General features: G+C 64.6%; 46 protein-coding genes and 1 pseudogene. 20 read left to right on the top strand and 27 right to left on the bottom strand.

Translation table 11 applies throughout. The annotated features are described in order from the left end of the window. Positions 1-191: 191 nt before the first annotated feature. The 5 genes from fahA to IVA98_RS02650 form a co-directional block, all read right to left on the bottom strand. On the bottom strand, positions 192-1,466 hold the full coding sequence (gene fahA / locus IVA98_RS02670; protein WP_247304045.1) for a fumarylacetoacetase: 1,275 nt from the start codon (positions 1,464-1,466) through the stop codon (positions 192-194). Between the two features lie 179 nt (positions 1,467-1,645). After that, entirely contained in the window at positions 1,646-2,992 is a 1,347-nt protein-coding gene (hmgA, locus tag IVA98_RS02665) for a homogentisate 1,2-dioxygenase (RefSeq protein WP_247304044.1), read from the bottom strand. A 2-nt stretch (positions 2,993-2,994) separates the two neighbouring features. Continuing rightward, positions 2,995-3,951 (bottom strand): MBL fold metallo-hydrolase, encoded by a 957-nt coding sequence (locus tag IVA98_RS02660; RefSeq protein ID WP_247304042.1) that lies wholly within the window; start codon positions 3,949-3,951, stop codon positions 2,995-2,997. 24 nt (positions 3,952-3,975) lie between these two features. Continuing rightward, positions 3,976-4,209 (bottom strand): DUF2783 domain-containing protein, encoded by a 234-nt coding sequence (locus IVA98_RS02655; RefSeq protein ID WP_247304040.1) that lies wholly within the window; start codon positions 4,207-4,209, stop codon positions 3,976-3,978. 7 nt (positions 4,210-4,216) lie between these two features. Continuing rightward, entirely contained in the window at positions 4,217-5,830 is a 1,614-nt protein-coding gene (locus tag IVA98_RS02650; RefSeq protein ID WP_247304038.1) for an FAD-dependent oxidoreductase, read from the bottom strand. 109 nt (positions 5,831-5,939) lie between these two features. Between IVA98_RS02650 and IVA98_RS02645 the strand changes: the two genes are divergently transcribed. Continuing rightward, positions 5,940-6,482, top strand: a complete 543-nt coding sequence (locus IVA98_RS02645) for a MarR family winged helix-turn-helix transcriptional regulator (RefSeq protein ID WP_247304036.1) — start codon at positions 5,940-5,942, stop codon at positions 6,480-6,482. A gap of 58 nt (positions 6,483-6,540) precedes the next feature. Here IVA98_RS02645 and IVA98_RS02640 read toward each other — a convergent pair whose 3' ends face one another. Then, positions 6,541-7,347, bottom strand: coding sequence for an N-acyl homoserine lactonase family protein (locus IVA98_RS02640; protein ID WP_247304033.1), 807 nt, complete (start codon positions 7,345-7,347; stop codon positions 6,541-6,543). Positions 7,348-7,721: 374 nt separating this feature from the next. Here IVA98_RS02640 and IVA98_RS02635 point away from each other — a divergent pair, with 374 nt between their 5' ends. The 4 genes from IVA98_RS02635 to IVA98_RS02620 all read left to right on the top strand — a co-directional run bounded on the left by IVA98_RS02635 (position 7,722) and on the right by IVA98_RS02620 (position 14,307). After that, positions 7,722-9,245: a caspase family protein gene (locus tag IVA98_RS02635; RefSeq protein ID WP_247333600.1), complete on the top strand. Its 1,524-nt coding sequence runs from the start codon at positions 7,722-7,724 to the stop codon at positions 9,243-9,245. A 144-nt stretch (positions 9,246-9,389) separates the two neighbouring features. Beyond that, positions 9,390-10,061: an OmpA family protein gene (locus IVA98_RS02630; RefSeq protein ID WP_247304029.1), complete on the top strand. Its 672-nt coding sequence runs from the start codon at positions 9,390-9,392 to the stop codon at positions 10,059-10,061. Positions 10,062-10,219: 158 nt separating this feature from the next. Continuing rightward, positions 10,220-11,149 carry an RND family efflux transporter gene (locus tag IVA98_RS02625; protein ID WP_247304027.1) on the top strand — a complete coding sequence of 310 codons (930 nt, stop codon included), beginning with the start codon at positions 10,220-10,222 and terminating at the stop codon, positions 11,147-11,149. Continuing rightward, positions 11,149-14,307 (top strand): efflux RND transporter permease subunit, encoded by a 3,159-nt coding sequence (locus tag IVA98_RS02620; RefSeq protein WP_247304025.1) that lies wholly within the window; start codon positions 11,149-11,151, stop codon positions 14,305-14,307. Before IVA98_RS02625 ends, IVA98_RS02620 begins: the two co-directional genes overlap by 1 nt. 28 nt (positions 14,308-14,335) lie before the next feature. Here IVA98_RS02620 and IVA98_RS02615 read toward each other — a convergent pair whose 3' ends face one another. Continuing rightward, positions 14,336-15,010 carry a Crp/Fnr family transcriptional regulator gene (locus IVA98_RS02615; RefSeq protein WP_247278655.1) on the bottom strand — a complete coding sequence of 225 codons (675 nt, stop codon included), beginning with the start codon at positions 15,008-15,010 and terminating at the stop codon, positions 14,336-14,338. Between the two features lie 233 nt (positions 15,011-15,243). Between IVA98_RS02615 and IVA98_RS02610 the strand changes: the two genes are divergently transcribed. Beyond that, complete coding sequence (locus tag IVA98_RS02610; protein ID WP_247304022.1) at positions 15,244-17,292, top strand: AsmA family protein; 2,049 nt, start codon at positions 15,244-15,246, stop codon at positions 17,290-17,292. Between the two features lie 173 nt (positions 17,293-17,465). Then, complete coding sequence (locus IVA98_RS02605; RefSeq protein ID WP_247304020.1) at positions 17,466-19,913, top strand: adenylate/guanylate cyclase domain-containing protein; 2,448 nt, start codon at positions 17,466-17,468, stop codon at positions 19,911-19,913. Positions 19,914-20,393: 480 nt separating this feature from the next. Here the strand turns inward: IVA98_RS02605 and IVA98_RS02600 are convergent, their stop codons facing one another. The 4 genes from IVA98_RS02600 to IVA98_RS02585 all read right to left on the bottom strand — a co-directional run bounded on the left by IVA98_RS02600 (position 20,394) and on the right by IVA98_RS02585 (position 24,007). Further along, entirely contained in the window at positions 20,394-20,798 is a 405-nt protein-coding gene (locus IVA98_RS02600) for a PIN domain-containing protein (RefSeq protein WP_247333599.1), read from the bottom strand. After that, the gene (locus tag IVA98_RS02595; RefSeq protein WP_247304016.1) at positions 20,795-21,025 is read right to left on the bottom strand and encodes an AbrB/MazE/SpoVT family DNA-binding domain-containing protein; all 231 of its coding nucleotides are present in this window, start codon (positions 21,023-21,025) and stop codon (positions 20,795-20,797) included. Before IVA98_RS02595 ends, IVA98_RS02600 begins: the two co-directional genes overlap by 4 nt. Positions 21,026-21,278: 253 nt before the next feature. Further along, the gene (locus IVA98_RS02590; protein ID WP_247333598.1) at positions 21,279-22,505 is read right to left on the bottom strand and encodes a Spy/CpxP family protein refolding chaperone; all 1,227 of its coding nucleotides are present in this window, start codon (positions 22,503-22,505) and stop codon (positions 21,279-21,281) included. Between the two features lie 476 nt (positions 22,506-22,981). Beyond that, a complete protein-coding gene (locus IVA98_RS02585; RefSeq protein WP_247304012.1) occupies positions 22,982-24,007 on the bottom strand; it encodes a LysM peptidoglycan-binding domain-containing protein in 1,026 nt (341 codons plus the stop codon). Positions 24,008-24,232: 225 nt separating this feature from the next. Between IVA98_RS02585 and IVA98_RS02580 the strand changes: the two genes are divergently transcribed. Beyond that, positions 24,233-26,896, top strand: coding sequence for a bifunctional diguanylate cyclase/phosphodiesterase (locus IVA98_RS02580; protein ID WP_247304010.1), 2,664 nt, complete (start codon positions 24,233-24,235; stop codon positions 26,894-26,896). Between the two features lie 270 nt (positions 26,897-27,166). Here IVA98_RS02580 and IVA98_RS36880 read toward each other — a convergent pair whose 3' ends face one another. Further along, positions 27,167-27,289 (bottom strand): hypothetical protein, encoded by a 123-nt coding sequence (locus IVA98_RS36880; RefSeq protein ID WP_256466467.1) that lies wholly within the window; start codon positions 27,287-27,289, stop codon positions 27,167-27,169. Positions 27,290-27,375: 86 nt separating this feature from the next. Further along, positions 27,376-27,552: a hypothetical protein gene (locus IVA98_RS02575; protein WP_247304008.1), complete on the bottom strand. Its 177-nt coding sequence runs from the start codon at positions 27,550-27,552 to the stop codon at positions 27,376-27,378. A gap of 122 nt (positions 27,553-27,674) precedes the next feature. Here IVA98_RS02575 and IVA98_RS02570 point away from each other — a divergent pair, with 122 nt between their 5' ends. The 3 genes from IVA98_RS02570 to IVA98_RS02560 all read left to right on the top strand — a co-directional run bounded on the left by IVA98_RS02570 (position 27,675) and on the right by IVA98_RS02560 (position 30,150). Continuing rightward, the gene (locus IVA98_RS02570; RefSeq protein WP_247304006.1) at positions 27,675-27,812 is read left to right on the top strand and encodes a hypothetical protein; all 138 of its coding nucleotides are present in this window, start codon (positions 27,675-27,677) and stop codon (positions 27,810-27,812) included. A 125-nt stretch (positions 27,813-27,937) separates the two neighbouring features. Next, positions 27,938-29,062 (top strand): lactonase family protein, encoded by a 1,125-nt coding sequence (locus IVA98_RS02565; protein ID WP_247304003.1) that lies wholly within the window; start codon positions 27,938-27,940, stop codon positions 29,060-29,062. 194 nt (positions 29,063-29,256) lie between these two features. Then, positions 29,257-30,150, top strand: coding sequence for an efflux RND transporter periplasmic adaptor subunit (locus IVA98_RS02560; RefSeq protein ID WP_247304001.1), 894 nt, complete (start codon positions 29,257-29,259; stop codon positions 30,148-30,150). A 17-nt stretch (positions 30,151-30,167) separates the two neighbouring features. On the opposite strand, the gene IVA98_RS02555 is transcribed toward IVA98_RS02560, so the two are convergent. After that, the gene (locus IVA98_RS02555; RefSeq protein ID WP_247303998.1) at positions 30,168-31,019 is read right to left on the bottom strand and encodes a caspase family protein; all 852 of its coding nucleotides are present in this window, start codon (positions 31,017-31,019) and stop codon (positions 30,168-30,170) included. Positions 31,020-31,438: 419 nt separating this feature from the next. Between IVA98_RS02555 and IVA98_RS02550 the strand changes: the two genes are divergently transcribed. The 3 genes from IVA98_RS02550 to IVA98_RS02540 all read left to right on the top strand — a co-directional run bounded on the left by IVA98_RS02550 (position 31,439) and on the right by IVA98_RS02540 (position 35,349). Beyond that, complete coding sequence (locus IVA98_RS02550) at positions 31,439-33,169, top strand: hypothetical protein (RefSeq protein ID WP_247303997.1); 1,731 nt, start codon at positions 31,439-31,441, stop codon at positions 33,167-33,169. 160 nt (positions 33,170-33,329) lie between these two features. Next, positions 33,330-34,055 carry a thermonuclease family protein gene (locus IVA98_RS02545; RefSeq protein WP_247303995.1) on the top strand — a complete coding sequence of 242 codons (726 nt, stop codon included), beginning with the start codon at positions 33,330-33,332 and terminating at the stop codon, positions 34,053-34,055. Between the two features lie 106 nt (positions 34,056-34,161). Continuing rightward, positions 34,162-35,349: a pyridoxal-phosphate-dependent aminotransferase family protein gene (locus IVA98_RS02540; protein WP_247303993.1), complete on the top strand. Its 1,188-nt coding sequence runs from the start codon at positions 34,162-34,164 to the stop codon at positions 35,347-35,349. 50 nt (positions 35,350-35,399) lie between these two features. Here IVA98_RS02540 and IVA98_RS02535 read toward each other — a convergent pair. Both IVA98_RS02535 and IVA98_RS37455 read right to left on the bottom strand, forming a co-directional pair. Next, positions 35,400-36,507 (bottom strand): annotated as a pseudogene (locus IVA98_RS02535) (hypothetical protein). Further along, positions 36,507-37,259, bottom strand: a complete 753-nt coding sequence (locus IVA98_RS37455; RefSeq protein WP_524536343.1) for an MBOAT family O-acyltransferase — start codon at positions 37,257-37,259, stop codon at positions 36,507-36,509. The pseudogene IVA98_RS02535 and the gene IVA98_RS37455 overlap by 1 nt, the downstream one beginning before the upstream one ends. Positions 37,260-37,386: 127 nt before the next feature. On the opposite strand from IVA98_RS37455, the gene IVA98_RS37450 reads away from it, so the two are divergent. Then, on the top strand, positions 37,387-38,148 hold the full coding sequence (locus IVA98_RS37450) for a hypothetical protein (protein WP_247354258.1): 762 nt from the start codon (positions 37,387-37,389) through the stop codon (positions 38,146-38,148). 62 nt (positions 38,149-38,210) lie between these two features. After that, the gene (locus IVA98_RS02520) at positions 38,211-40,310 is read left to right on the top strand and encodes a S9 family peptidase (RefSeq protein WP_247303986.1); all 2,100 of its coding nucleotides are present in this window, start codon (positions 38,211-38,213) and stop codon (positions 40,308-40,310) included. A 253-nt stretch (positions 40,311-40,563) separates the two neighbouring features. On the opposite strand, the gene IVA98_RS02515 is transcribed toward IVA98_RS02520, so the two are convergent. The 5 genes from IVA98_RS02515 to IVA98_RS02495 form a co-directional block, all read right to left on the bottom strand. Beyond that, positions 40,564-41,283: a ribonuclease activity regulator RraA gene (locus IVA98_RS02515; RefSeq protein ID WP_247303984.1), complete on the bottom strand. Its 720-nt coding sequence runs from the start codon at positions 41,281-41,283 to the stop codon at positions 40,564-40,566. Positions 41,284-41,383: 100 nt separating this feature from the next. After that, positions 41,384-43,126 (bottom strand): L-arabinonate dehydratase, encoded by a 1,743-nt coding sequence (gene araD / locus IVA98_RS02510; RefSeq protein WP_247303982.1) that lies wholly within the window; start codon positions 43,124-43,126, stop codon positions 41,384-41,386. Then, entirely contained in the window at positions 43,123-43,986 is an 864-nt protein-coding gene (locus IVA98_RS02505) for an ABC transporter permease (protein ID WP_247354257.1), read from the bottom strand. The genes araD and IVA98_RS02505 overlap by 4 nt, the downstream gene beginning before the upstream one ends. 11 nt (positions 43,987-43,997) lie before the next feature. Then, positions 43,998-44,759, bottom strand: a complete 762-nt coding sequence (locus IVA98_RS02500) for an ABC transporter ATP-binding protein (protein WP_247303978.1) — start codon at positions 44,757-44,759, stop codon at positions 43,998-44,000. Continuing rightward, positions 44,759-45,778 carry an ABC transporter substrate-binding protein gene (locus IVA98_RS02495; RefSeq protein ID WP_247354256.1) on the bottom strand — a complete coding sequence of 340 codons (1,020 nt, stop codon included), beginning with the start codon at positions 45,776-45,778 and terminating at the stop codon, positions 44,759-44,761. Before IVA98_RS02495 ends, IVA98_RS02500 begins: the two co-directional genes overlap by 1 nt. Before the next feature lie 100 nt (positions 45,779-45,878). Between IVA98_RS02495 and IVA98_RS02490 the strand changes: the two genes are divergently transcribed. From IVA98_RS02490 to IVA98_RS02480, 3 genes are all read left to right on the top strand, one after another. Then, positions 45,879-46,595 carry a GntR family transcriptional regulator gene (locus tag IVA98_RS02490; RefSeq protein WP_247303974.1) on the top strand — a complete coding sequence of 239 codons (717 nt, stop codon included), beginning with the start codon at positions 45,879-45,881 and terminating at the stop codon, positions 46,593-46,595. Positions 46,596-46,782: 187 nt separating this feature from the next. Continuing rightward, a complete protein-coding gene (locus IVA98_RS02485) occupies positions 46,783-47,211 on the top strand; it encodes a response regulator (protein WP_247303972.1) in 429 nt (142 codons plus the stop codon). Beyond that, a complete protein-coding gene (locus IVA98_RS02480) occupies positions 47,189-50,785 on the top strand; it encodes a PAS domain S-box protein (protein ID WP_247303969.1) in 3,597 nt (1,198 codons plus the stop codon). The genes IVA98_RS02485 and IVA98_RS02480 overlap by 23 nt, the downstream gene beginning before the upstream one ends. 142 nt (positions 50,786-50,927) lie before the next feature. Here the strand turns inward: IVA98_RS02480 and IVA98_RS02475 are convergent, their stop codons facing one another. Continuing rightward, positions 50,928-51,563, bottom strand: a complete 636-nt coding sequence (locus IVA98_RS02475) for a response regulator transcription factor (RefSeq protein ID WP_091897867.1) — start codon at positions 51,561-51,563, stop codon at positions 50,928-50,930. 149 nt (positions 51,564-51,712) lie between these two features. Between IVA98_RS02475 and IVA98_RS02470 the strand changes: the two genes are divergently transcribed. Continuing rightward, positions 51,713-52,000 (top strand): hypothetical protein, encoded by a 288-nt coding sequence (locus IVA98_RS02470; protein ID WP_247303967.1) that lies wholly within the window; start codon positions 51,713-51,715, stop codon positions 51,998-52,000. 179 nt (positions 52,001-52,179) lie between these two features. Here the strand turns inward: IVA98_RS02470 and IVA98_RS02465 are convergent, their stop codons facing one another. The 5 genes from IVA98_RS02465 to IVA98_RS02445 form a co-directional block, all read right to left on the bottom strand. After that, positions 52,180-52,683: a response regulator gene (locus IVA98_RS02465; protein ID WP_247279754.1), complete on the bottom strand. Its 504-nt coding sequence runs from the start codon at positions 52,681-52,683 to the stop codon at positions 52,180-52,182. Positions 52,684-52,823: 140 nt separating this feature from the next. Beyond that, the gene (locus IVA98_RS02460; RefSeq protein ID WP_011083221.1) at positions 52,824-53,141 is read right to left on the bottom strand and encodes a hypothetical protein; all 318 of its coding nucleotides are present in this window, start codon (positions 53,139-53,141) and stop codon (positions 52,824-52,826) included. Positions 53,142-53,143: 2 nt separating this feature from the next. Further along, entirely contained in the window at positions 53,144-54,022 is an 879-nt protein-coding gene (locus IVA98_RS02455; protein ID WP_247303965.1) for a CheR family methyltransferase, read from the bottom strand. Positions 54,023-54,083: 61 nt separating this feature from the next. Further along, complete coding sequence (locus IVA98_RS02450; protein ID WP_027577509.1) at positions 54,084-54,470, bottom strand: response regulator; 387 nt, start codon at positions 54,468-54,470, stop codon at positions 54,084-54,086. A gap of 32 nt (positions 54,471-54,502) precedes the next feature. Then, positions 54,503-54,715: chemotaxis protein CheW (locus IVA98_RS02445; protein WP_247303962.1), on the bottom strand; the 213-nt coding region annotated here is incomplete at its 5' end.

The following is a 54,715-nucleotide window of genomic DNA, read 5'->3' as shown; positions in this document are numbered from 1 at the left end:
ACGGCGACCCAGCTCGGGCGGCCACCCGGGCTGGGCCATTCCTCACGGAACGGCTCAACATAACCGATCAGGCTAATACAAGGGTGGGCAAAGCGAAGCATGCCCACCATCGCCACGATAATTGCAGAAGAATGGTGGGCACGGCGCTGACGCGCCTTTGCCCACCCTAGGAAGTCTGAATGTGCGGCACCCTATTCCGCCGCCAGAATCGTCCCCTCCACTTCGCCAAACCCCACGCGATAACCGTTGCCCTGGCACCAGCCGCGCATCACGAGGGAATCGCCGTCCTCCAGGAAGGAGCGTTTGGCGCCGCCGGGCAACTCCACGGGCTCGGTGCCGTTCCAGCTGATTTCCAAGAGGCTGCCGCGCTGGTTCTTCTCCGGGCCGGAGATGGTGCCGCTCCCAAGGAGATCGCCGACGTTCATGGCGCAACCGCTGGAGGCGTGGTGCATGAGCTGCTGCACCGACGACCAGTACATGTACTTGAAATTGGTGCGGCTGATGCTGGCGGGGGCGTTGGCACCGGCGGTCCGCAAGGACACGTCGAGCGCGATGTCGTAGTTCTGCGGCTTGCTCTGCTTGAGATAATCGAGCGGCGCCGGCTCCTGCTCCGGCCCCTTCAGACGGAACGGCTCCAGCGCTTCGCGCGTCACGACCCATGGGCTGATCGAGGTTGCGAATGCTTTTGCCAGGAACGGGCCAAGCGGCACATATTCCCATTGCTGGATATCGCGCGCGCTCCAGTCGTTGAGCAGCACGAACCCGAAGATCATCTCCTCGGCCTGGCTCTCGGTGAGCATGCCGCCCATCGGCGACGGCTGGCCAACGACGACGCCCATCTCCAGCTCGAAGTCGAGCCGCTTGCACGGCGCGAAGCTCGGCAAGTCCACATTCGGCGGCTTCAGCTGCCCGCGCGGTCGCTTCACTTTCGTCCCTGACACTACGACGGTCGAGGCTCGGCCATTATAAGCGATCGGCATATGCAGCCAGTTCGGCTGGAGCGCATTGTCCTTGCCACGGAACATCACGCCGACATTGGTGGCGTGCTCCTTGGAGGAATAAAAGTCGGTGTAGCCGGAGACGGTGAAGGGCAGATGCAGTTTTGCATCGCGCATCGGCACGAGCGCCTGCTTGCGCAACTCCTCGTTGTCGCACAGCTCCGGATGATCGTGGCGCAGGAGCTCACTGATCCGCGCCCGCGTTGTCGTCCAGACCTTCGGCCCCAGCGCCATGAACGGATTGAGCGAGGCGCCGGAGAATATACCGAGCGGCCCGACGTCGAGCCGGGAATCCTGCTCGAGCTTCCAGAGATCGAGCACATAATTGCCGATAGCGACGCCAACCCGCGGCGTCGGATTGGCCACGGTCGAGAACACGCCATAGGGCAGGTTCTGGATCGGGAAGTCCGAGGCGGGATCGACCTCGATGAAGGAGCGGAGGCTGGGATCGTTGGGGTGGGTTGTCACTTTTGGCTCGGTTCCTTTCTTCCTTCTCCCCTTGTGGGAGAAGGTGGCGCGAAGCGCCGGATGAGGGGGTTCTATCCACGCGTCCAAGTGAGAGAGGCTCTCTTGCGGAGATAACCCCTCACCCGTCTCGCGGCTGCGCCGCGAGCGACCCTCTCCCACAAGGGGAGAGGGGAAGAAAGCTACGGCTTGCTTGGATCGAAGCGTTTCTCCAGCCCCTTCCAGCAATCTGCATAGTCGTCTTGCAGCGTCGGCGAGGTCGCGGCATGTGCGGTGACGCGCTGCGGGTAGCGGGTTTCGAACATGAAGGCCATGGTGCCGGTCAGCTTCACCGGCTTCAATTCCCCGTTGCTGGCATGCTCGAAGGCGTCGCGGTCCGGGCCGTGCGGCAGCATGCAATTGTGCAGGCTGATGCCGCCGGGGACGAAGCCTTGCGGCTTGGCATCGTAGACGCCGTAGATCAGCCCCATGAACTCGCTCATGATGTTCATGTGATACCAGGGCGGGCGGAAGGTGTTTTCCGCGACCATCCAGCGCTCGGGAAAAATCACGAAGTCGATGTTCGCAGTGCCTGCCGTTTCCGACGGCGAGGTCAGCACGGTGAATATCGAGGGATCCGGATGGTCGAAGGCGATCGCGCCGACGGGCGAGAAGGTACGCAGATCGTATTTGTAGGGCGCGTAATTGCCGTGCCAGGCCACAACGTCGATCGGCGAATGGGCGAGCTGCGTCTTAAACAGCGAGCCGCCCCATTTCACGAAGAGCTCGGTCGGCGTGTCCTTGTCCTCGTAGTTTGCGACCGGCGTGAGGAAGTCGCGCGCATTGGCGAGGCAGTTGGCGCCGATCGGGCCGCGCTCCGGCAGCGTGAAAGCGCCGCCATAGTTCTCGCAGAGATAGCCGCGCGCCGGACCGTTCGGGATCTCCACGCGGAACTTGACGCCGCGCGGGATCACCACGATCTCGCCGGGCTCGGCATCGATGCGGCCAAACTCGGTGACGATAAGCAGATTGCCCTGCTGAAGTACGAACATCAGCTCGCCGTCGGCATCGTAGAAGTGCTGGTCCACCATCGACTTGGTGATGAGGTAGACATGCGCCGCCATGCCGGCCTGCGTGTTGACGTCGCCGGCGGTCGTCATGGTCTGCACGCCCTGCAGGAAGGTCATCTCCTCCTGCGGAATCGGCGCTGGATCCCAGCGCAGCTGCGCGATCGGCAGATCGTATTCATGGCACGGCGCCGAGCGCCACAGCCCTACATCGATCTTCTCGAAGCGACCGGAATGCTTCACCGACGGACGAATGCGATAAAGCCAGGAGCGCTCATTGCTGCCGCGGGGCGCCGTGAAGGGCGAGCCCGAGAGCTGCTCGGCGTAGAGCCCGTAGGCGCAGCGCTGCGGCGAATTACGCCCAATCGGCAGCGCGCCCGGCAGCGCCTCGGTCTCAAAGCTGTTGCCGAAGCCGGACATGTAACCCGGCGTCACCTGCGCGGAACTGCGGATGATCTGATCGGGCGAGGTGTTGATGTTCATGACTATCCTCCTCCTTGCAACGCTGCCCACATTTCCTGGTCGCGCTTGTCGGTCCAGATCACAGGATCGTCGATTCCCGACGCTTCGTCATAGGCGCGCGACACGTTGAACGGCAGGCAGTGCTCGTAGATGGCGAAGCTCGAAAATTTCGGATCCATCACCTCGCGCGTCGCCGCCATCGTCTCCTTCAGGGTGCGCCCTTTGGCGACGGAGATTTCCGCGGCCCCATAAAGCGTTGTGACGAAATCACGCGTCATTGCGATGGACTCGCGCACGGTGGCTGTGCCCTTCAGGGCATCACCGCGGCCCGGCGCGATCGCCTTGGGATTGAAGTTGCGGATCTCGTTCAGCGTCAGCGGCCATTCGCGCAAATGCGCATCGCCGCAATAGCAGGCCGAGTGATATTCGATGAGATCGCCGGAGAACATCACCTCTGCGTCCGGCACCCAGGCGACGATGTCGCCGGAGGTGTGGCCGGCACCTAACTGCATCAGGCGCACCTCGCGTTTGCCGAGATAGATCGACATCTCGCCCTCGAACGTCAGGGTCGGCCAGGTCAGGCCTGGAATGCTCTGCGCATCCTGGAACAGGCGCGGGAAGCGGCCGTATTCGGAATCCCAATCCTGCTTGCCGCGCTCTTCGATCAGCCGATAGGTCTCCTGCGAGGCGACGATGCCTTGCGCCTTGTAGGCGGAGGCGCCAAGCACGCGCACCGCGTGATAGTGCGACAGCACGACATATTTGATCGGCTTGTCGGTCACGGTGCGCACGCGCTCGATCACCTTGTTCGCCATTGCGGGCGTCGCCTGCGCATCGAACACGAGACAGCCGTCGTCGCCGACGATGATTGCGGTGTTGGGATCGCCCTCGGCGGTGAACGCGTAGAGATCGGTACCGATCTCCGAGAAGGTGATCTTCTTCTCGGAGAGATCGCCGGTGGATGCGAAGTTCTTCGCCATCAATTCGTCCTTCAGGTCACTGGGTTATTGTTGTTGCTGTTGTTGCTGTTGTTGCTGCTGGCCGTCGATCATGCGGCGCTTTGCAAGTCCGATCGCCTCCCGCAGCACGTCGATGTCGCCGATATGGTTGGCGAGGATCAGCACCAGCGCCGCGTCGAAATCGGCGCTCTGCTCGTCGGTGAGCCCGCGATGGGCCTCGACGATGGCGCGAAAGGCATCGTCGGGGCGCGCGAAGTTGGAACTGGTGGAGAGCGGCATCAGAACCTCAATACAAGCCTTCGGCCCGCGCCAGCGCTGCCGCGATCGTCGCACGCGTCGGGCGGCGGAAGCGCGCCGCGACGTAACCGTCGGGCCTCAGCAGATAGGCGGCGCCCGGCTCGGCGCCGTAGCGTTTCGCGACCAGGCCCGAGGGATCGGCAAGTCCGCCCTCATCTCCAATGCGGATGCCTTTGATGCCATCGGGCACGTCGGTCGGCGCGCCATTGCTGAACGACAGCAAGGTGAAGTCCGTTCCACCCTTGCGGAAGGCATCCGTCAGATAGATCTGCTCGCCGGTCCGCGTTGCGACGGGCGCGTCGAGCATGGAACAGCCGGGCGACGGTCCGCCGTGCCACGTATCCGCATCGAGCGAGGACAGCGGCGAGTCGTAGCTGCACGGCACCGAGAGCCGGCCGCCATTGACCATGCGCTTGCCGAACTCGGTCTCCTTGGCGAGCGACAGCACCGCCTTGCGCAGCCGCGCTTCCTGGTGCGAGTTCGGCGCCATGAAATCGGTCGAGCGGGTGGATTCGCGGATGTTCTCGTCAGCCGCCATGCTGCGCTCGGCATGATAGCTCTCGAGCAGGCTCGCGGGCGAAGTCCCCCGCAGCACACGGTCGAGCTTCCAGGAGAGATTTTCGGCATCCTCGAGTCCCGAGTTCGCACCGCGTGCGCCGAAGGGCGAGACCTGGTGAGCGGAATCGCCGGCAAAAATTACGCGGCCGTGGATGAAGCGGTCCATCCGCCGGCATTGAAATTTGTACAGCGAGATCCACTCGAACTCGAACTTGTCGTGCCCGAGCATGCGCGCGATGCGCGGCCGCACGTTTTCCGGCTTCTTCTCGACGACAGGATCGGCGTCGCGATTGAGTTGGAGATCGATGCGCCAGACATCATCAGGCTGCCGGTGCAAGAGCGCCGAACGTCCGGCATGGAACGGCGGATCGAACCAGAACCAGCGTTCAGTCGGGAATTCCGCGGTCATCTTGACGTCGGCGATCAGGAACTGATCCTCGAACACCTGTCCCGCGAACTCGGCGCCGACCATCTGTCGCAGCGAGGATCGCGCGCCGTCGCAGGCGACGACATATTGCGCGTGCAGCCGATAGGCGCCCTCGGGCGTCTCGATCGTCAGCGCGACGGCATCGTTGCGCTGCTCCAGCGCCGTCACCTTGTTGCGCCACCGCAGGTCGATCGCAGGCAGATCCTGGATGCGATCAACCAGAAAGGCCTCGGCGTAATATTGCTGAAGGTTGATGAAGGCCGGCCGCTTGTGACCGTCCTCGGGCAGCAGGTTGAACTGATAGAGCTGCGACTCGCCGTGGAAGATCCGGCCGACGCTCCAGACCACGCCCTTCTCGACCATGCGGTCGCCGACGCCGAGCCGGTCCCAATATTCCAGCGAACGCTTGGAGAAGCAGATCGCGCGCGAGCCTTCGCCGATACGGTCTGCATCATCAAGAAGAACGACGCGCTGGCCGCGCTGGGCAAGGTCAATCGCCAGCGACAGCCCGACCGGACCCGCACCGACGACCACGAGCGGATGCGCGGCCGGGTCCTGGCCCGAACGATCCTGATCGGGGTGGCGTTGGTAGCCGAACTGGGATTTGGCCTGCGCCATGCACTAACCTCGGCTCTGGTCAGGAGAGGACTGATCTGCTAGATAGTCTCACGTGCAACTATTTTGGACCGGAGCCGGCCGGCCGTCAACTGAATTCGGAGCGCTCTGCTTGGCAAGGACATCCAGTGACATCGCGCTGAGGACACGCGAAGCCGAAGAGGCTTCATCGCGGCCAAAGCCTCGACTCGATCTGTTTAAGTTCGTGCCGTTCCGCCTCAACCGGCTCGCGGCGGAGGTGAGTTCCGCGCTCGCGGTGGAATATCAGGAACGGCATGGCCTCGATATTCCGGCGTGGCGCGTGATCGCCACGCTCGGCTTCCGCAACGACGCCTGTAGCGCGCAATTCATCTCGCAATGCACCCGCACGCACAAATCGACCATCAGCCGTGCGGTGACGGCGCTGCTGCAGCAGGGGCTGATCGAGCGGGTCGAGAACGAAGCCGATCGCCGCGAATTTCGCCTGCAACTGACGAAAAAGGGCCGCGCGCTCTATGAGGAGTTGTTCCCGCAATTGCTGCGACGGGAAGACGAGATCCTCGCCTGCCTCTCCGCGCAGGAGCGCAAGCAGCTCTCGGCTTTGCTCGGCAAGATCGAAGAGAGCCTCGACCTGATCCAGACCAGCGAAGAGGCGGACGCCAAGCAGGCGTATTAGGCGATACTGTCATTCCGGGGCGCTGCGACAGCGGCGAACCCGGAATGACGCTACCGCGTCACTTCGCAAACGATCGCGTCGGCGGCAGGTGCAGCGCCCAGGCATCGATCCTGTCGCTGGCGCGCGGATAGATCTCCGTCACGATCGGATCATGACCGGGAATGAATCGATCAGGGTGACCGGCGAGGCGCTCGATCGTCTCCCAGCCTTGCGCCATGTCGCCGACATTGTAGACGATCGGGAATGGGCTCTTGCGCTGAAGATTGGCGTAGTAATGCGCGGCATCGGACGCCAGCACCACCGGTCCGCGCGCGGTCTCGACCCTGACGACCTGCAAGCCGTCGGAATGGCCGCCGACCCGATGCACGGTCACGCCGGGCGCGACCTCGCCGTCGCCCGAATAAAACGTAACTCGCTCGCCATAGACATGGCGCACCATCTGCGTGACGTGCTCGACCGAGAACGGATGGCGCAAGAGGCCATTGCACATGCAGCGGCCGGTCGCGTAAGCCATCTCGCGCTCCTGGAGATGGAAGCGCGCATGCGGGAAGCGATCGAGATTGCCGGCATGGTCGTAATGCAGATGCGTCACGATGACATCGCGAATCGCGGCCGCGGCGACACCAAAGCGCTCCAGCGCGTCAACAGGATTGAGCGTCAGCTTGCGTGCCCGGGCGCTCGCCTCCTCGGCGTTGAAGCCGGTATCGACCAGGATGTCGCGACCGCTGCCGCGGATCAGCCAGACGAAGTAATCGAGGTCCTGTGCCGCGCTGTCATGCGGGTCGGGCACGAGGAAGTTCATGTGAGGAGTGCGCGGCGACATCGTCGCATAGCGCAGTGCGTAGATCTCGTGGACGTTTCCCATGCCTGTGCTCTTTGTTTTTTTCTGAGTGGACCTGCGGGACGAGCCGGCGCACCAAGCCATTGTCCGCAGCAAAGGTCAAACACCTGGGGTTGCAACGGCCGCAGTCCTGCAATGTGAGAGCAATCACATTTTCGTCGCCCTGGCTGTCCTAACATCCCGCAGACAGGATCGCGCCAGATGCATCGAGCACAACCATGACAGCCCCCTTTATTCCACTCGCAGCGTGCCCATGCCTTGCGGTCGATCGTCGCGATAAAGCCGAATGTCCAAGCGGTTGACGCCCCCCGTCCCCGGTTTGATAATGCCTAGAGCGTAAGTTAAGGTCGCCGCGGCGCAAGCTGGAACGGCGCCTTTTTGGCTGGACCGCGCTGATTATGAAAAATCGCTTCCTTTTTCTGCTGCCCCTGCTCATCTCGCTTATCCCGACTGCTCCGACGCTTGCGGCTGGCGACCGCTTTGCGCTGGTGATCGGCAACGCCAAATATCCGGATGCGGATGCCCCGTTGAAGGAACCGATCAATGATGCGCGCGACGTCGCCGACGAGCTCAAGCGCGACGGCTTTTCCGTCGAGATCGGCGAGAACCTGACCGGCGACGGCATGCGCCGCGCCTTCGACAAGCTCTACGGCAAGATCAAGCCGGGTTCGGTGGCGCTGGTGTTCTTCAGCGGGTTCGGCATCCAGTCCGCGCGTCAGAGCTACTTGCTGCCGGTCGATGCGCAGATCTGGACCGAATCCGACGTGCGCCGCGACGGTTTCAGCCTGGAGAGCGTGCTTGGCGAGCTCAACACCCGCGGTGCCGGCGTCAAGATCGCGCTGATCGATGCCTCCAGGCGCAACCCGTTCGAGCGCCGGTTCCGCAGCTTCTCGGCCGGCCTGACCCCGGTCATCGCGCCGAATGGCACCCTGGTGATGTATTCGGCGGCGCTGGCCTCGGTGGTCTCGGATGCCGGCGGCGAGCACAGCCTGTTCGTCCAGGAGCTGCTGAAGGAAATTCGCGTTCCCGACCTGATGGCCGAGGAGACGCTGAACCGCACCAAGATGGGCGTTACCCGCGCCTCGCGCGGCGAGCAGGTACCATGGATATCCTCTTCATTGGCTGAAGATTTCTCGTTCATTCCGGGGGCCGGCGGATCGCGGCCGTCGACGACGCCACCACCGGCGCCGCCGGCCGTGGTCGCCAACAACCCGCCGCCGGCACCACCCGGGCCGCCGACACCGCCTCCGCCGACGAAGCCGGCCGACACGGTTGCGTCGCCGGCGCCACCCCCTCCTCCTGCACCGGCACCCTCGCCGAAGCCGCAGGTCGAGGCCGCCCTGCCGCCACCGCCGCCGCCCGCGAAGCCGGCTGATCCCGCTCCCGCGCCGAACGCGGACGGCGGGCCGAGCCCCGCCGTCCTGGCTGACGACCCCACGATCAAGAGCCTCACAGCCAAGATTGCCACCAATCCGGACGACGTGAACGCGCTGTACCGGCGCGGCCAGGTCTATGCCAGCAAGGGCGCCTACAACCTCGCCATCAAGGATTTCGACGATACGCTCCGCATCAACGCGAAGGACGTCGAGGCGCTGAACAACCGCTGCTGGACCCGCACCGTGGTCGGCGACCTTCAGGGCGCACTCAAGGATTGCAACGAGGCGCTGCGGCTGCGGCCGAACTTCGTCGATGCGTTGGACAGCCGCGGGCTCGTCAACCTGAAATCGGGAGCGGTCAAGAACGCCATCGCCGATTTCGACGCGGCCCTGAAGATCAATCCCCGCCTGACCTCCTCGCTCTACGGACGCGGGCTTGCCAAGCAGCGCAACGGCTCCGCCCAGGAAGGTGCGCTCGACATCGCCAATGCCAAGGCGATGGATCCGAACATCGTTCAGGAATTCGCAAGTTACGGAGTGCGTTGATATTTTTTTGAGTTGAGGGAAGACACGCCTCGAACCTTGAACAGCCCAAGAAAGACTAATGGGCGGATGCCGCAAGGGGGCTTTCCCGAGGGCTTATTGCAGGAATTTGGAAACGCGCGAGCTGGCTGCGCAGGAGGGACTGCTATGAGATTGGCTGCAAAGGGACTTACCGCGATCCTGTCGATCATCACCATCGGCGCCGCTCTGTCGCTGCCGGCTCCGCCCGCCGTCGCGGGCGACGAAAGCAACAGCAAGAACGTCACCGAGGACGAGATCGTCCGCGCGCTCGCGCCGCCGGCAAAGAAGCCTTTGACGCGCGGCCTCTCGATCGCTCCGCAGGCCGATCCCGCGCCGAACGCGGCGGAGACCAAGCTGATCCAGTCCATGCGTGGCCGCTCGACGCGCTCGCTGTCGTCGAGCGAGCGCGAGGAAATCGCCTCGGTCGCCAAGGACAAGCCGAACATCGATCTCGAGATCACGTTCGACTACAACTCCGCCAATATCAGTGCCAAGTCGATGCCGTCCGTGCAGGCGCTCGGCCGGGCGCTGACCAGCCCCGACCTCAAGGGCTCGACCTTCGTGGTCGCCGGGCACACCGATGCCGCAGGCGGCGAAGCCTACAACCAGGACCTGTCGGAACGCCGCGCCGATTCGATCAAGCGCTACCTCGTCGACAAGTACGGCATCTCCGCGACCGACCTCGTCACAGTCGGCTACGGGAAGAGCAAGCTGAAGGATCCGAGCCAGCCGATGGCGGAGGTCAACCGCCGCGTGCAGGTCGTCAACATGGAAAACAAGACCACCGCATCCAAGTAAGCACGACGCAATCCTTTGCAGTGATAAGTCGTGATGTGGTGTAACGTCTCGCTTCCAGAGCGCGTCCCGCAGCCCTGCGGGACGCCGCTTCATTTCAGGGAAACGCTCTCGATAGGCCTCGTACGGACGGCCGTGAGCCAGGCCAGGATGATCCGGCGATGAACCTTTCCGAATATCTCAAGCCGGCGGGAACGGTGGTGTTCGTCGTGGCGCTCGGCCTCGGCTATTATCTGTTTGAGCATCGGCATCGCCCTGAGGCAAAGGAAACGCCGGGCGAGGCGCTCGTCATCGTGACGAAATCGACCAATGCCTGCTTCTCCGACCTCGTGCGGGTGACCGGCTTCTTCGTGCCGCGCCGCGAGGCCGTGGTCGTGGCCGACCAGGAAGGCTCGCGGGTTACGGACCTCTTCGTCACCGAAGGCACTGTTGTCACCGACAATCAGGAACTGGCGCGCCTGACCGCGCCGCCGCAGATGCCGGGCCAACCGCAGCGGCCCGGCCCGCAAGGCCCGATCTCGCTGAAGGCGCCTGCGCCGGGCCTCATCACCGAGGTCCGCACCATCGTCGGCGCGCCGGCCTCGCCGCAGGCCGGCCCGATGTTCCGCATCGCCGTCAACAGCGAAATCGAGCTCGACGCCCAGGTCCCGGCGGTTCACATGCCCAAGCTCAGCTCCGGTGCGACCGTGCGCATCAGCCGCGACGACGCGCCCGATCTGATCGGCCGGGTCCGGCTGGTTGCGCCCGAAATCGACCGCGCGACCCAGCTCGGGCGCGTGCGCATCAGCGTCACTAACAATCCCTCGCTGAAGGTCGGCGTATTCGCCCGCGCCTCGATCGATGCCAAGCGAAGCTGCGGCGTCTCGATCCCCAAGACCGCGATCGACCATCTCACCGTGCAAGTCGTCAAGGGCAACATTGTCGAGACGCGAAAGGTGCGGGTCGGACTGTCGTCCGACAGCGCGACGGAAATCCTGGAAGGGCTCGAGGTCGGCGAAATCGTCGTCGCCGACGCCGGCTCTTCGCTCCATGACGGCGACCAGATCAAAACCATGTTCGCCGATGAACTCGATCGCACGCGGGTACGCTGATGGCTCTCAATATCTCGGCATGGTCGATCCGCAATCCGTTGCCGTCGGTCGTCTTCTCGATCATCCTCCTGATCCTCGGCTGGACCTCCTTCACCAAACTTGCGGTGACGCGGCTGCCGTCGGCCGACATTCCCGTGATCTCGGTCGCGGTATCGCAATTCGGCGCTGCGCCGGCCGAGCTGGAATCCCAGGTCACCAAGACGGTTGAAGACGCCGTCTCCGGCGTCGAGGGCGTGCGGCACATCACCTCCTCGATCACCGACGGCCTGTCGGTCACCACGATCCAGTTCGCGCTGGAGACCAACACGGACCGCGCGCTCAACGACGTCAAAGACGCGGTGACGCGTGTGCGCTCCAACCTGCCGCAGAACGTCACTGAGCCGCTGATCCAGCGCGTCGACGTCATCGGCCTGCCGATCGTCACCTATGCCGCGATCTCGCCCGGCAAGACGCCCGAGCAGCTCTCCTATTTCGTCGACGACGTGGTCAAGCGCGCGCTGCAGGGTGTGCGCGGCGTCGCCCAGGTCGAGCGCATCGGCGGCGTCGAGCGCGAGATCCTGGTTTCGCTCGACCCCGATCGATTGCAGGCGATGGGCCTGACCGCGGTCAATGTCAGCCAGAGCCTGCGCGGCACCAATGTCGACGTCGCCGGCGGCCGCGCCGAGATCGGCAAGAACGACCAGGCCATCCGCACGCTCGCCGGCGCCAAGACGCTGGGCGATCTTGCCGGCACAATGATCCCGCTGTTCGGCGGCGGCGAGGTCCGGCTCGACGATCTTGGCACCGTCACCGACACCATTGCCGACCGTCGCACCTTCGCCCGCTTCAACGGCGAGCCGGTGGTCGCGCTCGGCATCAAGCGCTCAAAGGGCGCCAGCGATGTGAAGGTAGCCGAGGCCGTGCAAAAGCGCATCGACGCGCTGAAGGCCTCCTATCCCGACGTCGATCTGAAGCTGATCGACACTTCGGTCGAATATACCAAGGGCAATTACCACGCGGCGATCTCGACCCTGTTCGAAGGCGCCATCCTCGCCGTTGTCATTGTGCTCCTGTTCCTGCGCGACCTGCGCGCGACCATCATCGCCGCGATTTCGCTGCCGTTGTCGATCTTCCCGGCGTTCTGGGCGATGGACCTGCTCGGCTTCTCGCTGAACCTCGTCAGCTTTCTCGCCATCACGCTGTCGACGGGTATTCTGGTCGACGACGCCATCGTCGAGATCGAGAATATCGTCCGGCACATGAACATGGGCAAGTCGCCCTACCGTGCCGCGCTCGAGGCCGCCGACGAGATCGGCCTCGCGGTGATCGCGATCTCGCTGACCATCATCGCGATCTTCGCACCCGCGAGCTTCATGTCGGGCATCGCGGGACAGTTCTTCAAGCAGTTCGGCATCACCGTTTCGGTGCAAGTATTCTTCTCGCTGCTGGCGGCCCGCTTCGTCACCCCGGTGCTAGCCGCCTACTTTCTCAAGCACCACACGCATGTGGAGCCGCCGCCCGGCCGCATCTTGCGGTCCTATCATGGGATCGTGGCCTGGTCGGTGAAGCACTATTTTATCACGGTGCTGATCGGGCTCGGCGTCTTCGCCGCCTCGATCTGGAGCATCACGCTGCTGCCGCAGGGCTTTCTGCCGGCGCAGGACAGCGCCCGCTCGCTGCTTGCCCTCGAGCTGCCGCCTGGCACTCAGCTCGCCTACACCGAAAAGGTCACCGAGGACATCGTCGCGCGGCTGCGCAAGCGGCCCGAGGTGAAGAGCATCTTCGTCGACGGTGGGCGCGTCCCGCCGGGGACTCAGGAAGTCCGGCGCGCCGCCCTGATCATCAACTACACGCCCAAGGACAGCCGCGACATTACCCAGCGCGAGCTCGAGTTCTCGATCAGCCAGGAGCTGGAGAACGTTCCCGACATCCGCTTCTGGTTCCTGGACGAGAACGGCCTGCGCGCGATCTCGCTGGTGGTGACCGGTGTCGATCCCAACATCGTCAACAACGTCGCGAGCGAGCTTGCGACGCAGATGAAGCGCATTCCTACCATCGCCAACGTGATCTCGGAGACCTCGCTGGAGCGACCCGAGCTGCGCATCGAGCCGCGCGCCGATCTCGCCGCGCGGCTCGGCGTCTCGACCGAAAGCCTGTCGCAGACCATCCGCGTCGCCACCATCGGCGACGTCGGGCCTGCACTCGCCAAGTTCGACGTCGGCGATCGCCTGGTGCCGATCCGTGTGCAGCTCGAAGACGCCGCGCGCGGCAATCTGAAGACGCTCGAGCAGCTCCGTGTCCCGCTCGGGGAGCACGGCGAGAAGGGCGGCGTGCCGCTCTCGGTCATCGCCGACGTCAAGCTCGACCAGGGCCCCACCAGCATCAATCGCTACGACCGCGAGCGGCAGGCGACCGTTGCGGCCGACCTTGTCGGCTCCGCCGCGCTCGGCGATGCCACCAAGAAGATCTACGACCTGCCGGTGATGAAGAGTCTGCCGAAAGGCGTGAAAGTCTCACCCTCCGGCGACGCCGAGAGCCTGAACGAGCTGTCCGACGGTTTTGCGACCGCGATCACGGCCGGCCTGATGATGGTCTACGCCGTGCTGGTGCTGCTGTTCGGCACTTTCCTCCAGCCGATCACCATCCTGTTCTCGCTGCCGCTCTCGATCGGCGGCGCGATCGCCGCCTTGCTCGTCACCGGCAAGCAGCTCACCACGCCGGTGTGGATCGGCATCCTGATGCTGATGGGTATCGTCACCAAGAACGCGATCATGCTGGTGGAGTTCGCCATCGAAGCCATTCGCGCCGGCAAGCCGCGCGAGGAGGCCATGATCGACGCCGGCATGAAGCGCGCCCGCCCCATCGTGATGACCACGATCGCGATGGCCGCGGGCATGATGCCGAGCGCGCTCGCGGTCGGTGCCGGCGGCGAGTTCCGCTCACCGATGGCGCTCGCGGTGATCGGCGGCCTGATCTTCTCGACCATCCTGTCGCTGGTGTTCGTGCCTGCGATGTTCATGGTGATGGACGATTTCGGCGCCCTGATCTGGCGCTTCGCCAAGCGGTTGATCGTGCACAGCGAGGACGCGGTGGTCGCCGGTCATCACGGAGCAGCGCCGGCGGAAGCGGCGGAAACCGCGCCAGCGCCGAAGAACCTCGCGCGCCCAGCGGCGGAGTAGCTGTCGGGACAAGGCGCGCTCGTAAGTTCTACTCGTTCCGTGCGATCGCGGTCAGCTTCGTCATGTTCCTCAGCAATATCCGGCCGCGCTGGAGATCGAGGATTGCCTCCTTGCGCCAGGCCTGAAGCTGGCGGTTGACACTTTCACGGGCGGCGCCGACGAAGACGCCGAGCTGCTCCTGCGAGATGTGCACCTCCGAGCCGAAATCGGCGGCGAGCGCGCAGAGCCGCCGCGCCAGCCGGACCGGCAGCGGTTGCAGCATGGATTCCTCCATGCGCTCGCTCTGCCAGCGGATGCGCTGGCAGAGCAGCGCGATGATCTTGATCGCGACCTTCGGCTCGCGCTCGAGGAAACCGAGGAAATCCTCGCGCCGCAGCACGAACAATTCGCTCGCCTCGCCCGCGGTCGCATCGGCTGTGCGGCTCTGGCCGTCCAGCACCGCGACCTCACCGAACAGGTCGCCTGGCCCCATGAAGTTCAGCGTCAGCCGGCTGCCGTCGGAGGCGCCGGTCTCGATGCGGACCTGGCCGCGGCGCACGCCGAACAGCGCGTCTCCTGGATCGCCCTTCTGAAATAGCACCTCGCCGCTCGCCAGATGCTGGGTGTGGCAGAGACCGGACAGCCGCTGGAGCTCGTCCGCGCCGAGGTCAGCGAACATCGCGTTCATCTTCAGGATGACCGCAAATTCGGCCTGCTTGCTCATTTCAATGTCCTTGTCAATTTACTCGTGAATGTCCTTGGCAAATCGCTTGGAACCATCAGCCTAGGATCGCGTAAAACCGCGCCGGAGAAGTGTGGCATAAGTCACATAACTTTGCAGCACCTCCCGATTATTTTTGCGTGCTTGGAGCCGCTTCCCGTCCCGGGATAAACTCACGTGCAAATGACGGTAATCTGCCGGGTTCGCCGCCGATCGTCCGTCGCTGGGAAGTCGACATGAGAGCTATGAAGTTCGTCGGCGCGGCAATGGCCGCCGTCATCATCGTGATTGCAATCCTTCTGGTGGTCGGAATCCCCTCCGGCTTCCTGACCTCGACGATTGCCTCGCGGGTCGAGAGCGCGACCGGCTATCGCCTGTCGATCGACGGCACCACGAAGATCAGCCTGTGGCCGACGCTGAACGTCACTCTGAGCGACCTCACGCTGCAAGACCCGAAGGACCGCAGCGGCATCACGCGCCTGACGATCGCTAGCCTGCAGGCCGACATGTCGCTCTCCAGCGTGTGGTCGGGCCGGCCTGAGATCAGCGAGTTCGTCGTGATCCATCCCGTGCTTTACCAGCCGCTCCTGCGTGAGCGCCTGCCGAATGCCGGCACCGCGTCGAAGCCGCTCGCGCTCGACACGAATGGCGCGACCATCGACCGCGTCAAGATCACCGACGGCGAGATTGCATTCGCGCGCGTGCGCGATCGCGTCGAGGGCCGCATCAGCGCCATCAACGCCGAGGCGGTCGTTGGTGGCGATCGCAAAGTCAACATCACCGGCGCCGCGCGCGTCGGCGAACATCCAACCAAGTTCGACATCAAGGGGACCACGCCGGCGGCGACCGGCGACCGGCCGACGATCCCGGTCGACTTCGCCATCGACATGCCCGACGTGCTGAAGTCCCAGCTCGCAGGTCACGCCGAGATCCGGCTGAGCGGCGACATCGTGATGATCAACGGCCTGAACGGCAGGCTCGGCGACAGCCCCTTCAACGGCTGGGCTTCGGTCGATATCGCGAGCAAGCCGCTGGTCAAGGTCGATCTCGACTTCCAGCGGCTCGCGATTCCGCTGGCAAAATCGCCGGAGGGCGCGGCCGGGCAGCCTTGGAGCAATGCGCCGATCGACGTCTCCGGGCTCAACTATGTCGACGCGCAAGTGAGGATCTCGGCGAACGAGGCCGTGATCGGCGATGCGCACCTCTCGCCGCTCGCGCTCGATGCAAAACTCGCCGGCGGCGTGCTGAAGGCCAGCACCGCCAATCTCGGCGCCTATGGCGGTCAGGTCTCGGGCGAGATCATCCTGGATGCGACCACCGGCGCACCGAGTTTCGCCATGCATTCCGATCTCGTCGGTGTCCGCGCGCGGCCATTGCTCCAGGGCCTTGCCGAATTCGACCGAATCGACGGCAAGCTGCAGGCCAAGCTCGCTTTGCGCAGCGCCGGCACCAGCCAGCGCGCGCTGATGGCGAACATGCAGGGCACGGCCTTCGTGAATTTCCAGGACGGCGCGATCCGCGGCATCAACGTCGCACAGATGATCCGCTCGCTCACCATGGGCACGCTGTCCGGCTGGCAGGAAAATCAGGACCCCAGCCAGGAGCAGAGCACGGACCTGTCGCAGCTCTCGGCCTCCTTCCGCATCGACAAGGGCCAGGCGGTGACGACCGATCTCAATCTGACCGGGCCGCTGGTGCGCGTCACCGGCGCCGGCACCATCGCCCTCGACACCAAGATGATGGGCTTCCGCGTCGAGCCCAAGCTCGTGATGACGACCGAGGGTCAGGGCCGTACCTCCGACCCGGTCGGCTTCGGCATCCCCGTGATGATCCAGGGCACCTGGTCGCAGCCGCGGATCTATCCCGACATGGCCGGCGTGCTCGACAATCCGGATGCCGCCTATGCCAAGCTGCGCGAGATGGGCAAGGGCCTGTTCGGCCCCGATGGCGCCGGGCTTGGCAATATCCTGGGCGGCCTGGGGTTGGGCGGCACCACCGCACCGGGCGGCGGCAGCGCGAGCGGCAATGCCAATCCACAAGGTTCGCAGCCGGGACAGAACAATCCGCTCGGCGGTCCCCTGGGCGAAGCCATCGGCAATCTGATCCAGCAGGGGCTTTCCAGCGGCGCGGGAGCTGGCACCGGCCGCAGCCGCAGCCTGCCGGCGACGCCATCAACGTCGGCGCCACAGGCCTCGCCTGCCGCCCCCGCCCTGGAGGACCCGCCGATGGTACAGCAGGACAGTCAGCCAATGAACGACGTGCTGCGGCAGCTCTTCAATCGGTGATTGGCGGACCCGCGCACTGGGCTCCACAGCGATCCCTTACATCGGCAGCGGGTAACCACAACGGCGGCTCGGCCGGCCGCCTTGGCAATCCTTGGCCCGAATTGTGGTAGAAGGCTGCCAGCGCCGGTAGGGCCCGTAGCGCGCAGCGTCAATGGCGGCGCGAGAGGATCGGGATGGTAGGAGCGAACGACAAGACACGGTTTTTACGCGAGGGCCTGTTCGCCAAATACGTTGTCTCCCTCGTCGGCCTCGTCGTGTTCGTGCTCGCCGTCAACGGTGCCATGGAGACCTGGATCTCCTATCGCGCCACCAGGACACAGCTGATCGACGGGTTGGAGGACAAGGCGCAAGGCGCCGCCCGGCGGGTCGAGCAGTCGATTTCGGAGCTCGAGCGCCAGATCAGCTGGGTGACGCGGGCGAGCCAGGATACGCTCGAGAAGCGCCGTGCCGACTACGCGTCGCTCCTGCACCAGGTCTCGGTCGTCAGCCAGCTATTCCAGCTCAACGGCGAGGGCCGCGAGGTGCTGCGCGTCTCGCGCCAGTCGACCACGACGGGGAGCAATGCCGACCTCTCCCGCGACATGCGCTTCACCGACACCGTCGCCCGCGGCGTCAGCTACGCGCCGGCCTGGTTCGCCGACCGGACACCTTACATGTCGATCTCGGTGGCGCATTCCGGCTTCAACGCCGGCGTCACTGTCGCCGAGATCGATCTCAGCTTCCTCTCCGAGCTCCTGTCCGACGCCCAGGTCGGCAAGGCCGCCTTTGCCTATGTGGTCGACCCGCGCGGCCGCGTGCTGGCGACGTCCCCTAGAGGGCCTGATGTCGGCAAGGATCTGTCAAAACTGCCGCAGGTCGCGGCCGCGATCGCGCCCGGCCGCGAGCCGGACACGTCGGGCACCGACTTCAACGGCCATGCGGTGATGAGCGCCGCGAGCACATTGCCGAAGCTCGGCTGGAGCGTATTGTTCGAGCAGCCGGCCACGCAGGCCTTGATGCCGATCCGCGACCAGCTCGTGCGCATCGCGCTCCTGATCGGCATGGGCCTGATGGTCGCGATCCTCGCCGGCACGCTGCTCGCCCGCCGCATGATCATCCCGATCACGGCGCTGCGCGACGGCGCCCATAAGCTTGGCGAGGGAGATTTCAGTCATCGCATCGATGTGCGCACCTCGGACGAGCTGGAGGACCTCGCAAGCCAGTTCAACCGCATGGCCGATCAGATTCAGGAGACCTATTCGAACCTGGAGACCAAGGTCGAGGAGCGCACCCGTGATCTCGCGCAGTCGATTCACGAGCTCAAGGTGCTGGAAGAGGTCGGCCGCGCGGTCGCCTCCTCGCTCGATCTCGATGCCGTGCTGCCGACGATCGCCGCCCGCGCCATCGAGATCACCCGTGCCGATGCCGTGCTGATCTACGGCTATGAGGCGGATGAGCGCCGCTTCAGCCTGGTCGAGGCCAATGGCATCGGCAAATCGGCCGACGGTGCCCACCTCACCATCGAGGAAGGCGAGAACATCCTGAGCGATGCGGCGGTGAGCGGCGAGCCGATCGCGCTGGCCGATCTCGAACATGCCTTCGAGCAGCCGTTGCGCGACGTCGCCGTCAATGCCGGCTTCCATTCGGTGCTGGTGGTGCCGCTGGTCGATCAGCAGGGCACGCTCGGTTCGCTGGTGGTGCTGCGCCGTGCCAGCGGCGATTTCGCCCCCAGCATCATCGGCCTGATGCGCACCTTTGCAAACCAGGCGGTGCTGGCGATGCGCAATGCGCGGCTGTTCACCGAGGTCGACCACAAGAGCCGCGCGCTGGAGGCGGCGAACGAGACCGTGCGCGCCCAGGCTGACAAGCTGCGCGAGCAGACCGAGCAGCTCAAGGACTGGAACAAGTCGCTGGAGGAGCGCGTCAAGACCCAGCTCGGCGAGATCGAGCGCATCCGCAAGCTCGAGCGTTTCCTGGCGCCGCAGGTCGCGCAGCTGATCGCCTCCTCGGACAGCCCCGAGGGGCTGCTCACCAGCCAGCGCCGCGAGGTGACCGTGGTGTTCTGCGATCTGCGCGGCTTCACCGCGTTCACGGAAGCGACCGAGCCGGAAGAGGCGATGAACGTGCTGCGCGAATATCACGCCGCGCTCGGCAAGCTGATCTTCAAGTATGAGGGCACGCTCGACAAATATGCCGGCGACGGCGTGATGATCCTGTTCAACGCCCCGATTCAATTCGAGGACCACACCAAGCGCGCCGTGAAGATGGCGGTGGAGATGCGCGACACGATCGGCCCGCTGACCGAGCGCTGGCGCAACCGCGGCCATAGCCTCGGCTTCGGCATCGGCATTGCGCTCGGCTATGCCACGCTCGGCCAGGTCGGCTTCGAGCAGCGGCTGGAATATGCCGCGATCGGCAGCGTCACCAACCTCGCCTCCCGCCTCTGCGGCGAGGCCAAGCCCAACCAGATCGTGGTGAGCCGCCGCGTCTACGGCATGGTCGAACCCTGGGTCGAAGCCCGCGCCCTCGACGATCTCCATCTCAAGGGCTTCAATCACCCCGTGCTCGCGATGGAGATCTTGTCCTGGCGCGAGGAGGTGGAGAACGTGGTGGATGCGGCCGCGGTGCGGCGGCGAGGGTAGCCAAAACAAAAGTGCGAAAACAACCCCATGCACAGTAGGCGGGGGCTGCAAGATCAATGACTTACGAGGGCCTCGCGCCGGTGGTGGCGTGGTTTGACACGTCAGGCAAAACACTGGGAGGATGGCAGCATCCCCACGAACCACATCCCGCCTCCTCGCGACTGACCATCGCCTCAACGGCGAGGTCAGAATCGGATGGAGACGATCGTGGCGTTTGCCTTGCCTACGCGTGCGTATGATTTGCAGATGCTGGACCGTCCCGCCGACGTGCGCGCGATCACGGCTGGGTCTATTGGCTGCCGCCGGGCATCACGAGCGAACAATGGCCGCTCGATCCGGTCAGCGGCTATCCGCTGATGCACGGCTTCACGCTTCTTCTGCCGGAGGATTATCGCGTGCATGGCGCTGACATCGTCGTGCGGTATGACGGCGGAGCGCCCGATGACCCAGAAATCCGCGAGGCCGTGCTGGCGCGAGCGTTCACGGCGTGTCCCCAAGAAACGGATTGACGATGGTGAGCCCGCGGATGCTGCAGCCATGTTGCAGGTCTTCACTGTAGAGCGTGTCACAGCTGGCCTCGATTGCCGCGGCAACGATCAGAGCATCATAGAACGCAAGGCTGTGATCGCGGGCAAGCGCAAGCGCCGCAGCGTGCGTGTCTGATGTCAGCGGCACGATGTCGGGGAAACGAAAGCGGAGGGATTGCACAGCTGCCTCGATCACGAGCCAGCCCTGCTTCTGCTTCTTGCGGAACACGTTGGTGAACTCGTTCAGCACCTGCGCGCTGATGGCGCCACCGCCGGCGATCGTAGTCAGCGCCCGCTGGCGCCGGGCGTCGGTCGAGTAGGCGTAGATCAGGATGTTGCTATCGAAGAAGGCGCTCACCTCTCGTTCGCCTCGTCGCGGACGAACTTGTAGCCTTCGGGCAGCGCAAACTGGAACTGCTCCGCCTGCCTGAGAAATTCCGCCCGCTTGTCGATCTTCTCCACTGCGAGCTGGCCCTTCGAGGCTGCCACCACATTGAGTTCGTCGCCTGGTGAAAGCTTCAGAGCCTCAACGAGTGCCTTGGGCAGGCGAACGGCCAGGCTATTTCCCCACTTGCAAACGAGCATGGAACCCTCATGATATACAAAAATTGTTGTATATCACGGCCTGGATATCATCCAGTTTCGAGAGGCCCAGCAGCCGACTTATCGATGCGTCCGGCGTCCTTCGTCGCCTAAGGAAGAACATCCGAGTGCCGCGGCAGGAGCACAGGGCTCATCGCAGGATCTGCAGGACGGCAGGCCTTCGAAGACGGGCATGGATTGTCTGTGGTGCGCAGCATCGCCGACATTTGCGTTGCAGATACTTGGAGCTGGGCGCTCACGCCCCCCGCTTCGGCCCGATCGCCTCGAAGCCGGCCTTCTGCTCGTCGCTCAGATCCGCCTCGAAATCGTCGAGTGCATCGCTGACGCCGCCGACCGCTTGCAGCATTGTCTCCAGCCGCGCCTTCACGGCGGCGAGGCGGGCCTGCGGTGTCGCGGCGGCCTCCGCCGGGCAGGCGCTCAGTGTCTCCATGGTGCGCAGAGTGGTGTCCTGGAGCACGTCAAGGCGCGCGCGGGCGACCTCGTCGAGCTTGAGCGCGGAAGCAATCTCGGCAACGGGCCATTGCTGCTGCACGAGCTGCTCGTATTGGCGCTGCGCCTTTTCGTCATAGCGAGGATCATAGTCCGGCTTGCAGGCGGCGGCCGCCGGCGCGTCCTTGGGCAGAGCCGCCGCTAGCGCGGCGCGACGCTCATTGGCGAGCGCATTGAGTCTTGTCTTCTGGTCGTCATTGAGGAGACTGACGAACTTCGAAAGCGGCGGCGCGACCGCGTCAATGGCCTTGATCATGGCCTGGAGCCGCTCGCGCATCAGGCCGAGGCGCTCGGCGGCCGTGGCCGGGGCCTGCGTCGGGCAGGCGGTACGGATGGTGTCGCGCGCGGCGTTCCAGGCGGATGCGAGCTCGTCGAGCGCGGTGCGCTGCAATTCGTTCGGCGCCACGGCGGCAGTGATCCGCTCGACGGGGAGGCTGCCGGCGTCGCTGGCTTCGCAAAGAGTCTCCGCGGACGGAATTCGCCGCGCGCCCCGGCCTTGCGGCGCGACGTAGGCAGCAAGCTCGGTGGCGACGTAGGGCGCGAAGATCGCCGCATAGATGTCGCCATAGCCATAGAGCGAGAGGCTGGTGGTGTCGCCGAAGATGATCGCGGTGGTGAGATCATCATGCGCGAACGGCCAGAACACCGGACCGACCCAGCCATAGCTGCCGTCGGGATGGCGCCACCATCCCTGCTGACGGCGACCGCCCTGCCAGCCCGACAGCGCAGCCTGCGCCGTGAGCGCCGCACGCAGGACGTAAGGGTTGGCAGGCTGGCCGCGCTCGGCGCCGCGGGGATCCTGCGACCTCAGCGCGGCCGAACGGTATCGGCCACCGCGCACCGCCATGCGGGCATGGCGCAAGCGCGACATGCCGATCATGTGGCCGACGGCAAACCGTGCAACGCCGAGCGGACCGCCGCGCAATCCGAACTGGGCCTCGGCCTTGTCAGGCAGCAGCACTGCCACACACATGAGGGCAGCGCCCGCCAACGCCAGTCCCATGCGTCTGGACACGAAAGCTGACCCGACCACCTCGGCCTCCTCCCAGCGCCAAGCGCGCATTGCGTCGCGTCACAATGACGCCTGGGGGAACCGATTGTTCCGGAGCGGCAAAGGGCAAAGCGTCGCGGGTGGCTGCTTACCTCTCCCGGTAAGAAGCAAGCAATCGCTTACGGGAACCGGGACTCTCCTCGCGGCACATCCTTCGAGACGCCCGCTTTGGCGGGCTCCTCAGGATGAGGGCGGAATGTGCGGCAGCATTTCAACAGCTCCGACGCCAATTCGCCTCATCCTGAGGGACTGCGGAGCGGTGGTCTCGAAGGACGAGGCTAGGCAGCATCGGTGCCCGTTGAAACTGCTGCCGCGCTCATCTCCTCATCCTGAGGACCCGCCTGAGGCGGGCGTCTCGAAGGATGGCCGCAGAGAAGAGAGAAAGAAGAAGAACCGCCTCACTGCGCCTTTGGCGGCATCACGACGGTCTGGCCGGGATAGATCAAATTGGGATTATGGATCTTGTTGCGGTTGGCGTTGAAGATCACGGCGTAGCGGGCGCCGTCACCATAGGCGAGCCGGCTGAGCGCCCACAGGCTGTCGCCGCGGGAGATCACGCGGCTGCCACCCGCTTCCGCCGGTGCACCATTGAGCGCGTCCGCCGGCGAAGCCGATGCCACTGCAGTCGCTGCCGGCGCCCGGGCCATAACCTTCGGCTTCGGCGCGCCAGTCAATCTGGGCCGAGCCGCGGGCCCGTCGGGTGCCGAGGCCAGGCGCGGCGACGCCGAGGGCAAGGAGGCCACGACATCAGGCTTGTCGTCGGGTTTCTCGGCCTGGTTCGGCGCTTGTTTCGCTTCTTGTTTCGCTTCCTGCCGCGCGGCCGGTACCGGGCGCGCGGGCGGCGGCGCGGCTTCGGCGATCGTCACCGGCATGGAGCGGGCGGATTGCGTGACGGTCCCGTCGGTCGATTTCGCCCGCAGGGTCAGCTCATAGGAACCGGCCGGAAGCTGCGGCGGGGTCATCACGAACTGCCCCGACGCATCGGCCACGACCGAATCGAGCGGCTTGCCGTCGCGCAAGAGCTCGACCTTCGCACCCGGCGTGGCCCGGCCGGCGATCACCGCGGCTTCGCCATGATCGTCGATCCGCGCAACGTCGAAACGGGGGCCCGCATCGGTCGCAGCCGCCGGCGGCTTGACCGGCGCGAGATCGGCCAGCGCCGCGACCTGTTTCTGCGTCTCGGCCAACGCGCCCGCCTTCGGCTCGGGCGAGGCGGTTGCGGCCGGCGCGCTGGCGGCAAGCTTCGGCTCTTCCGGCTTGAGTTCCGGTCTGGGTTCGACCTTTGCCTCCGGCTTGGCGGCGGCTTCGGTTTTCGCCTCGCCCGTCAGCAGCACGCGGCGCAGGTCGGTGGGGCCGATCACCAGCGCGGTACCGCCCACCGCGAGCAGACAGAATGCAATGAAGGCCTTGGATGCGGTGATCATCGGAAACGAACCTTGGTCAGAACCTGGGCCGCAAATCAGCGGACGCGGCAAATTGCGCCGATTTGGCTGCGGCAGCAAGACGATCATTGGGATGACAAGCCTCCGCTCAGGCGCGCCCGGATGAACCGGCGCCGGCTCGCGCGCTCCAATTCATCCTTTCCTAACCCTCGCTGGTAACGGGGTCTTGGCGGTTTTGCTGCATCTTGCGTCCCACGGGAGGGCTGGATGGGCACATCGATTGGATGGACCGCGCGGATGCGCGCGTTGCTGCGCCGTTGGCGCGGGGCACCGCTGACATGGCTGATCGTCGGCGGCTTCGTGCTGATGGCCGCGACCGCCGTCGGCACCGCGCTCACCGTCGACCGCTTCCGGCAGAATGCGATCGAGAGCGGCCGCGAGAGCCTGCAAAACTCCGTCCGCCTGCTCGCCCGGCATTTCGACCGTGAGTTCGAGGACTTTGCGGTGCTCCAGAAGAGCATCATCGCCGAGCTCGAAAGTCATGGCATCGAATCCGCTGACGTCTTCCGCAGCGAGATGGGCACGCTCGCCCTGCACGAGGTGCTGCGCGCAAAGGCCAGCGGCTGGTCTGACGTCGCCGGCGCCAATGTGTTCGATTCCGAGGGTGTGCTGATCAATTCGTCGCGGCGCTGGCCGGTTGCCGCGATCTCGGTGGCCGACCGCGGCTATTTCAATCGCCTCAAGAACGATCCGGCCGCGCAGGAAGAGATCGAGATCGTACGGGGCCGGCTCGGCAACGGACCGGCGATCGTGTTCGCGCGGCGCGTCTCCGGCCCGCACGGCGAATTCCTTGGGCTGGTCTCGCGCGCGATCGCGCCGGAGCAGCTCGAATCCTTCTTCGCCTCGACCGGGCTCGGCGAGGAATCCTCGATTGCGATGCACCACCAGAACGGCCAGCTGCTCGCACGCATCCCGCATGTCGATGACATGATCGGGCAGAACTTCCGCAAGGGCACGCCCGAGCAGATGGCGGTGTTCGAGCGCACCTTCGTCACCACCCAACTCGCAAGCCCGATCGACGGCAAGGACCGCATCGTCGCCGCGCGCCTCCTCACCGGTGAGCCGCTGGTCGTGGTCGCGACCAAGTCGCTGGATGCAACGCTGGCCACCTGGCGCACGCAGACGAAGTTCTTCGTCGCGGTGGCCGTGCTGTCGATCGGGCTGCTCGTGCTGACGCTCTATCTGATCTTCCGCCAGGTGACGCACCGGCTCTCGCTGGAGAAGCAACGACTCGACACCGCGATGAACACCATGACGCAGGGCCTGTTGATGTTCGATCAGGACGAGCGGCTGATCGTCTGCAACCGGCGTTATATCGAGATGTACGCGCTGTCCGCCGACGTGGTGAAGCCAGGCGTCCATTTCCGCGACGTGATCCGGCATCGCCACCACACCGGCTCGTTCCACGGCGACGTTGAGTCCTATTGCGACGATATCCTGAGCCATATCGGGCGCACCCAGAGCGCCATCGTCGAGACCGCCGACGGCCGCCTGATCGAGATCAAGAACCAGCCGGGCGCGGCCGGCGGCTGGCTCGCGACCCATGACGACGTCACCGAGCGCATCCGCGCCGACGAGCGCATTGCGCATATGGCGCATTACGACGCGCTGACCGACTTGCCCAACCGCGTGCTGATGCGCGGCCATCTGGAGCGCCGCGTCGCCGAACTCGGCCAAGGCAAGCCGTTCGCGATCCTCTATATCGACGTCGACGAGTTCAAGGGCGTCAACGATTCGCTCGGACATGAGGTCGGCGACGAGCTGCTGCGCAAGGTCGCAAGCCGCCTGCGCGCCTGCGCCGGCGGCAACGACATGGTCGCACGGCTCGGCGGCGACGAATTCGCGATCATCAAGGCCGGCACCAACGATCAGGCTCAGTTGGCCGCGTTGGCGGAGACGATCTTGAATGCGCTGCGAGCACCCGTCAATTGCAAGGGCCAGGAGATCCCGACCGATGCCAGCATCGGCATCGCGATCGCGCCCGATCACGGCGACAATATCGACGACCTGCTCAAGCGCGCAGATCTTGCGATGTATGCCGCGAAGTCGGAAGGGCGCCGCACCTTTCGCATCTTCTCGCCCGAATACGACGCCAAGGCGCGGCAGCGCCGGCAGCTCGAGCTCGATCTGCGCCAGGCGCTGGCGCGCGGCGAGTTCGAGGTGCACTACCAGCCGTTGGTCGACCTCGCGGCCAATGTCGTCACCGGCTGCGAGGCGCTGCTGCGCTGGCGCCATCCCGAGCGCGGCATGGTTTCGCCCGCGGACTTCATCCCGGTCGCCGAAGACACCGGCCTGATCAGCGAGATCGGCGAATGGGTGCTGAAGCAGGCCTGTACCGAGGCCGCGAGCTGGCCCGGCCAGATCCACATCGCCGTGAATGTCTCGCCGGTGCAGTTCCGATCGCGGACGCTGGCGCTCAAGGTCGCCGCGGCGCTCGCGGAATCGGGGCTGGCGCCGGGGCGGCTCGAGCTTGAGATCACCGAGACGGTGCTGATCCGCGACGACGAGGAGGCGCTGACGATCCTCCAGCAGCTGCGCGAGCTCGGCGTGCGCATCGCGCTCGACGATTTCGGCACCGGCTATTCGTCACTGAGCTATCTGCACCGCTTCCCGTTCGACAAGATCAAGATCGACCGCAGCTTCATCAGCGACATCGGCGAGCCCGATGATTCCTCCCCGATCGTGCAGGCGGTGGTGCACATGGCCGCCGCGCGGCACATGGCGACGACCGCCGAAGGCGTCGAGACCGAGGCCCAGCGCGAGGTGCTGCGACAGCTCGGATGCAGCCAGATGCAGGGCTGGCTGTTCAGCCCGGCCGTGCCGGCGGCGAAACTGAAGCAGCTGTTGTCGGCGCAGGCCGCGGCGGCTTAGCGGCGCGCTCATTACGCGCCGCTCCATCCGCGATGTCCGTGGGGTCATTGGCATCGAACGATCGTGATGCGGCTGAATGCGATCGAACGCGATTGACTTGAAGCTCGACTCGGTCAGGGAGCGAGAATGACGAAGCGTGATCCGAAAGCGAGTGCGCGCCGGTGTAAGGATCATGCTCGAACACGAAAGGACGCGCGGTGACGATCACATCCCGATCTCATCGCGCTTTTTCGCGCAGCATGCAGGATGACGTCCCGGAGGGACGAAAGCTCACATCAGGCCTTTTGCGGCATGGACTTCGGCGATCTCGGCGTCGGGGTGGGCGACGATGGTGGCGAACATGATGCCGCTGATGATCAGCGACCAGGCGGTGTCCCAATAGATCCAAAACACGTGCCAGCCCTCCGTTTCGATCTCCTCCGCTCGCGGGATCGGGATAACGGCAAGGCGAGGCTGCCGTTCCCGGTGCGAATGCGGCGCTATTTTTGTTTGGTCGGCGGGGAGCTGCGACCGGTTTGACCGGTGTGGCGCTTTGCCACGACGTCCTCGTCGCGCTCGCCCTCAAGCGGACGCGACGGCGGCTTGGGCTGGCCTTTCTGACCGCCATGCTTGCCGCCCATATCGGGCTCGCCTTCGAGATCGTTTTCACGGGGCATGATGCTTCAATGCGCTGGGACGGCATTGGTTCGCCTGTGAACGAGGTCATAGGATCGCCGCGGTTTGCGGTGCACGATCGTTGCCCCGGGGCATCGCGATTTCGACCGGCGGATTAGGGCTGATGCGGACACGACTGATCGCCTGGACCATCCTGACCTGCGGGCTGCTTGCGGTCACCGTATGGACCGTGCTCGGGCCGCCTAATCGCCCGCCCGGCCCGCATTTGCCCTCCCGCAGCGTGACGGCGGCGGTGCGGTAGCCATCCTGAGCCACCGATACAATTTCGGCATCGATCAATCCCAACTGGAATTTGGTGCGACGGCGCGCCTCCCGCTATCCTCGACGGCAAAACGACAATGCCGCACCGGCTTTGAGGAGGAGACCATGTTGAGACCGACCCGACGTATCGCGCCGCGCCTGCCGCGCGCTGCGATCGCCACCACCCTGGCTTTTCTCGCCCTCATTCCTGGAGTCCGTGCCGGCATGGCCGAAACCTTCGCCTATGTCGGCAACGCCGACAGCAACGACATCAGCGTGTTCAAGATGGCCGAGAGCGGCGAGATGACACCGGTGCAGACGGCAGCTTTTACCGGCATCGAAAAGTCGGGCTCCTCGACGCCGCTCGCGATCACGCCTGACAAGCGCGTGCTGATCGCCGGAATCCGCTCGCAGCCATACCTTGCGGTGAGCTTCGCGATCGATCCCAAGACGGGCCAGCTCAGCCATATCGGCAACGGGCCGCTCGCCGACAGCATGGCCCATATCGCCGTCGATCGCAGCGGCAAATTCCTGTTCAGCGCCTCCTATGGCGGCAACAAGGTCGCGCTCAATCCGCTTGGCGCAAACGGCGTCGCCGGCGAGCCGAAGCAGATAATCCCGACCGGGCTGAACGCCCATGCCTTCCTGCCCTCGCCTGACAACCGCTTCGTGTTCGCAACCAATCTCGGCTCCGACCAGGTGCTGAGCTTTGCGTTCGACGCCACGACCGGCACGCTGACGCCGAGCGATCCACCGGCCCACAAGGTGCCGGAAAAATCGGGGCCGCGGCACTTCGTGTTCTACCCCAACGGCAAGTTCGTCTATCTCGTTCACGAGCTGAACGGCGACGTCGCGGCGTTCAGTTATGAGGCCAAGAGCGGCGCCTGGACCGAGACCCAGCGCACCACCGCGCTGCCCGAGGGCTTCAACGGAAAGCCTTGGGCGGCCGACATCCACATCACCTCGGACGGGCGCTTCCTCTACGCCTCAGAGCGCACCACGAACACGCTCACCGCCTACAAGGTCGATGCAACAAGCGGCAAGCTGACCACGATCGGCAGCGTGCCGACCGAGAAGCAGCCGCGCGGCTTCAACGTCGATCCCTCGGGGCGCTATCTCGCCGCGGTCGGCGAACTCTCCGACGGCATGACGGTCTATGCGATCGACCAGAGCAGCGGCGCGCTCGCCAAGCTGAAATCCTATCCCACCGGCAAGAAGCCGAACTGGGTGGAGTTTCTGAGCCTGCCGTGAAGGAGGCGCGGCCGGCCTGCGCCGCAACCTGCCCCATTCGGCGGGAGCGAACCTGATCTCCAATCCCGCGACTAATCAGGACTTGCCGCGGCGGCCCGCGCCGGTGTGGCACCCCGCCGTGGGACAACGCTGCCGTAGTCCAGCCCGTTGCCATCTGCTATCGATTGAAGGGCTATAACCCCGTGGAATTTTCGATGCGTCATTTGCCCCGTGCCGTTGCCCGAAGCCTGTTTCCCGCAGCCATCGCCGGAGTGTTCGCTCTCGGCCAATATCCGGCCGGAGCCGCCGAGGACGATGCCCCCAAGGGGCCGGCGGTCACGGTGCTGAAGGTCGCGAAATCCTGCTTCTCCGACATCGTCGAGGCGACCGGCACGATCATTGCGCGCGAGGAAACGTCGGTGCGGCCCGAACGTCCGGGCCTAAAGGTGACCGAGGTGCTGGCGGAAGCCGGCCAGACCACCACCGCCGGCCAGGTGCTGGCGCGGCTGGCGCTGCCGGAAGGCGGCACGCTTCAGGTCACCGCGCCCGTGGCGGGCGTGATCGCCACGTCGACCGCGCAGATCGGCAATTTCGCCTCCGCCAAGGGCGAGGCCCTGTTCACGATCGTGGCGCGCAGCGAATACGACCTGGTCGGCCTGGTCGCGACCACCGACATGCGCAAGCTCGCCGTCAACCAGCAGGCCACCGTGCGCATTGCCGGCGCCGACGACATCGATGGCAAGATTCGCCGCATCGGACCGACCGTCGAGCCGAACATCCAGCAGGGCATGGTCTATATCGGCATCTCCTCGCAGAAGCGCCTGTTGCTGAATGCGAGCGGCCGCGCGTTGATCAAGACCGGACAGAGCTGCAATGTCGCGGTGCCGCTGACAGCCGTGCAATATTCCTCGGCCGGCACCGTGGTGCAGGTGATCCGCCGCAACCGCGTCGAGACCAAGCGCGTCGAGATCGGATTGATGTCGGGCGGCAATATCGAGGTCCGCGACGGACTCAACGATGGCGACGTCGTCGTCGCCCGCGCCGGCGCGCTGCTGCGCGAGGGCGATCCGGTGCGCCCGGTGATGGCGAGCGCGGAAGCGGCGAAGTAGAGATTGAAGAAGAAAAACTAGCCGCCGGCTTCGCCGAAGCGAATGTCCTCGAGCAATGACGATGAGATGCTCGGGACCTGGTCGCCTTCGCTGGCGCGGGAGATGGCGACGCGGGTCTTGTTGAAGACGCTTTCGGCGCTGCTACCTTGCGCATTGAGGTTGTTGAGAAGCTCGCTGACGAGCACGCTGTGCTCGCCCTTGCCGTCGTCGACGACCTTGCCGGGCGAGGCCGAGGAGAGGATCAAGGCGTTGTCGGCCGCGCTGATCGGCGCGAGGCCGTGGCTGTAGGAGCGGAAGCGGCGCTCGTAAGGGTTACGGCGGGAGGCGTCGACGACGACGAGCTTGGCCTTGGCGCCCTGCTCCTTCATCATCTCGAGCACGCCGTCGATGGAGACGCCATGGCGACGGACGTCGCTTTCCTTCCAGATCACGGCATCGACCGGCAGCATGTAGCTCTCGCGGCCGGCCTGCACGCCGTAGCCGCCGAAGAACAGCATGACGACGCTGTCGCGATTGATCCGGGACTTCAGGCGGTTGACGGCGCGGACCATGTCGTCCTTGGTCGCATCTTCCACCATGTCGACGTCAAAGCCGTTCTTGCGCAGGGACGACGAGAGCGCGCGGGCGTCGTTGATCGATTGCGTCAGCGGCGCGTTGGCGTCAGGATAATGTCCATTGCCGATGACCAGCGCCAGATGCGTGGCATGGCCGATCGAGCCCGTGATCTGGTCGGTCGAGACGGCTTTGGCCGCATCGATCGCCCGCATGTTGAGAGCAGCATGCGCGCCGATGACGAGCGACACCGTGCCGATGAGGGCGGCGGCGACGGCAATCGTGCGTCTGGAGAGGTCGAGCTGCCTTACATTCATCTCGGTTCGTTCCTGTGCCAAAGACCAGCCAAGCGCGCGCACACTGTTTGAGTAGCGCGATAGCGTCTTTAGGTTTGAGGGATCGGCCGGGGATGTGCCCCCGAATTGCGCGCAATTTGCGGCGCCGCACCAAACAAACCTTTAACCGCATATAGGCCCCCGGGCAATAGATTGCTCAAATTTTGAGCTAAGTCACTGAAGATGTTAGATAATTCTCAGGCCTGGGTTTCTCCATTTTTTGCTCCCCGTAGCCTTCCGGAGCGGCATCAGGCAGCCTTCGTCCCGGCTTTTTCTGTGACTCCCATCACATTTGTATTTCCTGCGAATCCGGGTAGCTTTTTCAACGACTTGCAGGGGGTGGCGCGCGGCTGGGAGCGCGCCGGCCGGCCCCCGGCCAATGCCCCGCGACCAGGTATTTCATGAGCTTTCAATATTTTGCCGGCGCCGCCTGCCGGGCGCTGACGGCGCGGAAGGACGGCCCCTCGCTTTACGAGGTCTGCGATCCCGTCTTGTCGGGCGCGTCCGGCGGCGATCCGCATCTGGCCAAATTCTACAAGACTGCGCTCGGCAATCCCGCGCTACGGATGCTGCTGCGACGGGCCGGACTGCCCGAGCTGCGCGACGAAGCGAGGCTGGCGGCGCTGCGCCAAGCGCTTGCCCATGCCCGCGACGAGGCCGAGCCCGACTGGGCGGCCGTCGGCCAGCCCGTGGCCGATCTCGTCGACAGCATCGCGCTCGACCATCCCAGGCCGCCGCCGGCCATGTTCGTCGGCAAGGCGCCGCAACAATCGCAGATCGATGGCGTGATCCGCGATTGCGCACAGCACCTGCTCGGCTCGTACCGCAAGAACGGTTTCCTGCCGACCTACGCCGCCTTCAACCTGATTGGTGATCCCGATTGTCGCGGACGCGAGCTGATCATGGCGCTCACGGGCCTCAACGCGCGCGGCTACAAGAACTCCTCGCTGCTGTTCAACCTCGCCCGCGTCTTCATCGCGCGTTCGCCGGCGCGCGCCGTGGTCCATCCGCCCTGGCGAGGGGTTGCCGAGCCGATGTGGGAGCCGGTGCAGATCCGCCACCGCTCGGCCTATTACGATGCGTTCTTCATCGAGGCGCTGCTGAGCTATGTCGAGACCGGGCTGGCCTCACCCGCCGACAAGGTCGCGGCGGAGCGCGCGATCGCCGACATGGTGGATTTCTGCATCAATATCAGCCGCGAGGAGGTCGAGGGCATCGACGGCGTGCGGTTCAATGTCATCACGGCGCTCGCGCCGGCACCGCATCCGCGCTTCTCCCGCTTCTTCGCCCAGATCAAGCAGGATCTCGGCTTCGGAATCTACGTGCCGGATTGCGACACCACGGCCTGCTCGATCTCGGCAGCGACGCAGGCCGGCTGCACCGATCCGATCATCGACCAGCCGCTCTTGGATTTCTACGCCGGCTACCAGGTCCGCGCCGGCGTCAACGCGCCGCGCGTGACGGTGCCGCTGAACGACCATATCGACTACGAGGGTGGCATTGCGACCTGGATCGACAATCTCGCGGGCGAGCGTCCTTACGGCAACGATCTCGATCCGACGCTCAATCTCGACGTTCTCGAGGTCAGCTTTCGCAACCTGGCGCGCTGGAAGATTCTTGAGACGCCATCGCGGCTCGCCACTGTGCATCGCATCATCGGTTTCCAGAAGCGATTGGCGGCCAGCGGCGCTTTCGCCAATCCGCGCTCGCACATTTATTATCTGCCGGAGCTCTACAGTGCCTATTTCGGCCGTTGTTACGCAGCGTTCCTGGCGCTGCCACTGTCGGCCCAGGCCGCCATCGATCCCGACGGCGATTTCGATTTCATCCGCCACCGCGTGCTGTCCTACGTCAAAGGCGAGTTGATGGCCGCGGAGATGAACGCGTTCGACGCCGCACTGGCGCTGATCGCGCTCGGCCATCTCGGCGCCGACCCGCGCGCCTTTGCGCCGGCGCTGAACGTGATCGTCGATGCCATCGGCGAAGGCGGCCGCCGTGGCCCGTTCCGTGCCTATGAATGGAACAAGATGAAGACGCCGACGCGAATTCTGGTTGGCGGACCGGAGGTGACGTCGGCCTTCGTGCTGATGGGGCTAGCGGTGGCGCGGAGGCAAATGGTGAATGGCGAATAGCGAATAGGGGTCGTCCCTATTCGCCACTCCCTATTCGCAACTCGCCCGCTTTGATGACGGGAAGTTGAAAGCCTATCTGTCCGGCATACGCTGGCCGAGTAGCCAAAAGCTGACACAATCGCAGGCTCTATCGAGATTTTCCTGGGACTTGCGGACCGGCATGTTGCGAAACGTCCTGATTGCGCTGGCTTTCCTCGCCCTCCCCTCGCTGGCCGAGGCCGCCGATATCACCGGCACGGCCAAGGTACGCGCCGGCGATACCGTCGTGATCGGGAACACGCGAATCCGGCTCGGCGGCATCGACGCCCCCGCGCTCGACCAGCTCTGCCTCAACACCAAGACCGAGCGCTGGACCTGCGGCGTCGCCGCGCGTGACGAGCTCGCGAAACATACCGAGGGCAAGAGCTGGGTCTGCCACACCCGCGCCATCGACCGGCGCGGCCGCACCGTGGCGCGCTGCGAGGTCGGCGGCGAGGACATCCAGAAATGGCTGGTGCGCAGCGGCTGGGCGCTGGCCTACACCCGCATGTCCCATGATTACGACGCGGACGAAGCCGCTGCACGGGAGGCGAAGGCGGGGATGTGGCAGGGCGCCTTCATCGCGCCCTGGGACTGGCGCGTCCGCAACAAGAAGACCGCCATCCTGGGCGCCACCAAGCCGCCCGACGGCGCCCATGCGGTGCTGCTCGCCTCGGCCTCGGGACCGGTCGCGCCTTCACCTGATTGCACCATCAAGGGCAACGTCAACAGCGCCGGCGAATGCATCTACCACCAGCCGACTAGCCGCTGGTACACCCAGATCAGGATGAAGATCAGCAAGGGCACCCGCTGGTTCTGCTCAGTGGAAGAGGCGGAAGCCGCCGGCTGCCGCGAGACCAGGAGATAAGCGCCACAGCCCTGCGTTTAACGTGCTTTTCTATGGGCGCGCCGCCGCGTAAAAGTGTGATTCAGCGACCTACCAGCCTGTCCTCCAAAAACAAGGACCAACAGCAATGACCGTTCGCGCGGGCCGGGAATTTCTGGCCATCCCCGGGCCCACCACGATGCCCGACGAGGTGCTGCAGGCGATGCACCGTCCGGCGATCGACATCTACTCCAAGCAGATGACCGACCTGACCGAGGGCCTGCTCAGTGACATCTCGAAGCTGTTTTCGACCGAGGGCAAGTCCTACATCTACATCGCCAACGGCCACGGCGCCTGGGAAGCGGCGCTGAGCAACGTGCTGTCGCGCGGCGACAAGGTGCTGGTGCTGGAGAGCGGGCGTTTTGCGATCGGCTGGGGCAATGCGGCGGCGCTGATGGGCGCCGAGGTCGAGGTGCTCAAGGGCGACTGGCGCCGCGCGGTGCGGCCGCACGAGGTCGAGGAGCGCCTGCGCCGCGACAAGGAGCACACCATCAAGGCGGTCGTCGTCGTCCAGGTCGACACGGCCTCTGGCGTGCAGAACGACATCGAGGCGATCGGCAAGGCGATCAAGGCCAGCGGGCATCCCGCGCTGTACATGGTCGACACTGTCGCCTCGCTCGGCTGCATGCCGTTCGAGATGGACAGATGGGGCATCGACGTCGCCATGTCCGGCTCGCAGAAGGGTCTGATGACGCCGCCCGGCCTCGGCTTCGTCGCCGCTAATTCGCGTGCGCGCGAGGTGCACAAGACGGCCAACATGGCGACGCCCTATTGGAGCTGGAGCGAGCGCGAGGGCACCGAGCACTATCGCAAATATGCCGGCACCGCGCCGGTGCATCTGCTGTTCGCGCTGCGCCAGGCGATCGATCTCCTGCACGAGGAAGGACTGGAGAACGCGTTCCGCCGCCACAGCCTGCTCGGCGAAGCCGCGCGCCGCGCGGTCAACGTATGGTCGGAAGGCCAGGTGCTCGGCTTCAACGTGGCGGAAGCCAGCGAGCGCTCCAACACCGTGACCACGGTGACCATGAGCAACGGCCATGATCCGGCCGTGCTGCAACGCTATTGCAAAGACAAGTGCGGCGTCGTGCTCGGCACCGGCATCGGCGATCTCTCGGGACAAGCCTTCCGCATCGCCCATATGGGCCATGTGAATGCGCCGATGCTGCTCGGCACGTTGGGCGTGATCGAGATCGGGCTCAATGCGCTGAAGATCCCGCACGGCAAGGGCGGGCTGGAGGCGGCCGTCGCGTATCTTGGCGAGGAAGTGGCGGTGTAGGCGCGGCACGTTCCGCGCGGGTTTCTTCCTTCTCCCCTTGTGGGAGAAGGTCAGGGCCCGATGCGATACGCCGCGACCTGCGCCTTTAGCTCATTCAGCGGTGCAAGCGGCGCCTTCGGATCGACGCGATACTCCCCGCTCGCCAGCCACTTCAGCACCTTCGCATCAATCACCGGCGAATGGTGGATGACGTCGCTGTAATTGCCGAGATCGTGCGTCACCTGCTTGATCGCGCGGAAATCGTGCAGGCGCACGTTGGGAAGCTGCGTCAGGATTTGCGCAGTGCGTGCGGAGAGATCGGTGACGATCTTCAGCGTCTCGGGTGATGCATCGCGCATCGCGACGAATTGCAGGATCGAATAGGGCGGGAAGTAGATGTCGAAGGTCACGTCCGGATGGCGCGTGATCAGGCCGACCGCATCGCGCTCGAAATGCCGCACCATGGCATCGAAACCATAGCCTTCACCGAGGAAACGGCTGCGGGCGGGAGCGGTGATGTAGGCGAAGGCGGCAAGCGTCCGCTGCGCATTGTAGCCGCTCGCGACGTCGAAATCCCGCGGCAGCGCGTAGATGTCATCGACGTCGGGCAGCGCAAACCTAAGGGGGAGATAAGGCGCCGCCCGGGTCAGCGGCTCTCGCAATGACGCGACCGACCGCAGCAATGCGAACGCGGATTCCTTCGCCATCGCAGCGCTGAAAAGATAAGACCCGATCCCCCTGGCCGTCCTGCGATAGAGATCGACGGACCAGATAGGGATCGGCCTCGATGTCGGTGGCATCGATAAAGATGAAGTCGTCCATCGCCCAGATCACCCGCTTTGCGCCGCGCTCGATCGCCTGCTCCAGCACAAAAGCCTGCTGGCGCGAATTGGAGCCGGTCATCGCCAGCTTGAGCGAACGGACGCCGAGCGCACGATCGATCTCGCTCTGGCGGAAATGGATCGCGAGTGAGGTGCCCATGAAGGCGGTGTCGAACGACTGGCTGCGGATCAGCCCGGCATTCTGCACGCGCGTGTCCTCGGAATAGAAGGCTGCGACGAAATACGAAGGGCGGAACAGTTGCAGGGGATCGACGACGTAGTTGAGTGCCGCCGCGCCCAGAACGCACGCAATGCTCGCGAGCAGAAGACGCCTTAGGTGTGTGAACGGCGTGCGCATCAGAACCGGAAATAGATGAATTCGCTGTGGCTCTGGATGCCCAGAATGCCGAACGCGAGCACCAGCGATGCCCCATAGAGCACCAGCGGCCGCATCCGCCCTGCCCGCAAGTCCTCGCCGACCCTGCGGCTGGCGTGATCGTATCCCATGATGCCTTGCGTGTTCGGCGCCAGCCACACCAGTGCGGCGTAAATCGTGACCTGCACCAGCGCCGCGATCTCCTCGCGGCCGAAGACGATGTTCGAGAGATCAGCCATCGCGTGGAGCACCCGCAACGCCCAGGCAACGCTCTCGGCGCGGAAGAACACCCAAGCGACGACGACGGCGAGGAAGGTCAGCACTGCGCCAGCGATGCGGACCGGCCTCGCAAGAAGCGATGGAACGTCCGGCACCAGCGCGTTGAAGGCATGATTGATGCAGAGATAGACGCCGTGCAGCGCACCCCATACCACGAACGTCCAGGCCGCGCCGTGCCAGAGCCCACCGAGCAGCATCGTGAGCATCAGATTGACGTAGCGCAGCACGCGGCCCCTGCGATTGCCGCCGAGCGGGATGTAGAGATAGTCGCGCAAGAACTGCGACAGCGTCATGTGCCAGCGCCGCCAGAACTCGACGATGCTGACCGCCTTGTAGGGCGAGTTGAAATTCACCGGCAGGAAAATGCCGAACATCAGCGAGATCCCGATCGCCATGTCGGAATAGCCGGAGAAGTCGAAATAAAGCTGGAACGTGTAGGCGAGCGAGCGCACCACACCAGGCCTGGTCAAAGCTCGGCGAGCGCGTCTCGAAGGCGAGCGCGACCAGTGGCTGGATGCCGTCGGCAAGACACGTCTTCTTGAACAGGCCGATGGCGAAGATGATGACCCCGCACAGGATCAGATGCGCATCCGGAAGCTTGCTCTCCTTCCGATCGAATTGCGGGATCATGTCCTTGTGATGGAGAATCGGTCCTGCGATCAGATGCGGGAAATAGGTCACGAACAGCGCGTAGTGCGGCAGCGCATAGGCCGCGACCTGCCCGCGGTAAGCGTCCACCAGGAACGCAATCTGGGTGAACGTGTAGAAGGAGATGCCGACCGGCAGCAGGATATGGACCGCGAAATGCGTGCCGGCCAGCGCATTGATGTTCTCGGTGACGAAGCCGGCATATTTGAAGATGCCGAGCACGAGGAGATCGCCGATGACACCAAGAGCGAGCGCCGTCTTTCGGTGCGGCGACGTGAGCTTCGCCAAGATGAGGAGATGGCCGACGCCATAGTTGAAGGCGATCGAGATCAGCAACAGGGCCAGGAATGGCCAGCTGCCGGTGGCGTAAAAAGCGAGCGAGGCCGCCGCCAGCCAGATCACCGGCGTCAGATTGCTGCGCCGCCCGAGCCAGAAGTAGCCAGCCAGCACGGCCGGCAGGAACAGCAGGATGAACGGATAGGAATTGAACAGCATCAGGCTGCACCGGCGGCGGGGATATGGGCCGTAAAGCATACCAGGGCGAGGTCAACAACCCGGCGATCTGGCACGGTCCTTGCCGCTAGCTGCGCTAGCAATTCGCGGTCTCGTCGCCATATGATGCGCGACCTGCCGCCGCCCATGGCCGTCATTGCCCGGCTTGACCCGGCCATCCATCACTCCGAACTTCGTTCTTGATGGATGCGGGTCAAGCCCGCGCATGACGATCTGGGTTCCGACGAGACATGAACGAGGATCGAGTGACACAGGCCAAAACACCTTTCCAGCCGCCCGTCGCCCCGCGCCGGCCGCATTCCTTCACGCGGCACGGCATCACCGTGACCGACGAGTATGCCTGGCTGAAGGACGAGAAGTGGCAGGAGGTTTTGCGCGATCCCAGCGTGCTCGATCCCGACATCCGGAAATATCTGGATGAGGAGAACGTCTACACCGAGAGCCTGCTTGGCCACACCGCCACTCTCCAGAAGACGCTGGTGCGCGAGATGCGGGGGCGGATCAAGGAGGACGATTCCAGCGTGCCTTCGCCCGACGGTCCCTTCGCCTATTTCCGCCGGTTTCGCGAGGGCGGGCAGCACGAGCTGTTCGGCCGCATGCCGCGCGACGGCGGCGACGGCCAGATCGTGCTCGACGGCGACGCACTCGCCAAGGACCACAAATACTTCAAATTCGGCGGCAGCCGGCACTCGCACGACCACAAGCTCCAGGCCTGGAGCGCCGACACCAAGGGCTCCGAATATTTTTCCATCCGCGTGCGTGATTGGGCTACGGCCAAGGACCTTGACGATATCGTCGAGGAGACCGACGGCGGCATCGTCTGGAGCAAAGATTGCAAGAGCTTCTTCTATGTGAAGCTCGACGACAATCATCGGCCGATGCAGGTGTGGCGGCACAGGCTCGGCACCAAGCAGGCCGACGACACACTCGTCTATGAGGAGCAGGATGCCGGCTGGTTCACCCACCTGCACGAGAGCACCAGCGGCCGCTTCTGCGTGATCGCCGGCGGCGACCACGAGACCTCCGAGCAACGGCTGATCGACCTCGCCAATCCGGAGGCGCCGCCGCGCCTGGTCGCAGCGCGCGAAGAGGGCGTGCAATATTCGCTGGCCGATCGCGGCGACGAGCTCTTCATCCTCACCAATGCCGACGATGCCATCGACTTCAAGATCGTCACGGCGCCGCTCGGCGCGCCCGAGCGCAAGAACTGGCGCGATCTGATCCCATATCGTCCCGGCATCTACATCATCGACCTCGATCTCTATGCCGGTCATCTGGTGCGGCTCGAGCGCGCCAATGCGCTGCCGGCAATCGTGATCCGCGATCTCGCCACGAACGAGGAGCATGCCATCGCCTTCGACGAGGCCGCCTATTCGCTGGACACGATGGGCTCGTACGAGTTCGAGACGACGAATCTGCGCTTTTCCTATTCGTCGATGACGACGCCGTCGGAGGTCTATGATTACGACATGGTCAAGCGCACGCGCACCTTGCGCAAGCGTCAGGAGATTCCGTCCGGCCATGATGCCGCTGACTACGTCACCACGCGCATCATGGCAAAGGCGCATGACGGCGCCGAGGTGCCGGTGTCGATCCTGCATCGTCGCGGGCTCACGCTGGACGGCTCGGCGCCGCTGCTGCTCTATGGTTACGGCTCCTACGGCATGGCGATGCCGGCCTCGTTCAGCGCTAACCGCCTGTCGTTGGTCGATCGCGGCTTCGTCTATGCCATCGCCCATATCCGCGGCGGTGCCGACAAGGGTTGGGGCTGGTATCTCGACGGCAAGCGCGAGAAGAAGACGAATTCGTTCGACGATTTTGCCGCCAGCGCCCAGGCGCTGATTGATGCGAAGTACACTAGCGCCAAACGCATTATCGGCCATGGTGGCTCGGCCGGCGGCATGCTGATGGGCGCGGTCGCCAATCGCGCCGGCGAACTGTTCGCCGGCATCGTTGCCGAAGTGCCGTTCGTCGACGTGCTCAACACCATGCTCGACGACACGCTGCCGCTGACGCCGCCGGAATGGCCGGAATGGGGTAACCCGATCGAAAGCGAGAAGGATTTTCGCACCATCCTGTCCTACTCGCCTTATGACAATATCGCGGCGAAAGACTATCCGGCGATCCTGGCGATGGGCGGATTGACCGATCCGCGCGTCACCTATTGGGAGCCTGCCAAATGGATCGCGCGCCTGCGCGCCACCATGATCGGCGGCGGGCCGGTGTTGCTGCGTACCAACATGGGCGCCGGCCATGGCGGCGCCTCGGGACGCTTCGACCGACTCGATGAAGTCGCGATCGTCTACGCATTCGCACTGTGGGCGGCGGGGATGGCGGAAGCGTGATCTTCTGCCTCTCCCCTTTCCGGCAACCATATGGCGTTTAGCGCGACCTGGGGGCGCGCCTCGTCCTTCGAGACGACCGCTTCGCGGTCTCCTCAGGATGAGGCTAAGCAGCGTTGTTGCTCGTTGAACTGCGCCCGCGCACTCGCTTCCTCATCCTGAGGGCCCGCCAACGGCGGGCGTCTCGAAGGATGGCCACAGACGAAATCGCTCCTATGTGCCATTGCCCCGATCGCAACGGGGAGAAGCGAAGAAATTAGCGCCCGTTCTTCTTCCGCCACTCCGCGAAGTCGGTGAGCGTCTGCGGATCGGTCGCGGGGTAAAGACCAAAGATGCCGCGGCCTTTGCCGACTTCCTCAGTGACGAAGTCCTCGAACGCCGTCATCTCAAACGTCTCGTTGGCGATCTCGTCGGCAAGATGCGCGGGGATGACGATGACACCGTCGGAATCGCCGAGAATGACGTCGCCGGGGAACACCGGCGCATCGCCGCAGCCGATCGGCACGTTGATCTCGATTGCCTGATGCAGTGTCAGATTGGTCGGCGCCGAGGGGCGGTGATGAAACGCGGGGAAGCCGAGTTTTGCGATCTCGGCGGAATCGCGAAAGCCGCCATCGGTGACGACACCGGCGACGCCGCGCTTCATCAGCCGTGTGACCAGAATCGCGCCGGCAGAGGCCGCGCGCGCGTCCTTGCGGCTGTCCATCACCAGCACGCTGCCTGCCGGACAATCCTCGACCGCCTTGCGTTGCGGATGGGAACGGTCCTTGAAGACGTCAATGGTGTTGAGATCCTCGCGCGCCGGCATGTAGCGCAGCGTGAAGGCCTCGCCGACGATGGTCGGCTGGTCGGGACTTAAGGGGCGCACATCCTGGATCATCTGGATGCGCAGGCCGCGTTTGAACAGCGCGGTGGCGACCGTGGCGGTGGAGACGGATTTGAGCTTGTTGCGGGTCGTTTCGGTAAGTTTGGGCATTTGGTGCACTCTCTCTAATGGTCATTCCGGGGCGCGAAGCGAGCCCGGAATCTCGAGGTTCCGGGTTCGATGCTTCGCATCGCCCCGAACGACGGTGAAACTAGTAAATCGAAGGCTCTCCGACCGGCGCGCCGAAACCGGTCTCGAGGAAGTCGAAGTCGCAGCCGTCATTGGCCTGCTTGATGTGTTTTGTGAACATCCAGCCATAGCCCCGCTCGAAACGGGGCTCGGGCTGTTTCCAGGCGGCGCGGCGCTTTTCCAGCTCGGCTTCGGGGACATCGAGATTGATGCTGCGCGCGGCAACGTCGAGCGTGATGCGGTCGCCGTTCCGGACCAGCGCCAGCGGGCCGCCGATATAGGACTCAGGCGAAACGTGCAGGATGCAGGCGCCATAGCTGGTGCCGCTCATGCGTGCATCCGAGATGCGCACCATGTCGCGCACGCCCTGCTTCACGAGTTTTGTCGGGATCGGCAGCATGCCCCATTCCGGCATGCCCGGTCCGCCCTGCGGCCCGGCATTGCGCAAGATCAGGATGTGATCCTCGGTGACGTCGAGATTGGGATCGTCGACCGCCTTCTTCATCGCGGGGTAATCGTCAAACACCAGCGCAGGTCCGGTGTGCTTGAGGAAGCGCGGCGCGCAGGCCGAGGGCTTGATGACGCAGCCGTCGGGCGCGAGATTGCCCTTGAGCACGGCGAGCGCGCCTTCCTTGTAGATGGGATTGTCGACCGAGCGGATCACATCGGCATTGTGGACCTCGGCGCCCTCGATGTTCTCGCCCAGCGTCTTGCCGGTGACCGTGACGCAGCCGAGATGCAGATGCGGCTTGATCTGGCCCATCAGCGCCGGCAGGCCGCCGGCATAGAAAAAATCTTCCATCAGGTACGTATCGCCGCTCGGCCGCACGTTGGCGATCACCGGTACCTTGCGGCTCGCGATCTCGAAATCGTCAAGGCTGATGTCCTGGCCGGCGCGGCGGGCCTGCGCGATCAGATGGATGATGGCATTGGTCGAGCAGCCCATCGCCATCGCGACCGCAATCGCGTTCTCGAACGCCTGGCGAGTCTGGATCGTCTTCGGCGTCAGATCCTCCCACACCATCTCGACGATGCGGCGGCCGCATTCGGAGGCCATGCGGATGTGGTTGGCATCGGCGGCCGGAATCGAGGACGCGCCGGGCAGCGTCATGCCGATCGCTTCCGCGATCGCCGTCATGGTCGAGGCCGTGCCCATGGTCATGCAGGTGCCGTAGCTGCGGGCAATGCCGGCCTCGATATCGAGCCAGTCCTTGTCGGAGATTTTTCCGGCGCGGCGCTCGTCCCAATATTTCCAGCCGTCTGAGCCCGAGCCGAGCGTCTTGCCCTTCCAATTGCCGCGCAGCATGGGACCGGCCGGCAGATAGATCGCCGGGATGTTCATCGAGGTTGCCCCTAGCAGCAGCGCCGGCGTGGTCTTGTCGCAGCCGCCCATCAGCACCACGCCGTCGACGGGATGGCTGCGCAGCAATTCCTCGGCGTCCATCGCCAGCAGATTGCGGTAGAGCATGGTGGTGGGCTTGAGCAGCGATTCCGACAGCGACAGTGCCGGCAGCTCCAGCGGCAGGCCGCCGGCCATCAGGATGCCGCGCTTGACGTCGTCGACGCGCGACTTGAAGTGCATGTGGCAGGGCTGCGCATCCGACCAGGTATTGAGGATCGCGATGATCGGCCGGTCCTTCCACTCTTCCGGCGCGTAGCCCATCTGCATGGTGCGGGAGCGGTGGCCGAACGAGCGGAGATCGTCGGGCGCGAACCAGCGCGCGCTGCGGAGCTGGTCGGGCGTTTTCTTCTTGTTGTTGGTCATGATTGGGTGCCCCATTTCTGGACGGTGTTCCGCTCGATGGCGCGGAAGATCAGGTTCTCGACAAAGAGCCCGATGATGATCACGGTCAAGAGGCCTGCGAAGACAGCAGGAATGTCGAGCAGATTGCGGTTCTCGAAGATGAACCAGCCGAGCCCGCCCTGGCCCGAGGACACGCCGAACACCAGCTCGGCCGCGATCAGCGTGCGCCAGGCAAACGCCCAGCCGATCTTGAGGCCGGTGAGGATCGAGCCGAAGGCCGCGGGTATGAGGATCTTGGCGACGTAAGGCAGACCGCGCAGGCCGTAATTACGGCCGACCATGCGCAGCGTGTTGGACACGCTCTTGAAGCCGGAATGGGTGTTGAGCGCGACCGGCCACAGCACCGAATGGATCAGCACGAAGACGAGACTGCCGTTGCCGAGGCCGAACCAGATCAGCGCCAACGGCAGTAGCGCGATTGCCGGCAGCGGGTTGAACATCGCCGTCACGGTCTCGAGGAAGTCGGTGCCGATGCGGGTCGAGATGGCGAGCACGGTGAAGATCGCCGCCAGCACGATGCCGGCCGAGTAGCCCATGAACAGCACCTTCAGCGAGGTCCAGGCCCGCATCGGAATGGTGCCGTCCTTGACCCGCTCGAACAGCGTGACGAAAGTGTCGTGCAACGTCGGAAACAGCAGGGGATTGTCGAGGGTGACGCCGTAGGCCTCCCAGACCGCCGCGAGGAACAGGATAATAACGGTCTTGCGGACGAAACCGTCGTTCCACAGCAGCTCAGGCACGCTGAGCTTGCGCTCGACTTCGCCGGCGCCGGAAGATGCGGCAGCCGAAGCGTCGCGCAGCAGGATTCTCGCTTCACCCATCAGAGACTCCCTCAATGCGCCACGGCTTCGGAGGCGAACAGGAGATCGTGGATCTCCTTCTCGAGCCGGCCGGCGCTGCCGTCTCCATTGGAGACCTTGTCGACATCGACCACCTCGGCCTTGACGCGGCCGGGATGCGGCGACAGCAAGAGGATGCGGTTGCCGATGCGGATCGCCTCCGCGATCGAGTGGGTCACGAACAGCACGGTGAATTTGGTTTCGCTCCAGAGCTGGAGCAGTTCGTCCTGGCAGGTCCGGCGCGTCAGCGCGTCGAGCGCGGCGAACGGCTCGTCCATCAGCAGGATGTCCGGCTCCATCGCCATGCCGCGCGCGATCGCGACGCGCTGTTTCATGCCGCCGGAGAGCGTGTGCGGATAGGCATCGACAACGCGGGTGAGGCCGACCTTTTCGATATAGGCCCGCGCTTTCGCTTCGGCGTCCTTGCGCGACAGCTTTCTCGCCGTGAGCAGCGGGAACATCACGTTGGCGAGCACGGTCTTCCAGGGCAGGAGCTGGTCGAATTCCTGGAAGATCATCATGCGGTCGGCGCCGGGACCAACGATCTCGCGGCCGTTGATGGTCATGCGACCTTCGCCCGGAATCATGTAGCCGCCGACGGCCTTGAGCAGGGTCGACTTGCCGCAGCCGGAGGGACCGAGCAACACGAAGCGATCGGACCGATCGACGGTGAAGCTCACTTTTTCCGTGGCGGTGACGACGGCACTGGAGGTCTTGTAGCGCAGCGTCACGCCGCTGACGTCGAGCAGTGCCATCAATTGCCCTTCAGATCGTGGGCGACGGGAAGATAGTAATCCGTCCAGGCCTTGGGCTGATTCTTCAGCGTTCCGGTCTTGTAGAGATGGGCGGCGAATTTCATCGTGCCCTGCGGCTCGAGATGCCACTCCATCATGCCGGGCTCCTTCAGAAGATCGAGCAGCTCTTCCACCGATGTCTTGTCGCCGGTGATCTCCTTGTAGATCTCGACCGCCTGCTTGGTATCGCTGCGGATCAGATCCTGCGCTTCCTTGGTGGCGTCGCGCACGGCCTGGATGATTTTTGGATTGGCGTCGGCAAACTTCGTCGTGGTGAAGAATTGGGCCTGGCTGAGCGGGCCGCCCATCACGTCGGGCGACGACAGCACCACATGCGCACCCGGCACGTTCTTCAGCTCCAGGAAGGTGAAGGGCGGGATCGAGAAGTGGTTGTGCACCTCATGCTTGGGGTTGGACAGCGCCGCATAGGCGTCGGGGTGACCGAGCTGCACGGTGCTGGCATCCAACTTCGACCGTTGGTCGGCACCAAAAGCCTCGGCGGCCGCGATCTGAAGCACGATCGCCTGGGTCGAAACCTTCACGGTCGGCACCGCGATCTTGTCGCCCGGGCCGAAATCCTTGATCGACTTGATGTTGGCGTCGCGGCTGATCAGCGTCATCGGCTGCGCCGAGGTGGCGACGATGCCCTTCACGCCGCCGCGGGTGCGATCCCACAGCAGCAGCAGATTGCCGGTGCCGGTGTTGAGAATGTCGACGCCGCCGGCGAGCAGCGCGTCGGTCTGCGCCCCGCCGCCGGAGAAGGTGATCCATTTGGTAGTGACACCGGGTACGCCGACGGAAGCCGCGTGCTTCTCGATCAGCTTCAGCTTCTCCATGATGTGGCTCGGCATGTAGAAGATGCCGGGCTGGCGCGACAGCGCGACTTCGGATTTCTGCTGAGCCTTGGCCGGCGAGCCCACCAAGGCCGTCCCGGCGATCAGGGCGATGGCTGCAAACCCACTCTGCAATTGCTTCATCATTGTTGTTCGTTTCCTCCGGCCGCCATTGACGTGCGATGCCATTGCCATTGATGCACTAATGCATTAGTGCATCAATGGCAAGCCCGCCGGAGCCGTCGCCATGGAATCAACCCATCCCGCGTCCCATGCCGCCGCCCGCTCCCGCGCGCGGCTCGACCGGGCCCGGCAGGCCGCGCCGCAGGTATTCGAGCGGCTGCGCAACGCGATTGTCGCGCTCGAGCTGCCGCCGGGCGCGCCGTTGTCGCGCACCGATCTCGCCGCGCAGTTCGGCGTCAGCTCGACGCCGATCCGCGACGCCCTGATGCGACTGGAGGAAGAAGGGCTCGTCGACGTGTTTCCGCAGCACGCGACCGTGGTCAGCCGGGTCGATGTCGGTCGCGCCGAGCAGGCGCATTTCCTGCGCCAGGCGCTGGAGCTCGAAATCGTCCGTCTGCTCGCGGAAAGGGATGACGCGGCTCTGGTCATCCGCCTCGACCACGCGATCGCGCTGCAGCAACAATTCGCCAAGGCCGGCGACTTCGAGAGCTTCATCGCCGGCGACAATGATTTTCACGCGCAGCTCTATGGGGCCGCCGGCAAGCAGGAGCTCTGGACGCTGGTGCGCAGCCGCAGCGGACATATCGATCGACTGCGACGGCTGCATTTGCCCTCGCCTGGCAAGGCCCAGAACATCGTCCGGCACCACAGACTGATCGCGCGCGCGATCGAGACTGGAGACGCCGAGGCCGCGCAACAGCATCTGCGCAAGCATCTGTCGGGGACGCTGAGCGAGCTGGACAAGATTCGAAGCCGCTATCCCGAGTATCTGACCGACTAGGAGTCCCCGAGTTGGCCTCTTATGCACGAGAGCATGCATATAGTCGGCGGGATCGGGTTAGTCTCGAGCGGAATGGTGTCGCTCGCGAAGTGCTTGCAGGCTGGGCAGAATCCGCGCAACAATTTCGTGTTTGATGATTTGATTTGGGCCGCTGGGAATGTTCCATTCGGTCCGGAGGATTTCAGACGTGGCCAACATCCTGATCGTGGATGACGACGCGGCCGTGCAGATCACGATCCGGCTGCTCCTGGAGAGGGCCGGTCATCACGTCACCGTCGCCTGCGATGGCCACAAGGGACTGGCGTTGTTCGAGGCTAGCCCGTTCGACCTGTTGTTTCTCGACATTTTCATGCCCGGCATGGACGGGCTGGAAACGATGCGCCATATCCGGGCGCTGGCCCCAGCCATCCCGATCATCGTCATTTCCGGCCGTTCGGCCACGCCGGACGCTTATGCGGAGCCGGATTTCCTGAAGATGGCAACCAAGCTCGGCGCGGAGGCAAGCCTGCAAAAGCCGTTCCGACCAGGCGCACTGCTCGCGGCGGTCGATGGTTGCCTAGGCACGGCACAGGCGGCATCGCTGGGGAATCCGGATGTCGGCATCGGCCAGCGATGACAAGGAGCTTCATTCCGTTGCAGGCCGGAACAGGCACGGCCATTCGGGAAGCGGTGCGAATATCCCCATGACGCTCGCAACGCGGCTTGCCATCGCGATGATCCTGCTGGTGGCGGTGACCGTGGCCGCTGTCGGATGGCTCGGCTATCGCAACACCACCCAGGCCGTCATTCCGCGGGTGCTGGAACGCGTCGAAGCCCAGTCACGGCTGCTGGCAACCAATCTCGAATCCTACGTTGCCGGCGCGCGCGGCGATCTGCTCGGCTACCGCTCTGCCGCAGCCATCAACGGCCTGATCCGCGCTCACATTGGTGGAGGCATCGACCCATCCGACGGCGTTTCGGAACAAACCTGGCGCGAGCGCATCGCAGCGCGGCTCGCCGCCGAGATCGACGCCAAGCCCAGCTATGGACAGTTTCGCATCATCGGTCTGGACGACGACCAGCGCGAGCTGGTCCGCGTCGATCGCTCCGGCCCGAATGGAAAGGCGCGGATCGTCCCCAGTGACGAATTGGAGCGCAAGGGCGAACGAGCCTACTTCCACGAGACGATTCGACTGGCGGCGGGTGAAATCTATGTTTCACCGATCAATCTCGCCACGCGCCAGGGGGGAACCACCGCCTCCCACATTCCGACGTTGCGCGTCGCGACACCCCTGTTCACGCCGGACGGCAGGCCGTTCGGCATCATCATTGCCAATATCGACATGCGTCCGGCCCTCGAGCGCGTCCGAGCGACGGCTGCCTCAGGAGGAGAGATCTACGTCGTGAATTCGCGCGGCGACTATCTCGTCCATCCCGATCGCACCCGGGAGTTCGGCGCATTGCATGATCGTCCCAACGACTGGCGCAAGGATTTTCCATATTTTGCAGCCTTGGCCGGGACGCTGGAAGGATCCACGCGGCTCATGACCGACGGATCGGGCCGCCCGAGCGGGGCGGCCATCGCGCCGGCGCTGCTCGTGGGCAAGGAATGGGTTGCGATCATCGAGACGATTCCCCCGCCGGTGTTCGGCCTCGTGCCGGCAGCCATTCAAAGAACGTCCTTGCTCGTCGGCGGGCTTGCCGTGCTCGCTGCGGCTTTACTCGCGGTGCTCCTGGCGCGCTCGCTGACGCGCCCGATCGGGCGCCTGACCGCGGCCGTGGAAGCCATCGGCGGCGGGCGTCCCGCGGACATACCGGTCGACGCCAGCGGCGAGACCGGCGTGCTGGCACGGGCCTTTGCCCAGATGGTCGAGGAGACCCGGGCGAAAACGGCCGCGCTCCAACGCGAGATCGAGGAGCATCGCCGCACCGAGGCAGCTCGAAGCCATCATGCAGCGCGCGAGCGCTTGTTCAGCGCCGCAGTGGAATCATCCGACGATGCGATCGTGATGCAGACGCTCGATGCGATCATCACGGGCTGGAATCCGGCTGCCGAACGCCTCTACGGCTATTCGGCGGACGAGGCGATCGGGAAATCCACCGCGATCATCGTACCTGCCGATCGCCGCGAGCAGGGCAAGCTCTATTTGCAGCGGATCGCCCGGGGCGAGCCGATAGAACGGTTCGAGACGGTGCGCTTGCGCAAGGACGGCACTCCGGTCGAGATCTCGCTCAGCCTCTCGCCGATCCGGGGACCGTCGGGCGAGATCGTCGGCGCCTCCGGATCTGCACGCAGCCTCACCGAGGCGCGGCGGGCCGAACGGGCGCTGCAGCAGCAGCTCGAGGAGCGGCGGCAGATCTTCGAGACGTCGCAGGACCTGATCATGGTGATGGACGCGCACGGCCACATCGCGCAGATCAGCCCGAGCAGCGAGGCCATTCTCGGCTACCCGCCGGAGGAGATGATCGGCCGCAACGGCGCCGACTTCGTTCATCCCGACCATCTGGAGCAGTCTCGCCAGAACATGCGCGTGATGCGGCGTGGCGAGCGGCCGAAGCTCGCTGACACGCGCTGCTTCCACAAGAACGGACACGAGGTCTGGCTGTCCTGGCTCGGCAACTGGTCCGAGCAGGCGCAGCGCTTCTTCTTCGTCGGACGCGACATGACGGAGGCGCGGCTCGCGCAGGAATCGCTGCGCGAGAGCGAACGTCTCGCCCGCAACATCGTCGAGACCTCGCTCGACGCCTTCGTGCAGACCGACGAGACCGGCAGCATCCTGAACTGGAATTCGCAAGCCGAACGGCTGTTCGGCTGGCGCCGCGACGAGGTGCTCGGCAAGAACACGATCGATCTGATCGTCGCCGAAAGCGAACGCGACAGGGTCTGGACCGGCCTGAAGCACTTCCTGGAACACGAGGGCGACAGGACGTTGAATCGACGCCGCGAGCTGATGTGCCGCCGCCACGACGGCAAGGAGTTCAGGGCCGAGCTCAGCGTCACCGCGCTGAAGCGCCGCGAGGGCCTGCTGTTCAACGTTTTCTACCGCGACCTCACCGACAAGATCGCCGCCGAGGAGCGCATCCGTCATGCCGAGAAGATGGAGGCCGTAGGCCAGCTTACCGGCGGCGTGGCGCACGACTTCAACAACATCCTCACCGTCATCACCGGAACCATCGAGATCCTGGCGGAGGCGGTCGAGAAGGAGCCGCAGCTCGCGGCCATCACCAAGATGATCGACGAGGCGGCCGCGCGCGGCGCCGATCTGACCCAGCACCTGCTCGCCTTCGCGCGCAAGCAGCCGCTCCAGCCGCGCGAGGTCGATATCAATTCGCTGATCGTCGACACCGCGAAACTGCTGCGCCCGACGCTGGGCGAGCAGATCCAGATCGAATCGGCATTCGAGGACGAGAGCTGCGTCGCGATCGTCGATCCCAACCAACTCACCACCGCGATCCTCAATCTCGCGCTCAATGCCCGCGACGCCATGCCAGGCGGCGGCAAGCTGATTCTGGAGACGGGCGCCGCCTATCTCGACGAGGTCTATGCCAGCGCCAACGACGTACCGCCGGGGCACTATGCGCTGATTGCCGTGAGCGACACCGGCACCGGAATCCCTGCGAACATGCTGCCCAGGGTGTTCGATCCCTTCTTCACCTCGAAGGGCCCGGGCAAGGGCACCGGACTCGGACTCTCAATGGTTTACGGCTTCATCAAGCAGTCCGCTGGGCACATCAAGATCTACAGCGAGGAAGGCCACGGCACCACGATCAAGATGTACCTGCCGCCGGGCAAGACACCGACGGCGGTCGGCGAGGGTGTGACGGCGGCGCCAATCGAGGGCGGGCACGAGACCATCCTTGTGGTCGAGGACGACCGGCTGGTCCGTGACTACGTATTGGCTCAGCTGCATTCGCTGGGATACGTCACTTTGCAGGCCGCGAACGCGGCCGAGGCGCTCGCGATCGTTGCCGCAGGCAAGCCGTTCGACCTCCTGTTCACCGACGTCATCATGCCCGGCAAGATGAACGGGCGTCAGCTCGCCGACGAGCTCCAGAAGACCCGCCCCGATCTCAGGGTGGTCTACACCTCCGGCTATACCGAGAATGCGATCATCCATCACGGCCGGCTGGATGCGGGCGTGCTGCTGCTGGCCAAGCCTTATCGCAAGTCCGATCTGGCGCGGATCATCCGAAAGGCATTGAGCGAGTGAGGTATGTTCGCGCAACGTGGAACACTGCGCCGCAGAGTCGGAACCCAGAACTTCTTGCGATTAGTTGAAAAGATGGACCCCGGCTCGGCAGCGCATCAGTGCGTGACGCGCTGGGTCCGGGGCACGAAAGAGAGATCTCGTCCTACGACGCGCGCTGGGCTGCGGTCATCACGATGCGGATCAGGTCGGCGGCATTGCGCGCGCCGAGCTTCTTCATGATGTTGGCGCGGTGGTCCTCGATGGTGCGCGGGCTGATGCCGAGCGTACGGCCGGCTTCCTTGTTGGATGCACCGGAGGCGAACTGCTCGAGCACCTCGCGCTCCCTGCGCGTCAACGGCTCGCGTCCGGGGAAATGCAGCGAACCGAATTTCGGCGACGCGTTCTCCGCCTGCCGTCGTGCATAGGCGCCGATCGCCTCGTCGAGTCGGCCGACAATCTCGCTGCCGCGGAATGGCTTCTCGATAAAGTCGAGCGCACCGCTCTTGATCGCGCCCACCGCCATCGCGATGTCGCCCTGCCCGGAGATCATGAAGATCGGCGCCGGATAGTCCTCGCCGTGCAATTCCTTGAGAATGTCGAGGCCCGACTTTCCGGGAATATGCACGTCGAGCAGGATCGCAGCCGGTGTGCGGTTTCGCGCGACGGATAGCAGCGCTGCGCCGTCCGCAAAACAGATCACCTCATAGCCCGCCGCCTTCAACACCATCGACAAGGTGTCGCGAACGGCAGGGTCGTCGTCGACCACGAAGATTTCACCGCGAGAGCTTTGTTCGGCCATGTGCCACATCCGGTTGGCATGAAGGACTCGCGTCCGCGCCAACCGTTATGGCGTTCGGCGCGGATTCGGCCCACCCGTATTTGTACGGGACACGGACTTAACGCACAAGTAGCGGCATGGCGCCTAATTGCAGAGGACGGAGAATATCCATGCTAAATTTGGCCGATACGCCGCCGTTGGTCGCAACGCCCGAAGTCGAGAGCCGTGAGCTGATTGCGGCTGACCTTCGCTTGCTGATCGCGCAGATCGAGACCAGCATGCGCCGGATCGCCGCAGCCATGGATCAAGAACACGGCGACGATCCGGAAAGTTCCGCGGACGTCTTCATCCTCGACGACGTCACGCCCCCATACGCCACCGCGAGCGTCGCCCTCGGCGCCTGCAGGGCGGGGCTTCGCCACGCCCTGCAATGCCTATCGGAATCCAGCGACGTGTAGGATCGCGATCAGCGCGGCGGCGCAGCCGCCACATCCGATCGCATGGCAGCTCCGCAGCTAAAGCGCGACGAGATCAGGATCAATCGTCATCGCGCTTTAGGCTGTTGTTTGAGCATGATCTTTTCGGAAAACCGCTTCGCACTTTGCGCTAACGCGGCCCTTCGGATCCGGATCATGCTTCAGGCGCGGTGCCGTTCCACGATCGCCTCGGTGGCGACACCACCCCAAGTATGGATGGCGGGCAAGCCCATCGCGGTCTTGCTAAGATTAGCGAGGCTGATGCGCAGGGCCGCGAGATCCAGCGGCTTCGGCAGACTCTGGAGCTCGATCCCGACGGAACGGGCGAAGCTGCGGGCAGCACTGCGGCGCTTGCCGTCCATACCGCTGATCACGATCACGGCGCCGGCGAATTTCGCCTCTTTCATCTCGCGCAGCACGTCGATGCCGTCGCCATCCTCCAGCACGAGGTCGAGCGTAACGCAGTCGAAGCGCGCGGCGCGAAGCTTCTTGATCGCTTCCGCCACCGACGGCGCCACGGTGACTTCGTGGCCGGCCTGCTTGGCGGCGACTGTGATCAGGCTGCGCTGCGTGGCGTCGTCATCGACCACCAGGAGCTGAAGCGCACGCCGCTCGGCGACGTCGGGCAGGTTTGACGGGATCGGGGAGAGAGAGCTTCTGGGCATTGCCGTATCCTGAGATTGAGACCAGCAATGGCTACACGGCTCGCGCTTAGATGACGTAAAGCTGCTCCGGCAAATTGGTTCGGATGTTTCAGCAAATCTAAAGCAACATGGCGGAAAGCGCGGCGGCAGCCACGCCCCGATCAGGCCGCGGCGTCATGGCCTCCGGCCGCGCCGCGCTTCTTCCGGTTCTTGCCGCGCAGGAACTGGATGTCCATCTCGGCGCCGTTGACGCGCACCAGCTCGCAGCGGCGGTAGGCGAGGCCGGTTGACGACAGCAGCAGGAAGAACTCTTTCAGGTTCAGCCCCTGGATCGAGCCTTCCACCGTGAGGATGGCGTCGGTATCGGAGATCGCGTTGAGCTTGCAGTCGCGCCGCCAGGTGCCGTCGATCGCCATGATGCAGACGTCATAGCCACGGCTGAACGTCACGCGCTCCGCACCTTTTCCATCCTCGGCCATGCTTACCGTCCTGCCATCACCGCGAGGCGCGGGGCCACGCCGGCCAGAGCCGGCTTGGCTGCCGCCGTGCGCGGATCGTTCGGCTTGTAGAGGCCGCGCCGTTCCGCAATCGGCCTGAACGTGTCGGTCAGTCCGACCACGGTCTCGGCTGCACCCAGCACCAGGAAGCCATCGGGCTCGATCTGGCGCGCCAGACGGTTGAAGACGTTGATCTTGGTGTCCTGGTCGAAATAGATCAGCACGTTGCGGCAGAAGATCACGTCGAAGGTGCCGAGCTGGGCAAAATCATGCAGCAAATTGAGCTGCCGATGCTGGATCATCGCCCGCAATTCGGGATTGATCTGCCAGGTCTCGCCGGTCTGCTTGAAATATTTGACCAGCATCTGAATCGGCAGGCCACGCTGCACCTCGAACTGGCTGTAGACCCCGGCCTTGGCCTTTTCCAGCACCTCCTGCGACAGATCGGTCGCGATGATCTCGATGCGCCAGCCGGTGAGGGCCGCGCCCATCTCCTTGAGGCACATCGCCAGCGAATAGGGCTCCTGCCCGGTCGAGCCGGCGGCGCACCAGATGCGCACGCTGCGGCGGCCGGCGCGCGCCTTGATGACCTCGGGCATGATCGTGTCGCGGAAATGATCGAACGGCACCTTGTCGCGAAAGAAGAAGGTCTCGTTGGTGGTCATGGCTTCGACCACGTCGGTGATCAGCGGGCGCGAGCCGGCTTGCAGCTTCTGCACAAGCTCGGCGATGCCGGAGAACCCGGCCTTGCGGGCGAGCGGCAGGAGACGGCTTTCGATCAGGTATTGCTTGTCCGCGGACAGGTCGAGACCGGAATTATCCTTTAGGAACTTGCGCAGATACTCATACTCGGTCGGCGTCACTGATGGCCTCTTCGAAACTGTACAGGGGACACTCTGGCCAAGACACGCGGGCCAGACACACTCAGACCATGGCTTGTCCGACCGGGATCAAACCAACTTCAGCGAATTTATCGGCGATAATGTCCTTGTCGAAGGGCTTCATGATGTACTCGTTGGCGCCGCCGCTGAGCGCCTGGGCGATATGAGCCACGTTGTTCTCGGTGGTGCAGAACACCACCTTGGGCTGGTCGCCGCCGGGCAGGCGACGCATGTGGCCCATGAACTCGAAGCCGTCCATCACGGGCATGTTCCAGTCGAGCAGCACCGCATCGGGCAGCTTGCGCTGGCAGATTTCGAGCGCCTTCGACCCGTCCTCGGCCTCGGTGACCTCGAACTCGAGGCCTTCCAGGATCCGGCGCGCGATCTTGCGCACGACACTGGAATCATCGACCACCAAACACGTCTTCATTTCGGTTCTCCGGCTTCGATGTTTCGGTTGGCTCACGCAGCCATTTGCACTTTGGTTTCGAGCTCGAGGACGCGATCGACGTCGAGGACGACCATGAGCTGGCCGTCGAGGCGGTGGACGCCGCCGGCGAGCTTGGCCATGCGGGGGTCGAGGTTGACGGGGTTGTCTTCCTTGCCGTCCTCGGGCAGGCGCAGCACCTCGCCGATCTGGTCGATGAGCAGGCCGTAGGATTCGCCGCGCAGGTC

It is taken from the genome of Bradyrhizobium sp. 160 (genome assembly GCF_023073735.1).
In the GTDB taxonomy this organism is placed as follows: domain Bacteria; phylum Pseudomonadota; class Alphaproteobacteria; order Rhizobiales; family Xanthobacteraceae; genus Bradyrhizobium.
This window is presented reverse-complemented; position numbering and strand designations above follow the sequence as displayed.

Bases quoted from the DNA above. Each gene is read 5' to 3' on its own strand.
- IVA98_RS02560 (WP_247304001.1), top strand. From the start codon at position 29,257: ATGCGTCATTTGCCCCGTGCCGTTGCCCGAAGCCTGTTTCCCGCAGCC.
- IVA98_RS02650 (WP_247304038.1), bottom strand. From the start codon at position 5,830: ATGGCGCAGGCCAAATCCCAGTTCGGCTACCAACGCCACCCCGATCAG.
- IVA98_RS02655 (WP_247304040.1), bottom strand. From the start codon at position 4,209: ATGCCGCTCTCCACCAGTTCCAACTTCGCGCGCCCCGACGATGCCTTT.
- IVA98_RS02540 (WP_247303993.1), top strand. From the start codon at position 34,162: ATGACCGTTCGCGCGGGCCGGGAATTTCTGGCCATCCCCGGGCCCACC.
- IVA98_RS02595 (WP_247304016.1), bottom strand. From the start codon at position 21,025: ATGCTCGTTTGCAAGTGGGGAAATAGCCTGGCCGTTCGCCTGCCCAAG.
- IVA98_RS02580 (WP_247304010.1), top strand. From the start codon at position 24,233: ATGGGCACATCGATTGGATGGACCGCGCGGATGCGCGCGTTGCTGCGC.
- IVA98_RS02575 (WP_247304008.1), bottom strand. From the start codon at position 27,552: ATGCCCCGTGAAAACGATCTCGAAGGCGAGCCCGATATGGGCGGCAAG.
- IVA98_RS02450 (WP_027577509.1), bottom strand. From the start codon at position 54,470: ATGAAGACGTGTTTGGTGGTCGATGATTCCAGTGTCGTGCGCAAGATC.
- IVA98_RS02625 (WP_247304027.1), top strand. From the start codon at position 10,220: ATGAACCTTTCCGAATATCTCAAGCCGGCGGGAACGGTGGTGTTCGTC.
- IVA98_RS02640 (WP_247304033.1), bottom strand. From the start codon at position 7,347: ATGGGAAACGTCCACGAGATCTACGCACTGCGCTATGCGACGATGTCG.
- IVA98_RS02570 (WP_247304006.1), top strand. From the start codon at position 27,675: ATGCGGACACGACTGATCGCCTGGACCATCCTGACCTGCGGGCTGCTT.
- IVA98_RS02495 (WP_247354256.1), bottom strand. From the start codon at position 45,778: ATGATGAAGCAATTGCAGAGTGGGTTTGCAGCCATCGCCCTGATCGCC.
- IVA98_RS02620 (WP_247304025.1), top strand. From the start codon at position 11,149: ATGGCTCTCAATATCTCGGCATGGTCGATCCGCAATCCGTTGCCGTCG.
- IVA98_RS02615 (WP_247278655.1), bottom strand. From the start codon at position 15,010: ATGAGCAAGCAGGCCGAATTTGCGGTCATCCTGAAGATGAACGCGATG.
- IVA98_RS02480 (WP_247303969.1), top strand. From the start codon at position 47,189: ATGTCGGCATCGGCCAGCGATGACAAGGAGCTTCATTCCGTTGCAGGC.
- IVA98_RS02475 (WP_091897867.1), bottom strand. From the start codon at position 51,563: ATGGCCGAACAAAGCTCTCGCGGTGAAATCTTCGTGGTCGACGACGAC.
- IVA98_RS02505 (WP_247354257.1), bottom strand. From the start codon at position 43,986: ATGGGTGAAGCGAGAATCCTGCTGCGCGACGCTTCGGCTGCCGCATCT.
- IVA98_RS02465 (WP_247279754.1), bottom strand. From the start codon at position 52,683: ATGCCCAGAAGCTCTCTCTCCCCGATCCCGTCAAACCTGCCCGACGTC.
- IVA98_RS02565 (WP_247304003.1), top strand. From the start codon at position 27,938: ATGTTGAGACCGACCCGACGTATCGCGCCGCGCCTGCCGCGCGCTGCG.
- IVA98_RS02660 (WP_247304042.1), bottom strand. From the start codon at position 3,951: ATGGCGAAGAACTTCGCATCCACCGGCGATCTCTCCGAGAAGAAGATC.
- IVA98_RS02555 (WP_247303998.1), bottom strand. From the start codon at position 31,019: ATGAATGTAAGGCAGCTCGACCTCTCCAGACGCACGATTGCCGTCGCC.
- IVA98_RS02545 (WP_247303995.1), top strand. From the start codon at position 33,330: ATGTTGCGAAACGTCCTGATTGCGCTGGCTTTCCTCGCCCTCCCCTCG.
- araD (WP_247303982.1), bottom strand. From the start codon at position 43,126: ATGACCAACAACAAGAAGAAAACGCCCGACCAGCTCCGCAGCGCGCGC.
- IVA98_RS02470 (WP_247303967.1), top strand. From the start codon at position 51,713: ATGCTAAATTTGGCCGATACGCCGCCGTTGGTCGCAACGCCCGAAGTC.
- IVA98_RS02490 (WP_247303974.1), top strand. From the start codon at position 45,879: ATGGAATCAACCCATCCCGCGTCCCATGCCGCCGCCCGCTCCCGCGCG.
- IVA98_RS02460 (WP_011083221.1), bottom strand. From the start codon at position 53,141: ATGGCCGAGGATGGAAAAGGTGCGGAGCGCGTGACGTTCAGCCGTGGC.
- IVA98_RS02630 (WP_247304029.1), top strand. From the start codon at position 9,390: ATGAGATTGGCTGCAAAGGGACTTACCGCGATCCTGTCGATCATCACC.
- hmgA (WP_247304044.1), bottom strand. From the start codon at position 2,992: ATGAACATCAACACCTCGCCCGATCAGATCATCCGCAGTTCCGCGCAG.
- IVA98_RS02590 (WP_247333598.1), bottom strand. From the start codon at position 22,505: ATGTGTGTGGCAGTGCTGCTGCCTGACAAGGCCGAGGCCCAGTTCGGA.
- IVA98_RS02635 (WP_247333600.1), top strand. From the start codon at position 7,722: ATGAAAAATCGCTTCCTTTTTCTGCTGCCCCTGCTCATCTCGCTTATC.
- IVA98_RS37450 (WP_247354258.1), top strand. From the start codon at position 37,387: ATGCGCATCCGGAAGCTTGCTCTCCTTCCGATCGAATTGCGGGATCAT.
- IVA98_RS02585 (WP_247304012.1), bottom strand. From the start codon at position 24,007: ATGATCACCGCATCCAAGGCCTTCATTGCATTCTGTCTGCTCGCGGTG.
- IVA98_RS02605 (WP_247304020.1), top strand. From the start codon at position 17,466: ATGGTAGGAGCGAACGACAAGACACGGTTTTTACGCGAGGGCCTGTTC.
- IVA98_RS02500 (WP_247303978.1), bottom strand. From the start codon at position 44,759: ATGGCACTGCTCGACGTCAGCGGCGTGACGCTGCGCTACAAGACCTCC.
- IVA98_RS02550 (WP_247303997.1), top strand. From the start codon at position 31,439: ATGAGCTTTCAATATTTTGCCGGCGCCGCCTGCCGGGCGCTGACGGCG.
- IVA98_RS02610 (WP_247304022.1), top strand. From the start codon at position 15,244: ATGAGAGCTATGAAGTTCGTCGGCGCGGCAATGGCCGCCGTCATCATC.
- IVA98_RS02515 (WP_247303984.1), bottom strand. From the start codon at position 41,283: ATGCCCAAACTTACCGAAACGACCCGCAACAAGCTCAAATCCGTCTCC.